This window comes from Micromonospora sp. AKA38, assembly GCF_027925725.1.
GTDB lineage: Bacteria > Actinomycetota > Actinomycetes > Mycobacteriales > Micromonosporaceae > Micromonospora.
Genome location: NZ_BNEI01000001.1, coordinates 168,341 through 224,013 on the forward strand (window position 1 = coordinate 168,341; position 55,673 = coordinate 224,013).

General features: G+C 72.7%; 55 protein-coding genes, 2 tRNA genes and 1 riboswitch (2 of these 58 running past the window's edge). Of the genes, 23 read left to right on the forward strand and 34 right to left on the reverse strand.

The genetic code is table 11. The features are described 5' to 3' along the window. Nucleotides 1-218, forward strand: the 3' portion of a protein-coding gene (locus tag TPA0908_RS00845) for a PadR family transcriptional regulator (RefSeq protein ID WP_281934620.1). 103 nt of this gene lie to the left of the window's left edge; the window shows 218 of its 321 coding nt (coding positions 104-321); its start codon lies beyond the left edge, outside the window; its stop codon occupies nucleotides 216-218. A gap of 39 nt (nucleotides 219-257) precedes the next feature. Then, entirely contained in the window at nucleotides 258-1,331 is a 1,074-nt protein-coding gene (locus tag TPA0908_RS00850; RefSeq protein ID WP_281933712.1) for a hypothetical protein, read from the forward strand. Here TPA0908_RS00850 and TPA0908_RS00855 read toward each other — a convergent pair. Next, entirely contained in the window at nucleotides 1,318-1,878 is a 561-nt protein-coding gene (locus TPA0908_RS00855) for an NUDIX hydrolase (RefSeq protein WP_281933714.1), read from the reverse strand. The genes TPA0908_RS00850 and TPA0908_RS00855 overlap by 14 nt on opposite strands. A 52-nt stretch (nucleotides 1,879-1,930) precedes the next feature. On the opposite strand from TPA0908_RS00855, the gene TPA0908_RS00860 reads away from it, so the two are divergent. Then, on the forward strand, nucleotides 1,931-2,467 hold the full coding sequence (locus tag TPA0908_RS00860) for a GNAT family N-acetyltransferase (protein WP_281933715.1): 537 nt from the start codon (nucleotides 1,931-1,933) through the stop codon (nucleotides 2,465-2,467). Next, nucleotides 2,464-2,790, forward strand: coding sequence for a DUF6331 family protein (locus TPA0908_RS00865; protein ID WP_281933716.1), 327 nt, complete (start codon nucleotides 2,464-2,466; stop codon nucleotides 2,788-2,790). Before TPA0908_RS00860 ends, TPA0908_RS00865 begins: the two co-directional genes overlap by 4 nt. A 39-nt stretch (nucleotides 2,791-2,829) precedes the next feature. On the opposite strand, the gene TPA0908_RS00870 is transcribed toward TPA0908_RS00865, so the two are convergent. Together TPA0908_RS00870 and TPA0908_RS00875 are read right to left on the reverse strand one after the other, a co-directional pair. After that, nucleotides 2,830-3,495, reverse strand: coding sequence for a Type 1 glutamine amidotransferase-like domain-containing protein (locus tag TPA0908_RS00870; protein ID WP_281933718.1), 666 nt, complete (start codon nucleotides 3,493-3,495; stop codon nucleotides 2,830-2,832). Between the two features lie 129 nt (nucleotides 3,496-3,624). Beyond that, a tRNA-Gly gene (locus tag TPA0908_RS00875) sits at nucleotides 3,625-3,698 on the reverse strand. 202 nt (nucleotides 3,699-3,900) lie between these two features. On the opposite strand from TPA0908_RS00875, the gene TPA0908_RS00880 reads away from it, so the two are divergent. Then, entirely contained in the window at nucleotides 3,901-4,881 is a 981-nt protein-coding gene (locus tag TPA0908_RS00880) for a zinc metalloprotease (RefSeq protein ID WP_281933720.1), read from the forward strand. A 72-nt stretch (nucleotides 4,882-4,953) separates the two neighbouring features. Here the strand turns inward: TPA0908_RS00880 and TPA0908_RS00885 are convergent, their stop codons facing one another. Continuing rightward, nucleotides 4,954-5,535, reverse strand: a complete 582-nt coding sequence (locus TPA0908_RS00885) for a pyridoxamine 5'-phosphate oxidase family protein (RefSeq protein ID WP_281933722.1) — start codon at nucleotides 5,533-5,535, stop codon at nucleotides 4,954-4,956. 78 nt (nucleotides 5,536-5,613) lie between these two features. On the opposite strand from TPA0908_RS00885, the gene dcd reads away from it, so the two are divergent. Continuing rightward, the gene (gene dcd / locus TPA0908_RS00890) at nucleotides 5,614-6,192 is read left to right on the forward strand and encodes a dCTP deaminase (RefSeq protein WP_278108718.1); all 579 of its coding nucleotides are present in this window, start codon (nucleotides 5,614-5,616) and stop codon (nucleotides 6,190-6,192) included. Nucleotides 6,193-6,263: 71 nt separating this feature from the next. Here dcd and TPA0908_RS00895 read toward each other — a convergent pair whose 3' ends face one another. Further along, a complete protein-coding gene (locus TPA0908_RS00895) occupies nucleotides 6,264-7,298 on the reverse strand; it encodes a C40 family peptidase (RefSeq protein ID WP_281933726.1) in 1,035 nt (344 codons plus the stop codon). Between the two features lie 13 nt (nucleotides 7,299-7,311). Further along, a riboswitch (cyclic di-AMP (ydaO/yuaA leader) is annotated at nucleotides 7,312-7,447 on the reverse strand. A 232-nt stretch (nucleotides 7,448-7,679) separates the two neighbouring features. Between TPA0908_RS00895 and TPA0908_RS00900 the strand changes: the two genes are divergently transcribed. Next, nucleotides 7,680-9,713, forward strand: a complete 2,034-nt coding sequence (locus tag TPA0908_RS00900) for an N-acetylmuramoyl-L-alanine amidase (RefSeq protein WP_281933728.1) — start codon at nucleotides 7,680-7,682, stop codon at nucleotides 9,711-9,713. A gap of 64 nt (nucleotides 9,714-9,777) precedes the next feature. Here TPA0908_RS00900 and TPA0908_RS00905 read toward each other — a convergent pair whose 3' ends face one another. The 3 genes from TPA0908_RS00905 to TPA0908_RS00915 all read right to left on the reverse strand — a co-directional run bounded on the left by TPA0908_RS00905 (nucleotide 9,778) and on the right by TPA0908_RS00915 (nucleotide 13,263). Then, on the reverse strand, nucleotides 9,778-10,779 hold the full coding sequence (locus TPA0908_RS00905) for a C40 family peptidase (RefSeq protein WP_281933730.1): 1,002 nt from the start codon (nucleotides 10,777-10,779) through the stop codon (nucleotides 9,778-9,780). 179 nt (nucleotides 10,780-10,958) lie between these two features. Next, a complete protein-coding gene (locus tag TPA0908_RS00910; RefSeq protein ID WP_281933732.1) occupies nucleotides 10,959-11,963 on the reverse strand; it encodes a hemolysin family protein in 1,005 nt (334 codons plus the stop codon). Beyond that, complete coding sequence (locus tag TPA0908_RS00915) at nucleotides 11,956-13,263, reverse strand: hemolysin family protein (RefSeq protein WP_281933734.1); 1,308 nt, start codon at nucleotides 13,261-13,263, stop codon at nucleotides 11,956-11,958. The genes TPA0908_RS00910 and TPA0908_RS00915 overlap by 8 nt, the downstream gene beginning before the upstream one ends. Nucleotides 13,264-13,344: 81 nt before the next feature. Between TPA0908_RS00915 and TPA0908_RS00920 the strand changes: the two genes are divergently transcribed. Continuing rightward, entirely contained in the window at nucleotides 13,345-14,016 is a 672-nt protein-coding gene (locus TPA0908_RS00920) for a GOLPH3/VPS74 family protein (protein WP_281933736.1), read from the forward strand. 66 nt (nucleotides 14,017-14,082) lie between these two features. Here the strand turns inward: TPA0908_RS00920 and TPA0908_RS00925 are convergent, their stop codons facing one another. Both TPA0908_RS00925 and TPA0908_RS00930 read right to left on the reverse strand, forming a co-directional pair. Then, the gene (locus TPA0908_RS00925; RefSeq protein ID WP_281933737.1) at nucleotides 14,083-16,281 is read right to left on the reverse strand and encodes a (Fe-S)-binding protein; all 2,199 of its coding nucleotides are present in this window, start codon (nucleotides 16,279-16,281) and stop codon (nucleotides 14,083-14,085) included. Between the two features lie 176 nt (nucleotides 16,282-16,457). Beyond that, nucleotides 16,458-16,721: a cell division protein CrgA gene (locus tag TPA0908_RS00930; RefSeq protein WP_281933739.1), complete on the reverse strand. Its 264-nt coding sequence runs from the start codon at nucleotides 16,719-16,721 to the stop codon at nucleotides 16,458-16,460. A 231-nt stretch (nucleotides 16,722-16,952) separates the two neighbouring features. Between TPA0908_RS00930 and TPA0908_RS00935 the strand changes: the two genes are divergently transcribed. Genes TPA0908_RS00935 through TPA0908_RS00950 form a run of 4 tightly spaced genes read left to right on the forward strand, consistent with a single transcriptional unit; the run spans nucleotide 16,953 to nucleotide 20,478 of the window. After that, nucleotides 16,953-17,759, forward strand: coding sequence for a DUF881 domain-containing protein (locus tag TPA0908_RS00935; RefSeq protein WP_281933740.1), 807 nt, complete (start codon nucleotides 16,953-16,955; stop codon nucleotides 17,757-17,759). Further along, a complete protein-coding gene (locus TPA0908_RS00940; protein WP_281933742.1) occupies nucleotides 17,756-19,534 on the forward strand; it encodes a class E sortase in 1,779 nt (592 codons plus the stop codon). The genes TPA0908_RS00935 and TPA0908_RS00940 overlap by 4 nt, the downstream gene beginning before the upstream one ends. 3 nt (nucleotides 19,535-19,537) lie before the next feature. After that, complete coding sequence (locus TPA0908_RS00945) at nucleotides 19,538-19,822, forward strand: hypothetical protein (RefSeq protein WP_281933744.1); 285 nt, start codon at nucleotides 19,538-19,540, stop codon at nucleotides 19,820-19,822. Nucleotides 19,823-19,827: 5 nt separating this feature from the next. Next, nucleotides 19,828-20,478 carry an aminodeoxychorismate/anthranilate synthase component II gene (locus TPA0908_RS00950; protein ID WP_281933746.1) on the forward strand — a complete coding sequence of 217 codons (651 nt, stop codon included), beginning with the start codon at nucleotides 19,828-19,830 and terminating at the stop codon, nucleotides 20,476-20,478. Between the two features lie 94 nt (nucleotides 20,479-20,572). On the opposite strand, the gene pknB is transcribed toward TPA0908_RS00950, so the two are convergent. Genes pknB through TPA0908_RS00985 form a run of 7 tightly spaced genes read right to left on the reverse strand, consistent with a single transcriptional unit; the run spans nucleotide 20,573 to nucleotide 29,532 of the window. After that, nucleotides 20,573-22,390 (reverse strand): Stk1 family PASTA domain-containing Ser/Thr kinase, encoded by a 1,818-nt coding sequence (gene pknB, locus TPA0908_RS00955; protein ID WP_281933766.1) that lies wholly within the window; start codon nucleotides 22,388-22,390, stop codon nucleotides 20,573-20,575. Further along, nucleotides 22,387-23,763: a serine/threonine-protein kinase gene (locus TPA0908_RS00960; RefSeq protein ID WP_281933768.1), complete on the reverse strand. Its 1,377-nt coding sequence runs from the start codon at nucleotides 23,761-23,763 to the stop codon at nucleotides 22,387-22,389. The genes pknB and TPA0908_RS00960 overlap by 4 nt, the downstream gene beginning before the upstream one ends. Before the next feature lies 1 nt (nucleotide 23,764). Then, complete coding sequence (locus TPA0908_RS00965; protein ID WP_281933770.1) at nucleotides 23,765-25,270, reverse strand: peptidoglycan D,D-transpeptidase FtsI family protein; 1,506 nt, start codon at nucleotides 25,268-25,270, stop codon at nucleotides 23,765-23,767. Continuing rightward, the gene (locus TPA0908_RS00970) at nucleotides 25,267-26,757 is read right to left on the reverse strand and encodes an FtsW/RodA/SpoVE family cell cycle protein (protein WP_281933772.1); all 1,491 of its coding nucleotides are present in this window, start codon (nucleotides 26,755-26,757) and stop codon (nucleotides 25,267-25,269) included. Before TPA0908_RS00970 ends, TPA0908_RS00965 begins: the two co-directional genes overlap by 4 nt. A 28-nt stretch (nucleotides 26,758-26,785) precedes the next feature. Then, a complete protein-coding gene (locus TPA0908_RS00975) occupies nucleotides 26,786-28,231 on the reverse strand; it encodes a PP2C family protein-serine/threonine phosphatase (RefSeq protein ID WP_281933775.1) in 1,446 nt (481 codons plus the stop codon). Continuing rightward, nucleotides 28,228-28,722 carry an FHA domain-containing protein FhaB/FipA gene (locus TPA0908_RS00980; protein WP_281933777.1) on the reverse strand — a complete coding sequence of 165 codons (495 nt, stop codon included), beginning with the start codon at nucleotides 28,720-28,722 and terminating at the stop codon, nucleotides 28,228-28,230. The genes TPA0908_RS00975 and TPA0908_RS00980 overlap by 4 nt, the downstream gene beginning before the upstream one ends. Before the next feature lie 6 nt (nucleotides 28,723-28,728). Then, nucleotides 28,729-29,532, reverse strand: a complete 804-nt coding sequence (locus TPA0908_RS00985) for an FhaA domain-containing protein (RefSeq protein ID WP_107158181.1) — start codon at nucleotides 29,530-29,532, stop codon at nucleotides 28,729-28,731. Between the two features lie 208 nt (nucleotides 29,533-29,740). Between TPA0908_RS00985 and TPA0908_RS00990 the strand changes: the two genes are divergently transcribed. From TPA0908_RS00990 to TPA0908_RS01005, 4 genes are all read left to right on the forward strand, one after another. After that, nucleotides 29,741-29,826: transfer RNA gene (locus TPA0908_RS00990), tRNA-Leu, on the forward strand. Nucleotides 29,827-29,897: 71 nt separating this feature from the next. After that, nucleotides 29,898-31,007, forward strand: a complete 1,110-nt coding sequence (locus TPA0908_RS00995; RefSeq protein ID WP_281933778.1) for an NAD-dependent epimerase/dehydratase family protein — start codon at nucleotides 29,898-29,900, stop codon at nucleotides 31,005-31,007. Further along, a complete protein-coding gene (locus tag TPA0908_RS01000) occupies nucleotides 31,004-31,810 on the forward strand; it encodes a WecB/TagA/CpsF family glycosyltransferase (protein WP_281933779.1) in 807 nt (268 codons plus the stop codon). The genes TPA0908_RS00995 and TPA0908_RS01000 overlap by 4 nt, the downstream gene beginning before the upstream one ends. A gap of 89 nt (nucleotides 31,811-31,899) precedes the next feature. Continuing rightward, complete coding sequence (locus TPA0908_RS01005) at nucleotides 31,900-32,502, forward strand: hypothetical protein (protein ID WP_281933781.1); 603 nt, start codon at nucleotides 31,900-31,902, stop codon at nucleotides 32,500-32,502. On the opposite strand, the gene TPA0908_RS01010 is transcribed toward TPA0908_RS01005, so the two are convergent. The 3 genes from TPA0908_RS01010 to TPA0908_RS01020 all read right to left on the reverse strand — a co-directional run bounded on the left by TPA0908_RS01010 (nucleotide 32,470) and on the right by TPA0908_RS01020 (nucleotide 34,098). Continuing rightward, nucleotides 32,470-32,874 (reverse strand): hypothetical protein, encoded by a 405-nt coding sequence (locus TPA0908_RS01010; protein WP_281933783.1) that lies wholly within the window; start codon nucleotides 32,872-32,874, stop codon nucleotides 32,470-32,472. The two genes, TPA0908_RS01005 and TPA0908_RS01010, sit on opposite strands and share 33 nt — an antisense overlap. Nucleotides 32,875-33,025: 151 nt before the next feature. Then, nucleotides 33,026-33,247 carry a DUF397 domain-containing protein gene (locus TPA0908_RS01015; protein WP_107158178.1) on the reverse strand — a complete coding sequence of 74 codons (222 nt, stop codon included), beginning with the start codon at nucleotides 33,245-33,247 and terminating at the stop codon, nucleotides 33,026-33,028. Further along, entirely contained in the window at nucleotides 33,217-34,098 is an 882-nt protein-coding gene (locus TPA0908_RS01020) for a helix-turn-helix domain-containing protein (RefSeq protein ID WP_281933785.1), read from the reverse strand. Before TPA0908_RS01020 ends, TPA0908_RS01015 begins: the two co-directional genes overlap by 31 nt. Nucleotides 34,099-34,694: 596 nt before the next feature. Here TPA0908_RS01020 and TPA0908_RS01025 point away from each other — a divergent pair. Both TPA0908_RS01025 and TPA0908_RS01030 read left to right on the forward strand, forming a co-directional pair. Then, complete coding sequence (locus tag TPA0908_RS01025) at nucleotides 34,695-34,982, forward strand: hypothetical protein (protein WP_107158176.1); 288 nt, start codon at nucleotides 34,695-34,697, stop codon at nucleotides 34,980-34,982. A 97-nt stretch (nucleotides 34,983-35,079) separates the two neighbouring features. After that, nucleotides 35,080-35,514 (forward strand): hypothetical protein, encoded by a 435-nt coding sequence (locus TPA0908_RS01030; RefSeq protein WP_281933788.1) that lies wholly within the window; start codon nucleotides 35,080-35,082, stop codon nucleotides 35,512-35,514. A gap of 7 nt (nucleotides 35,515-35,521) precedes the next feature. Here TPA0908_RS01030 and TPA0908_RS01035 read toward each other — a convergent pair whose 3' ends face one another. Further along, nucleotides 35,522-36,382, reverse strand: coding sequence for a PASTA domain-containing protein (locus tag TPA0908_RS01035; RefSeq protein WP_281933790.1), 861 nt, complete (start codon nucleotides 36,380-36,382; stop codon nucleotides 35,522-35,524). A 99-nt stretch (nucleotides 36,383-36,481) separates the two neighbouring features. Continuing rightward, nucleotides 36,482-37,192 carry a PASTA domain-containing protein gene (locus TPA0908_RS01040; RefSeq protein WP_281933792.1) on the reverse strand — a complete coding sequence of 237 codons (711 nt, stop codon included), beginning with the start codon at nucleotides 37,190-37,192 and terminating at the stop codon, nucleotides 36,482-36,484. Nucleotides 37,193-37,285: 93 nt separating this feature from the next. Between TPA0908_RS01040 and TPA0908_RS01045 the strand changes: the two genes are divergently transcribed. Next, nucleotides 37,286-38,629: a hypothetical protein gene (locus tag TPA0908_RS01045; RefSeq protein WP_281933794.1), complete on the forward strand. Its 1,344-nt coding sequence runs from the start codon at nucleotides 37,286-37,288 to the stop codon at nucleotides 38,627-38,629. A gap of 145 nt (nucleotides 38,630-38,774) precedes the next feature. Here the strand turns inward: TPA0908_RS01045 and TPA0908_RS01050 are convergent, their stop codons facing one another. Then, nucleotides 38,775-40,253, reverse strand: coding sequence for a glutamate--cysteine ligase family protein (locus TPA0908_RS01050; protein ID WP_281933796.1), 1,479 nt, complete (start codon nucleotides 40,251-40,253; stop codon nucleotides 38,775-38,777). Nucleotides 40,254-40,509: 256 nt separating this feature from the next. After that, complete coding sequence (locus tag TPA0908_RS01055; protein WP_281933798.1) at nucleotides 40,510-41,091, reverse strand: YceI family protein; 582 nt, start codon at nucleotides 41,089-41,091, stop codon at nucleotides 40,510-40,512. A 101-nt stretch (nucleotides 41,092-41,192) separates the two neighbouring features. On the opposite strand from TPA0908_RS01055, the gene TPA0908_RS01060 reads away from it, so the two are divergent. Then, nucleotides 41,193-41,687: a MarR family winged helix-turn-helix transcriptional regulator gene (locus TPA0908_RS01060; RefSeq protein ID WP_281933800.1), complete on the forward strand. Its 495-nt coding sequence runs from the start codon at nucleotides 41,193-41,195 to the stop codon at nucleotides 41,685-41,687. A gap of 222 nt (nucleotides 41,688-41,909) precedes the next feature. On the opposite strand, the gene TPA0908_RS01065 is transcribed toward TPA0908_RS01060, so the two are convergent. The 7 genes from TPA0908_RS01065 to TPA0908_RS01095 form a co-directional block, all read right to left on the reverse strand. Then, complete coding sequence (locus tag TPA0908_RS01065) at nucleotides 41,910-44,465, reverse strand: ATP-binding protein (RefSeq protein ID WP_281933803.1); 2,556 nt, start codon at nucleotides 44,463-44,465, stop codon at nucleotides 41,910-41,912. A gap of 101 nt (nucleotides 44,466-44,566) precedes the next feature. Then, the gene (locus TPA0908_RS01070; protein ID WP_281933805.1) at nucleotides 44,567-45,715 is read right to left on the reverse strand and encodes an acyl-CoA dehydrogenase family protein; all 1,149 of its coding nucleotides are present in this window, start codon (nucleotides 45,713-45,715) and stop codon (nucleotides 44,567-44,569) included. 118 nt (nucleotides 45,716-45,833) lie between these two features. After that, nucleotides 45,834-47,366, reverse strand: coding sequence for an acyl-CoA carboxylase subunit beta (locus TPA0908_RS01075; protein WP_281933807.1), 1,533 nt, complete (start codon nucleotides 47,364-47,366; stop codon nucleotides 45,834-45,836). Nucleotides 47,367-47,540: 174 nt separating this feature from the next. Next, a complete protein-coding gene (locus TPA0908_RS01080; protein WP_281934622.1) occupies nucleotides 47,541-48,461 on the reverse strand; it encodes a hydroxymethylglutaryl-CoA lyase in 921 nt (306 codons plus the stop codon). 35 nt (nucleotides 48,462-48,496) lie between these two features. Next, nucleotides 48,497-49,834: an acetyl-CoA carboxylase biotin carboxylase subunit gene (locus tag TPA0908_RS01085; protein ID WP_281933808.1), complete on the reverse strand. Its 1,338-nt coding sequence runs from the start codon at nucleotides 49,832-49,834 to the stop codon at nucleotides 48,497-48,499. Between the two features lie 64 nt (nucleotides 49,835-49,898). Beyond that, nucleotides 49,899-50,540: a TetR/AcrR family transcriptional regulator gene (locus TPA0908_RS01090; RefSeq protein ID WP_281933809.1), complete on the reverse strand. Its 642-nt coding sequence runs from the start codon at nucleotides 50,538-50,540 to the stop codon at nucleotides 49,899-49,901. A 157-nt stretch (nucleotides 50,541-50,697) separates the two neighbouring features. Then, on the reverse strand, nucleotides 50,698-51,852 hold the full coding sequence (locus tag TPA0908_RS01095) for an FAD-dependent monooxygenase (protein WP_281933811.1): 1,155 nt from the start codon (nucleotides 51,850-51,852) through the stop codon (nucleotides 50,698-50,700). Between the two features lie 96 nt (nucleotides 51,853-51,948). On the opposite strand from TPA0908_RS01095, the gene TPA0908_RS01100 reads away from it, so the two are divergent. Further along, nucleotides 51,949-52,536, forward strand: coding sequence for a TetR/AcrR family transcriptional regulator (locus TPA0908_RS01100; RefSeq protein ID WP_281933813.1), 588 nt, complete (start codon nucleotides 51,949-51,951; stop codon nucleotides 52,534-52,536). A 34-nt stretch (nucleotides 52,537-52,570) separates the two neighbouring features. Here the strand turns inward: TPA0908_RS01100 and TPA0908_RS01105 are convergent, their stop codons facing one another. Continuing rightward, nucleotides 52,571-53,473: a sulfurtransferase gene (locus TPA0908_RS01105; protein ID WP_281933815.1), complete on the reverse strand. Its 903-nt coding sequence runs from the start codon at nucleotides 53,471-53,473 to the stop codon at nucleotides 52,571-52,573. 222 nt (nucleotides 53,474-53,695) lie between these two features. On the opposite strand from TPA0908_RS01105, the gene TPA0908_RS01110 reads away from it, so the two are divergent. Beyond that, nucleotides 53,696-54,226, forward strand: coding sequence for a SigE family RNA polymerase sigma factor (locus tag TPA0908_RS01110; protein ID WP_281933817.1), 531 nt, complete (start codon nucleotides 53,696-53,698; stop codon nucleotides 54,224-54,226). Continuing rightward, entirely contained in the window at nucleotides 54,219-55,421 is a 1,203-nt protein-coding gene (locus TPA0908_RS01115; protein ID WP_281933819.1) for a WD40/YVTN/BNR-like repeat-containing protein, read from the forward strand. The genes TPA0908_RS01110 and TPA0908_RS01115 overlap by 8 nt, the downstream gene beginning before the upstream one ends. Nucleotides 55,422-55,444: 23 nt before the next feature. Here the strand turns inward: TPA0908_RS01115 and TPA0908_RS01120 are convergent, their stop codons facing one another. Both TPA0908_RS01120 and TPA0908_RS01125 read right to left on the reverse strand, forming a co-directional pair. Beyond that, a complete protein-coding gene (locus tag TPA0908_RS01120) occupies nucleotides 55,445-55,660 on the reverse strand; it encodes a hypothetical protein (RefSeq protein WP_281933822.1) in 216 nt (71 codons plus the stop codon). 3 nt (nucleotides 55,661-55,663) lie between these two features. Then, nucleotides 55,664-55,673: the final stretch of an SGNH/GDSL hydrolase family protein gene (locus TPA0908_RS01125; RefSeq protein ID WP_281933824.1), read on the reverse strand. Its footprint extends 761 nt past the window's final position; only the last 10 of its 771 coding nucleotides appear in the window; its start codon lies beyond the right edge, outside the window — the gene reads right to left on this strand; its stop codon occupies nucleotides 55,664-55,666.

A 55,673-nucleotide genomic window follows, 5' to 3' on the forward strand; every position in this document is an offset into this window, starting at 1 on the left:
GCCTGCTGCCGGGCACGCTCTACACCGCGCTGGACCGGCTCACCGCCCAGCGCCTCGTCGAACCGGACCGCGAAGAAGTGGTGGACGGCCGGCTGCGTCGCTACTACCGCCTCACCGCGGCCGGCCTCGACGCGCTCACGGCCGAGACCGTCCGGCTACGCCAACTCGCCACCGTCGCCGAGACCCGGCTGCGGGCCCTGCGCCCCCGCACCGCCTGAACCGCCTCCCGCCCGCACCCGCAGACCGTAGGGGAGACCATGTCGCTCGCCCACCAGTACCGGCGGTTGCTCCTCGCCTACCCCCGCGCCTACCGGCGGGAACGCGGCCCGGAGATCCTGGGACTCCTGCTGGACTCGGCACCACCCGGGCGAACCCGACCCACGCTCCGCGAGGCCGCCGACCTGGTTCGCGGCGGGCTCCGCTGCCGGCTCGGCCGGCCCGCGAGCCGCACCGTCGTCGTCTGGGCGGCGCTGACGGCGTTGATCTGCGGACTGTTCACCGCCGCGCTCGCCGCCCGGCTCACCTGGGAGACGTCCCGGCCGCAGCCGGACCGGGCCGAGTTCGCCGCCGTCTTCACCGAGGCGTTCCCCGGCCACCGGCTGAGCGACGACGTGTCGACCGCGCCGGCGCTCTTCGTCTACTACAACCAGCCGCTGCGGCTCAGCCAGTGGCGTGGGCTCGTCCTCGGTGACGGTGGCGAATACCAGGAGGGCTCGGCATCCGGATCAGCATCCGGCCCGATGCCGACGCCCCCGGACCGCACGCTGGCGACGGCCACGCGACGACTGGAGGCCGACGGCTGGCAGGTGCCCGAGCCGACCTCGACAGTGCTCCAGACCTGCTATAACGCCAGGTGCGAGCGGGCCGGCGAGCCGGTCGAGACCGTGCTGGTCGCCCGGCGCGGCGACACCGTCCTGCGGGCCACCTTCAACGACCCCGACATCTACGGTTCGTACCTCTACGTGGAGGTTCAGCGGGCGACGCCGCCCGCCGTGCTCCCCGCCGCCGCTCTCGCCGGGCTGGTCGGCGGCGTCCTGGCCTGGCTGGCCTTCGGCTGGGCGAGCCGGCGCACCGACGGTCGACGTGGCGTGCCACTGCTGCTCGGCATCACCCTCATCCTCTGGTGGACGCCCGCGGTGCTCACCACCTTCTCCCTGGTCGGGCACCACCTGGACGAACCGCATCCGAGCTGGCATCCCCTCTGGGAGTGGCTCGGTCAGCCGGCGCTGTCGCTGTTCTTCCTGGTCGGCCTGGCCGGCGCGGCGACGCTGTCGGCCATCGCGCTCGTGCCGCGCCGCGAGCCGCATCCGCTGACGCTCAGCCCCGGGTGAGCTTGGCCAGCATCCGGCCCAGGTGCGGCTCGACCGTGCCGGCCGGCGCGTCGCCCACCTCGGCCGGCGTCCACCAGCGGACGCCCCGGAACTCGACCGGGTCGGGGGTGAACCGCTGCTCGCGGTGGGCGTCCAGCACGTACCAGAGGCTGACGTCGGTGTGCCGCTGCGCAGGCGGGCCGACCGTCTCGGTGACGGTGAGGAACGCCGGTCGCTCGCCGAACGGCGGTGCGAAGACCGCTGGTACGCCCAGTTCCTCCCGCAGCTCGCGGCGCACGGTGTGCACGGGGTGCTCGCCCGGCTCGACGTGACCGCCGCTGGGCAGCCACCGGCCGGCGTTGCGGTGGTCGACCAGCAGCACCGCGCCGTCGGACGGGTCGCGGAGCAGGAAGTAGGCGACCAGGTGCGGCGACGGGGTGCGCGGCTTGACCCGGCGGAAGATGTCCTCCGTGCCGGCCAGCCAGACCAACGCCGCCGCCCGGTGCCGGGCCTCCTGCTCGTCGCCCGGCGCCAACGCCTCGACCAGGGCCCGGATCTCGTCGCGCATCCCGCGATGCTGCCATCCGGGTACGACGGGCGCCGGCGACTAGCCTGGCCCGGTGCCGGAACTCGAACGACTCGCCACCCATCACGCCTACGTGCTGTACCGGTTCGAGCGGGAGAACCGGGCCTACTTCGCCCGCTACGTGCCCGACCGCGGCGACGCCTACTTCGACCTGTTCGCCGACCGGCTCGCCGCCCTGCTGGACGAGCAGGACCGCGGCGTCTGCCACTTCCACGTGCTGGTCGACGACGACGGCTTCGTGCTCGGGCGGTTCAACCTGGTCGACGTGGCCGACGGCAGCGCCGAGCTGGGCTACCGGGTGGCCGAACGCGCCGCCGGACGCGGCCTCGCCCAGTACGGCGTGCGGCGGGTCAGCGAGCTGGCCCGCGACGAGTACGGGCTGCGCCGGCTGGTCGCCGACGCGGCGCTGGCGAACCCGGCGTCACTGGCGGTGCTCCGGCGGACCGGGTTCGTCAAGGCCGGGAAGGTGGACCTGGGTGGGGAGCCGGGGCTGCGGCACGTCCTCGACCTGCACCCGACTCCGGAGCAGCGCCCTCGGGTAGGCGGCACGCACCCGGGGGATCAGCGGTGAGGGAGGTGTCGGTCGACATCCCGTCGCCCCTGAGCGGCTGCCTCGACCACTGCGAGGTCGAGTGCGTCCGCCTGTGCTGCGGGATCGACGCCATCTCCACCGATCCCGCCCTCGTCGCGGCGTGGTGCCGTCGGGTGGGGCCGGACGCGGTGGTCGAGGCCCGGCGTCAGCTCGCCGCGTTGGTCGAGGTCGTCCGGGACCGCTCGCACGCTGTCACGTCGACGTTCCTGAACCACCGCACGCACGACGACGCCGCGCGGCGACAGTTGCTGGACTTCCTGGCCGAGTTGGAAGCGGGATTGGCGCGCGGGAACCGGTCCTGAGAACGCGATCCGGCCCCACGGCGGGCAGATCGCCTGTCGTCACGACTGTGCCGGGAACAGCTTCCAATGCCCCTCGGTGACGACCTCGACGCTGCCGTCGATCACGGTGAGGACTGTTGAATCGTCGATCGCGTATGCCGGTCCCGACATGCCGGCGGCCCACTTCTCGGCCTCGGCCATGGTGTTCTCCGGCAGGTCCGGGTGATCCAGGTGCGGGAAGATCGAGAAGTCGACCACGCCCAGCGCCTCGTCGGTCCCGCCGGGTGGTGTCCAGGCGACGAATTCGGCCCCGACCCGGGGGGCCATCACCATGCTGCCGGCGCTCGCCCCCACCCAGACCGCATCCAGCGACGGCAGCAGCTCCGCCAACCCGGACTGCCGCATCCAGTGGCTCAGGTACAGGGCGTCCCCGCCGCCCACCAGCAGGGCGTCCGCCTCCTGGACCCAGGGCACCCAGCGATCTTCCCCGACGCTGGGCAACGCGGTGAGTTCCAGCACGCCCAACGACTTCCACCCCAACTCGCACATCGGTATGACGGATTGACCGGTGATGAAGCGCCACGCCCCGGCGGGACCGCCCATGGCGTATCCGGCGGTCGGAATGCAGAGGGCGTTGGCGTCGGCAATCGGTTTGCCCAGAAGGCCGACCAGCTCGTCCTGGATGCTCGCGTTCTTGATGCCCGCGGACGTGAGAAGAAGCTTCAAGATCATCCCCCGATGGATCTTCGTCAGTCCCCGGAGAGTAGCCCCCTGACCGCGAGTTCGGCGTCCGCCGGCCCCCGGCAAACGTCGAAGGCCCCGGCGGGACTGTCGTCCTCACCAGGGCCTCGATCGTGGAGCGGGTGACGGGAATCGAACCCGCACTGTCAGCTTGGGAAGCTGATGTTCTGCCATTGAACTACACCCGCGAGCGGCACCACTGTACCTGAGGTCACCACCCCCGTGCACCCAGGTACCCCCGCCACGCGGCCCGGCCGAGTTGATCAACGGATGTTGCACGCCGGCAACATATGGTCGTTCTCAAATCCCTCGATGGGATGTAACGTCTGCCACACGTTTCCGACTCGGCGTGACACACCCCCTGCCACGCCGTCAGAAAGAGGTGGGCCCATGGGACTCCGTCCCAACCTGCTGACCCGGCGTACCGCCGGTGTCGCGACGTCGACCCTCGCGCTGCTGCTCAGCACCGCCGCCGTCGGCGTCGTCCCCGCTGCTTCGGCCTTCTCAGCCGCCCCGGCCGGCGTGTGCGCCGAGCCGGCCGACGCCCACGCCGACGCCCGTGTCGCCAAGGGCGGCCACGCCAAGCTCGACCCGAACCACCTGACCGCCAAGCAGGTTCGCGACCGCGAGGCCGACCTCGCCGCCGCGCAGCGCGAGCGGGCCAACTTCCGGACCGGCGCCGTCGCCCCGCTGGCGACCGTGACCATCCCGGTCGTCGTGCACGTCATCCAGGAGAACAGCACCCGCGCCGGTGGCAACATCCCGGACTCGCTGATCACCCAGCAGATCAGCGTGCTCAACCAGGCGTACGCGGGCTCGACCGGCGGCGCGGCCACCGCGTTCAGCTTCCAGCTCACGAAGATCAACCGGGTGACCAACGCGTCGTGGTACCCGATCGTGCAGGGCTCCTCGGCGGAGCGGTCGATGAAGACCTCGCTGCGCACGGGCGGCAAGAACACGCTGAACATGTACCTCGGTGAGCTGAGCGACGGCCTGCTGGGCTGGGCGACCTTCCCGAAGCGGACGCTGGACAAGATGGACGGCGTGGTCGTGCTCGGCGAGTCGTTGCCCGGCGGCACGGCGACCAACTACAACCAGGGCGACACCGGCACCCACGAGATCGGCCACTGGCTGAACCTCTACCACACCTTCCAGGGCGGCTGCTCGGGCTCGGGTGACAGCGTCTCCGACACCCCGGCCGAGGCCTCCCCGGCGTACGAGTGCCCGACCGGTCGGGACACCTGCTCCACGACCGGCAAGGACCCGATCACCAACTTCATGGACTACACGTACGACTCCTGCATGTACCAGTTCACCGCCGGCCAGGCGAGCCGCATGCTGACCGCGTGGAACGCCTACCGCGCGGCCTGATCGCCACCGCACCACGTACCGGTGCCGGCCCCGTCTGCGGACGGGGCCGGCACCGTCGTTTTACGGGCCCGGTCAGGCGGCCGGCCGGCGGGTGTCGAAGCCGTGCCGACCACGGCGGCCGTCCGGGACGAGCGCGTCACGCCGGGCCGCGACCGGGGGTGGCGACACCGGAGTGGCGGACGCGGGTGCGGCCTCCCCCGGGTCGAGCCAGAGCCGCATCTCCGGGCGGCCGGCACCGATCTGGGTGATCGGGTCACGGCGGGTCAGCATCGCCACGTCGACGGAGAACTCGAACAGGCGCCAGTCACCCTGCGGCGCCGCCCGGCCGATCCGGGTCAGCCGGTCCACCGTCGCCGGATCGGTCACCGGAACGGCGCGACCGGCCAGGTAAGCCTCGTCGTCGCTCTCCTCCGGCGGGAAGGAGTGCAGCGCGTAACGGCCGTCGCGTTCGAGGTCGCGGCGCTTCGGCGAGTCGATGACGAAGCACCAGAGCCCGTCGTCGGTGATCAGCGGCGAGACCGGGTGCACCCGTGGGCCACCATCGGCGCGGACCGTGGCGAGGTAGCCGAAGCCCGGCCCGTACTGCTGCATCAGAAGGCGGATCTCGGCCGCGAGTCGGGGTTCGTCGGCGGCGAATTCGGACCAGGAAGCCATGCCGACAGTCTATCGAACACGTGTACGAAGAAGTAGTCCGACACGCTGGTCACCACCGTCTGTCGCTAGAGTGTTCCGATGCTGCTCTCCGACCGCGACCTGGTCTCCGAGATCAAGGCGGGCACGCTCGCGCTGGAGCCCTTCGAGCCCACGCTGGTGCAGCCGTCCAGCATCGACGTACGCCTGGACCGGCTGTTCCGGGTCTTCAACAACCATCTCTACACGCACATCGACCCGTCGGTGCAGCAGGACGACCTGACGTCGATGGTGGAGGTCCCCGAGGGGCAGCCGTTCGTGCTGCACCCGGGCGAGTTCGTGCTCGCGTCCACGCTCGAGGTGATCTCGCTGGGTGAGGAGCTGGCCGGTCGGCTGGAGGGCAAGTCGAGCCTGGGGCGGCTCGGCCTGCTCACCCACTCCACGGCCGGCTTCATCGACCCGGGCTTCTCCGGCCACGTCACGCTGGAGTTGTCCAACGTGGCGAATCTGCCGATCACGCTCTGGCCGGGCATGAAGATCGGCCAGCTCTGCATCTTCCGGCTCTCGTCGCCGGCCGAGCACCCGTACGGCTCGGCCGTCTACGGGTCGCGCTACCAGGGTCAACGCGGCCCGACGCCGAGCCGGTCCTGGCAGAGCTGGCGCACCTGGCCGACCCGCTGACGCCGAGCGTGGTTGTGAGGAGGGGCCCCCTGTTATGCGGAATGCGTTAACCGGGGGCCCCTCCTAACACCTCAGCCGGGGCGGCCGTAGCTGTTGATGTCGCCGTCGTCGACGCGCTTCATGGTGATGGGCTTGCCGGACTGGGAGGCGTGCACCACCCAGCCGTCCCCGACGTACATGCCCACGTGGTGCAGGTCGCCGTAGTAGAAGACCAGGTCACCGGCGCGCAGCTCGGCGCGGCTGACCCGCTTCGTCACGTCGTGCTGCTGGCGGGCGTTGTGCGGCAGCGAGACCCCGGCCTTCGCCCAGGCGGCCATGGTCAGGCCCGAGCAGTCGAAGTGGTCCGGGCCGGCCGCGCCCCACACGTAGATCTTGCCGATCTGGGCGCAGGCGAACTTGACCGCCACCCCGGCCGCGCCGCCCGGGTATCCGGCGGGACAGGGGGCCGGGCGCAGCGGGCCGCCGCCACCGTTGCCGTACACCTTGAGCCGCAGCTTCTGGAGCTTGGCGATCTCGGCGTCGATCTGCTTCTTCTTCGCCGCGAGCTGGGCCTCGGTGCGGCTCAGGTCGGCGACCATCGCGTCCAGCGGCTTCTTCTTCGCCGCCAGCTCGTCGCGCAGCGCGGCGATGTCGCGGACCTGCTCCTGCTGGTGGTGCGCGAAGCGGTCGAGCATTTCCAGGCCGGTGACCAGCTCACTCGGCGAACGGCTGCCCAGCAGCGCGTTGACGGTGGAGAGGTTGTCGCCCTTGTACGCGTCGGCGGCGAGCCCGCCGACCTGGCCGAGCGCGGCGTCCACCCGGGCCTGGAGCGGGGCGATCTGCCTGCCGAGCGCGTCGGCCTGCTTGCGGCGCACCGCGAGCTGCCCGCGGACGGCGTTGACCTGTTCGATGACGGGTTCGAGCTTGTTCCAGTCGCGGTCGATCTGGGCCTCGATCTCGGCGACCGAGGGTTCCGCGTGCGCCGCCGTCGCGCCACCGGTCAGGACGACCGCGGCGCCGACCAGGGCGGCGAGTGTGGTGGTGAAGCGGGACCAGCGGAAACGCGGCACGGCGGCGGACCGGTCGACCGACCGGCTCGACGTCGGCCGCGGGGCATGGTGGGCCACCGGGCGTCCGTACTCCTTCTGCCTGACCGCCTACCGGGTTAGCTGACGGGTTCGGGCGGGAAGGGAAGCGCCCTACCGCAGTGGCTGCGGATTCACCCCAGGAACCTGGGTCCCCGGTTCGCCCGTGGGCGACTCGGCGGTGTCGGGCCGTCACCGACCGGGCTGGACGGTGAAACATGCGGCCGACGATTGACCAGAGTAAGGATTCCCGTTATCGATCCGCAACCCGAACGGCCGTGACACTCCGTACCGGATGCGCCGCGCGAACGTGAATGGAGATTTTCTTCGCGTTGGATTGCCTCCTGGAAAGGTATTGACCCCCACGGGTGGCTGGCGTGAGGGTGGGAACGCAGTGACCCCCATCCCTGTCCAGGAGGTTCGATGCACCTCACAGCCCCGCCGCCGAGCAGACGGATACTGCTCGCCGCCGCCGTGGCGACCGCCACCGCGCTTGCCACCACCGGCCCGGTGAGCGCCGCGCCGCAGGCGGACCGGCCCATCGGCGACCGTCAGCAGCAGTACGCAGCCGCGGCGGCCGAGTACGGCGTACCGCAGAACGTGCTGCTCGGTGTCTCCTACCTGGAGTCGAGGTGGGACACCCACCCGGGCCAGCCCAGCACCAGCGGCGGCTACGGCCCGATGCACCTGACCGACGCCGCGCACGTCCTGGCCACGCCGGGCAGCGCCCACGTCGACGAGGACGAGGACCCGCGCGGCGACGACGCCCGCCCGCTCCGGCTCGACCCGGCCACCGCCGCCGCGCCGACCCGGGAGACGCCGCTGCCGGCCGCCTCGCTCCAGACGCTCGACGCCGCCGCCACGCTCACCGGGCTGGACGCGCAGACGCTGCGCACCGACCCGGCGGCGAACATCCGCGGCGGCGCGGCGCTGCTGGCGTCGTACCAGAAGGCACTGGGTGGGCCGGTCGGCGCCGGCAGCGACGTCGCGGCCTGGTACGGCGCGGTGGCCCGCTACTCCGGCGCGGACACGTCCGACGCGGCGGCAGCCTTCGCCGACGAGGTCTACGACCAGCTCGGCCAGGGCGCGGCCCGGACCACCGACGACGGGCAACGGGTCACGCTGGCCGCCACCGCCGCGCAGCCGGACCGGGCCGTGCTGGCCCGGCTCGGACTACGCCACGCCGCGCGGCCGGACGGGCTGGAGTGCCCGGTGCGGCTGGCCTGCGAGTGGATTCCCGCCCCCTACGAGCAGCTCAGCGCCGACCCGGGCGACTACGGCAACCACGACCTGGGCGACCGGCCGAAGCAGCAGAAGATCGAATACATCGTCATCCACGACACCGAGGGCTACTTCGCCCCCAGCGTCGACCTGGTGAAACGTGCCGACTACCTGGGCTGGCACTACACGCTGCGGTCGGTGGACGGCTACGTCGCGCAGCACATCAAGGCCAAGGACGTCGGCTGGCACGCCGGCAACTGGTACGTCAACGCCAAGTCCATCGGCCTGGAGCACGAGGGCTTCGCCGGGCAGGGCACCTGGTACACCGAGGCGATGTACCGCAGCTCGGCCAAACTGGTCCGCTACCTGGCGCAGAAGTTCGGCATCCCGATGGACCGGCAGCACATCATCGGCCACGACAACGTGCCCGGCATCACCGCCGCGAACGTGCGGGGCATGCACTGGGACCCGGGCCCCTACTGGGACTGGTCGCACTACTTCGACCTGATGAAGGCGCCGTTCCGGGCCACCGGCACGTCGCGTACCGGGCTGGTCACCATCGACCCGGACTTCGCCACCAACCGGCCCGCGTTCGTCGGCTGCAACCAGCAGCCGCCGGGCGTCCCGACGCCCACCCCGCCGGCCGAGACCTGCCCGTCGCGCGGCTCGTCGGCGGTGGTGCTGCGGACCGCGCCGAGCGCGGACGCCCCGCTGGTCAACGACCTCGGGCTGCGCCCGGACGGCACGCCGGACACGATGTACATCTCCGACCACGGCGCCCGCGCCTCCGCCGGACAGACGTACGCGGTGGCCGGCCGTCAGGGGGACTGGACCGCGATCTGGTACCTCGGCCAGAAGGCGTGGTTCCTCAACCCGGCCACCGCGCCCACCGCGAAGTGGGCCACCGGCTTCGTGGTGACGCCGCGCCCCGGCAAGGCCACCATCCCGGTGTACGGCCGCGCCTACCCGGAGCAGGCCGCCTACCCGGAGACGATTCCGTACCAGGCCATCTCCCCGCTCCAGTACACGTTCGCGGCCGGCCAGCGGTACGCGGTGGGCGGTGTGCTGCCGGGCGAGTACTACCGGGCGGTCTCCTACGACGGCTCCGCCCCCGGTGACCGCACCGTGGTCCGTGGCGAGAACCGCTACGTGCAGGTCCAGTTCGGCCACCGGATCATGTTCGTGAACCTCGACGACGTGCTGATCCTGCCGTCGCCGCTCGGCGCGCCGCGCTGACGCCCAGCAGACGGAGGAAGGCCCCCGGTCCGATGAGGACCGGGGGCCTTCGCCGTGACGCGGGTCAGTACGGTCGGCGGTAACCCGCGACCGGCATGTACTGCACCTTGGCCACCTGGACCGGTTTGCCGGTCCGGGGCGCGTGCACCATCAGGCCGTTGCCCAGGTAGAGCCCGACATGGTGCAGGTCGCTGAAGAAGAAGACCAGGTCACCGGGGCGGGCCTCGCTCGCCGAGATCTTCCGGCCCTCGTTCCACTGCGCGCCGGTGAAGTGGGTCAGCGAGATGCCCGCCGCCTTGTACGCGTACTGGGTGAGGCCGGAGCAGTCGAACGAGTTCGGGCCGGTCGCGCCCCACACGTACGGGTCGCCGACCTGGGCGCACGCCGTCTTGATCGCGGTGCGCGCGGCGCTGCTCACCACCCCGTCGATCGAGGGGCAGCCCTCCGGGCGGATCGAGGTCACCGGCAGCATCCCGGTCAGCCGCTTGATCTCGGAGTCGATCTGCTTCTTCTTCGCCGCCAGGTCGTTCTTCCGCTTGACCTCGGTGGCGATCAACGCGTCCAGCTTCTGCTTCTGCGCGTTGTACTTGTCGCGGGCCGCGAGCACGCCGGCGATCTGCCGGCGCTGGTCGTCGGCGATCCGGTCCAGCATGACGAGCTGTTCGGCAAGCGTCCCCGGCTTGGTGCTCACCAGCAGCGCGCCCATCTCCTGGGACGGGCCGCGCATGTAGTACCGGGAGGCGATGTCGCCGACCTTGTTCATCGCCAGCGTCGAGGCCAGCTCCAGCGGGACCATCTTCTTCTTCAGCTCGACCGACTTCTTCTGGTCGGCCTTGAGCTGGGCGCTGACCTTGTTGTACTGCTCGATCGTGGGTTCGAGCTGCTCCCACTGCTTGTCGATCTGCGCGTCGATCTCGTCCACCGAGGGCGCCGCGTGCGCCGGGGCCGCCAGCATCCCGGCGCCGACCGCGACGGCCGCGACCAGGGTGAGGAGACGGCGTACCACCCGGTGGACCCCGGCCGACCGGCCGGGGGGAGCGCTCGGGACGTGACGTTGAGGGGGCATGGTTGCCACCGGCACGGACTCCTTTGCAACCGACCGGCGGGCGCCTCGCGAGAGGGAAGATCGAGGCGGACGACCCACGGCGGTCGGTGCATCACATTAGGGAAGGCACCGGGGTGGAATCAAGGCGGCCGCCTGTTCAATCACGTGTCCGCAATCGCCTGCACACCAAGGGTATTCATTCACGTGCCGACAATGGCCGTCAATACGTCGTCGAGCGTCACCACACCGAGGGGCCGTCGACCGTCGCTGACCAGCACCATGTGCCGGCGCTCGCGACGCATCGCCAGCAGCAGATCGGCGAGCGTACGGTCCGGGGGCACCACCGCCAGCGGCCGGTAGACCTCGGCCGGCACCGGGGCCCGTCGGCTCGCGCCGGCGTACCCGAGCACGTCCTTGACGTGGACGAAGCCGAGCACCCGGCGGGTGGCCCGCTGCACCACCGGGAACCGGGACCGACCGGTGCGGGTCGCCAGCACCTCCAGCGAGGCCGGTGAGACGTCCTCCGCCACCGTGGTCACCGTCGACCACGGCTGCAACGCGTCCGCGGCGGTACGGCTGTGCAGGGCGAGCGCGCCGGTGATCCGAGCGTGCTCCTCGGCGTCCAGCAACCCCTCGGTGCGGGCCTGGGAGACCAGCCCGGCCAACTCCTCGGCGGTGAACACGGTCTTCACCGCGTCCGTCGCCTCCACCCGCCACCACCGCAGCACCTGCCGGGCCGACCACTTCATCGCCAGCAGCAGCGGCTTCGTGGCCAGGCAGAACGCGAGCATGGCCGGGCCGAGCCAGAGCGCCGACGGCTCCGGGCCGGCCAGCGTGATGTTCTTCGGCACCATCTCGCCGACCACGGTGTGCAGGAACACCACCACGGCCAGCGCGATCACGAACGCCACCGGGTGCACCGCCGAGGCGGGCAGCCCGACCGCGGTGAAGGGCACCTCCAGCAGGTGCGCCAACGCCGGCTCGGCGATCGCGCCCAGGCCGAGCGAGCAGACCGTGATGCCGAGCTGCGCGCCGGCGATCATCAGCGGGATCTGGTTCATCGCGGACAGCGCCCAGCGGGCCCGCTTCGACGTCGCCGTCAGCGGTTCGAGCACGGTACGGCGGGACGCGATCAACGCGAACTCGCTGCCCACGAAGAAGGCGTTGCCGAGCAGCAACACCAGGGCCACCAGCAGCTCAGGCACCGTCGTCGGGCTCCTCGGGACGCAGCACGCGGACCTGCTCGATCCGGTGCCGGTCCACCTCCACCACGGTGAACTCGTAGCCCGCCTCGTCGACCGTCTCGCAGGCGACCGGGATGTGCCCGAGGCGGGCCATCAGGAACCCGCCCAACGTCTCGTACGGCCCCTCGGGCAGCCGGAAACCGGTCTGCTCGACCAGCTCGTCGGCACGCAGCAGGCCGTCGACCAGGACGGTCCGTTCCCCGCCCGGCACGGTCAGCTCCACCGGCCCGAGGTCGTCCACCGCGGCCGGGTCGAACTCGTCGGCGATCTCCCCGACCAGCTCCTCGACCAGGTCCTCCACGGTCACCACGCCGTCCGTGCCGCCGTACTCGTCGACCACGATGGCCAGGTCCGCGCCGGCGTCCTTCAGCGCGGCCAGCACGCCGTCCAGGTCCAGGCTCTCCGGCACGTACACCGGTTCCCGGGCGACCGAGGCGACGGTGGTGGCGGCCCGCCGGGCCAGCGGCACCCCGAGCGCGTCGGGCACCCCGACGACACCGGTGACCAGGTCGAGCGTCTCCTCGTACACCGGGAACCGGGTGCGGCCGGTCCGCCGGGACAGATCGAGCAGCTCGGCGACGGAGGCGGTGGCGCGCAACGCGATCACGTCCACCCGGGGGGTCATCGCCTCGGCGGCCCGCTTGTCGCCGAACCGGATGGTGCGCCGCAGCAGCATCGCGGTGTCCGGTGGCAACGCGCCGGCCCGCGCCGAGATCGCGGCCAGCAACCCCAGCTCCTCCGGTGAGCGGGCGCTGGCCAGCTCCTCCTGCGGCTCCACGCCGAGCCGGCGGACCAACCGGTTGGCGGAGTCGTTGAGCAGCCGGATCAGCCAGCCGAAGGTGCGGGAGAAGGCGCGCATCGGCGCGGCGGTGGCCAGCGCCGCCGGCATCGGGCGGGCCAGCGCGAGGTTCTTCGGCACCAGCTCACCGAAGAGCATCGAGAGCAGCGTGGCCAGCGCCAGGGCGAGCAGCCCGGAGAGGTGGTCCGCCCCGCCGAACGGGCGCAGCACCGGCGCGACGAGCCGGGCCAGGGCGGGCTCGGCCAGGTAGCCGGTGAGCAGCGCGGTGATGGTGATGCCGAGCTGCGCGCCGGAGAGCTGGAAGGACAGGTCGCGCAGCGCACGGCGGACCGTGGCGGCCCGGACGTCGCCCTCGCCGGCCCGCCTGTCGATCTCCGCCCGGTCCACCGTGACCAGGGCGAACTCGGCCGCGACGAAGAAGGCGTTGCCCGCGGTCAGCAGCACGAAGCCGACCAGGGGCAACAGCGTCAGAACGAAAAGGCCGTCGATGGGCGTGATTGTGGCACGCGGGCGCCGATGGCGCGCCACCCGTAGCGTGGCGGTATGGACGGTCTGCTGCTCACCGACGAACTGGTCCTGCTCGCCTACGACGACGCCGGCGCGAACCGGCTCGGCCGTCCGCACCTCGACTACGGCCTCGCCGGCGCGGTGCTGCTGGAGTTGGCACTGGCCCGCCGGGTGGAGGTCGCGGACAAGCGACTGGTGGTGACCGATCCCACCCCGACCGGCGTGCCACTGCTCGACGAGGCGCTGGCCGCCGTCGGGGACGGGCGGCCCCGCAAGCCGAAGGACTGGATCGGCAAGCTGGCCAAGGGGCTGCCGGACCGGGTGCTCGACGGGCTGGTCGACGCCGGGGTGCTGCGTCGGGAGTCCGACCGGGTGCTGTTGGTCTTTCCGCGTACCCGCTATCCCTCGCCGACCGGCGCGGAGCCGGCGGCGGAGACCGCGGCCCGGCGCCGGATGGTGGACGCGCTGGTCGGCGCCGGCCCGGTCGACGCGCGGACCGCGGCGCTGCTCACCCTGACCGGCGCGGTCGGTCTGGACCGCAAGCTCTTCCGCGAGCTGCCGAAGGAGCGGGTCAAGACCCGGCTGACCGAGATCGCCGCCGGTGACTGGGCCTCCGCCGCGACGAAGAAGGCGATCGAGGAGATGCAGGCGGCGGTGATGATCGCGACCACCACCACGGCCGCCATCGCGGTCACCACAGCGAGCTGAGACGACGGCGGCGGCACCGTCCGGGTGCCGCCGCCGTCGTGGTCCGGCCCGTGCCGGGGGTACGCCTCAGCCGGCCGCCGGCGCGGTCTCCTTCTCGCCGGCCGGCGCGTCGGGCTTGACCGAGCGCAGCAGAACGCTCGCCACGTCGACCACCTCGACGTCCTCGCCGGCGCCCTTGCCGTTCACTCCGTCGTTGAGCATCGTCGAGCAGAACGGGCAGCCGACCGCGATGGTCTTCGCGCCGGTGGACATGGCCTCCTCGACCCGGTCCACGTTGATCCGCTTGCCGATCTTCTCCTCCATCCACATCCGGGCGCCACCGGCGCCGCAGCAGAAGGAGCGCTCGCTGTTGCGCGGCATCTCGGTCAGCTCGCCCTGCATCGAGTCGCCGAGCACCTCGCGGGGCGCGGCGAAGATCCGGTTGTGCCGGCCCAGGTAGCAGGGGTCGTGGTAGGTGACGCCACCGTCGACCGGCTGCACCGGCGTGAGCTTGCCGGCGCTGACCAGGTGGGCCAGCAGTTGGGTGTGGTGCACCACCTCGAACTCGCCGCCGAGCTGGCCGTACTCGTTGCCCAGCGTGTTGAAGCAGTGCGGGCAGGTGGCGACGATCTTGCGCTTGCTCTTCTCCCGGCCGTCGAACGCCTCGTTCAGCGTCTCCACGTTCTGCTGGGCGAGCATCTGGAACACGAACTCGTTGCCGATCCGGCGGGCCGGGTCACCGGAGCAGGTCTCGCCCTCGCCGAGGATGGCGAACGTCACGCCGGCCTCGTTGAGCAGCGTGGCGACCGCGCGGGTGGTCTTCTTGGCCCGGTCCTCGAACGCGCCGGCGCAGCCGACCCAGAAGAGGTACTCGAAGTCCTCGACCTCACCGACCCGGGGCACCTCGAAGTCCAGGCCCTTGGTCCAGTCCTCGCGGGTGTTCTGCGGCGCGCCCCACGGGTTGCCCTTGTTCTCCAGGTTGCGCAGCATCACGCCGGCCTCGGACGGGAAGCTCGACTCGATCAGCACCTGGTAGCGGCGCATGTCGACGATGTGGTCGACGTGCTCGATGTCCACCGGGCACTGCTCGACGCAGGCGCCGCAGGTGGTGCAGGACCAGAGCACGTCCGGGTCGATGACGCCGCCTTCCTCGGCGGTGCCGATCAACGGCCGGTCGGCCTCGGCCAGGGCCAGCACGTCCATGTGGGCGAGCTGCGCCTCGGTGGCCTTCTCCTCGCCGGTCAGGTCCTTGCCGCCGCCGGCCAGCAGGTAGGGCGCCTTGGCGTACGCGTGGTCGCGCAGGCTCAGCACCAGCAGCTTCGGCGACAGCGGCTTGCCGGTGTTCCAGGCCGGGCACTGCGACTGGCAGCGACCGCACTCGGTGCAGGTGCTGAAGTCGAGCAGGCCCTTCCAGGTGAACTGCTCGACCTGGGCGACGCCGAACTGGTCCTTCTCCGGGTCGGCCTCCTCGAAGTCGAGCGGCTTGCCCTCGCTCGTCATCGGCCGCAGCGGGCCCAGGCCGGAGCCGGCCGCCTTCTGCGGGTCGCGCTTGAAGAAGATGTTGGGGAACGCCAGGAAGCGATGCCAGGCGACACCCATGGTGACGTTCAGCGAGATCACGATGAGCCAGGTCATCGAGATGACGATCTTGATGAGGGCGGCCACGCTGACGCCGGCCGCCCAGTCGGGGAGCACCGAACCGACCGCGTGGCTGAGCGGGGTGGCCCAGACCGGGTACTCGAAGTGGTCGGTGGCGACCTTGAAGCCCCGGATGACGAAGCCGAAGATCAGGACCAGCAGCACGACCCACTCGACGAAGTAGCCCTGCCACATGGTCGAGCCGGTGAAGCGGGAGCGGTTCTCCGGCCGGTTGGGCCGGTTGCGCAGCCGGATCGCCATCAGCACCAGGATGCCGACCAGGCCGAGGATGCCGATCCACTCGGTGACCAGCCCGAAGACGGTCCAGTGCCCGACGATCGGCAGCCCGCCGCCGGTCGAGACCACCTCGAAGTAGGCCTCCAGCACCAGCAACGACAGCACGATGAAGCCGACCATCACGAACCAGTGGGCGGCCCCGACCACGCTCCACTTGAGCATGCGGGTGTGGCCGGCGGTCTCCACCAGCATCTTGGTGGTGCGCGCGCCCTTGTCGGCGAACCGCTCGGGCGCGGGCTGCCCGAGCCGGATGACGGCCGTCATCTTCATGACCGCGCGTACCGCAAGCCACACCGCCACGGCGGTGATGGCGGCCGCGAGGATCGTGGTGACGATCTGGACGCTGCCCATCGAGTTGGCCTCCCGGTCTGCTGCTTGTCAGTGCAGCCTACGCGGAAGGTTACTCAGCAGTAACGTGAATCTTCTCGCATCGGCCACGCCGCCCTGCGGACACCTTAGGTGGGCCGGCGCCCCGGCGCCGGGCAGGGGCGGCGTGGCGTGATGCGAGTGCTGCGGAAACCCGCCGGTCAGCGCCAGCGGGAGAGCAGGATCAGCGAGGAGACCATCGCGCCGAAGCCCACCGCGAGGTTCCAGTAACCCCACGAGGCGACCGGGTATGCCTGCTCGGAAAGGTAGTAGACGACCAGCCAGGCGATGCCGACCACGATCAGCGCGACGGCGGTGACCGGCAGCCAGATCGGGCTAGGCTTGCGCGTCGACGCCGTCGCCGTCGGACGGACGTCCGTCGGCGGGGTGTACACCTTCTTCTTGCGGACCTGAGACTTGGGCACGACGCTCTCCAGAGGGGGGTACGACCTCGTCCGGCCTGACAACCGGGCGCGGGGGCGACGGTCCATGGCCAATAATGTGTCGACAGCTAGCGTAGTCCCGACAGACCGTCCAGGCCACGAATGGGGTCGAGCCGGTGCGCGGAGTTACCGAAAAGAGCGGACTTTTCGGGTCGAGCAGGTCGGTTCGCATCGGCGCGGGCCGGAACGAGACGACGGGAAAGGGAACGCCCGGTGGAGTACACGTCCGGCGCCGCCTCCTGGCAGAAGGTCCTTCGCCGCGCGGTCGCCGGTCTGCTGCCCCGGCGGGCACGCCAGCGCCGCCCCGGCTGGTCGATCGGCGTGCCGCTGATCGCCGCCGCGGCCGGGCTGCTGTTCACCACCACCGCGACCACCGCCGGCGGCACCCCGCTGCGCGAGGACCGGCGACCCCAGCTCACCCAGCTCATCGAGGACCGCCGCGAGCAGGTCGCGGCCAGCGAGGCGAAGGCCGCGCGGCTGCGCGACGAGGTCGAGGAGCAGACCGAGGCGCTGGCCGGCACCGACGGGCCGGTGAAGACGCAGCGGGACCGGGCCGCCGCGATCCGGCAGGCCGCCGGGTTCACCGCGCTCACCGGCACCGGCATCACGATCGAGCTGAACGACGCCGACTGGGGCCCCGGCCAGCCGCTGCCCAAGGGCGCCAGCAACGACGACCTGGTCGTGCACCAGGGCGACGTGCAGGCGGTGGTGAACGCGCTGTGGGCCGGGGGCGCGGAGGCCATGTCAATCATGAACGTCCGCGTGCTCAGCACCAGCGCGGTACGCTGCGTCGGTAACACCCTGCTGCTGCACGGCCGGGTTTACTCCCCTCCTTTCAAGATCGTGGCCATCGGCGACCCCGCCCAGTTCCAGCGGGCGCTCGCCGCCTCTGAGGGAGTCCGGGTGTTCAAGGAAGTGGCCGACCACTACCAACTCGGCTACAGCGAGAAGACCTCCACCGTGACGGTGCCGGCGTTCGAAGACTCCACCGCGCTGCAATCGGCGACGGTGCCCCGGTGACCGGCGACGAACCCCGGGAACGCGACGATCGCCGTCGCACCGGATCGGAGGAGCCGACCGCGATCCTCCGGAAGGTCGAGCGTCCGGCGCCCGCCCCGGCCCGGGTCGACCTGCCGTGGCCGGACGCCGGCCCGGCCCACTCCGCCCCGGCACGGCGCGGCCCCACCGCCCGCCCGGTCACCCCGCCGGCCGCCCGCCCCGCCGGCCCACCGCCGGCCTGGCCGGGCAATCCGGCCCGTCCGCCGGCCGCCGCCTCGCGCGCCGAGGCGTACCCGCCGTCCCGCCGACCCGGCCCCGAGGGGCGCCCGCCGGAGGTCCGCAGCGGGCTCAACGCCCCACCGCCCGGCGGCCCGCCCGCCGGCCGAACCGCGGAGACACCCGACGTCGACAGCCGGCGGTACGCCGGTCCGACGGCTCCCACCGACCCCCGGCGGTTCGACCCGCCGGGTCGGGGAGCGCACTCCCGCCCGTCCGCCGAAGCCCCCCACGACCGCCGCCCCGGCCTGGACCCCTCCGACGCCCCGGCCGGCCGTCCCGGCGGGATGCCCGGTGCTGGCGCTGTGCCCGGTCCCGGCGGGATGCCCGGCCCCGGCGGAGGGTCCGGTGTCGGCGTCCGACCGGCCGCGCCGGGCGACGGGCCGACCGACTTCATCCCGCCGGTGGCCGGCCGCCCCGAGCAGCGCTCCACCGCAGCCGGGCAGCACACCGGCCCACCACAACGGACCACCGGCGCACCCGAGCGACACGCCGGTGGTCCCGAGCGACACGCCGGCGCACCCGAGCGGCACGCCAGTCGTCCCGAGCGCCACGCCGGCGTACCCCGGTCGGGTGGCCCGACCGGGCGCGGCCCGGACCCGGCCCCACCGGCCGACCCCGGCGCGACGGCGGTGCTGCCCGCCGTCACCCGGCGGCCGGCCGACCCCCGGTTGGACGCCACCGGCCTGATGGGCGCGGTGCCCCCGGCGCCGGACCCCGGCGGCGACGACGGCGAGCCGCCCGCCGAGCCGCCACGGCCACGGCGCGGCGAGCGGGTGGTGCAGCTCCGGCCGGAACAGACCGGCGAGGGATACCGCAGCGTCTACTCCGAGCTGACGCGGCCCACCACCGGCTCCCGGCTACGCACGGCGGTCCGTGGCGCGGGCGAGCTGCTGATCACGTTCGGCCTGGTGGTGCTCCTCTTCGCCGGCTACGAGATCTGGGGCAAGTCGGTCATCGTCGACGCCCACCAGAACGACCTGACCGGTCAGCTCGCCCAGGAGTGGGCGGCGGACCCGACGGTCGGCCCGACCCCCGGCCCGAGCGCGAAACCGAAGCCGCCGGCCGAGGGCAAGCCGGTCGCCGGCCTCTACATCCCGAAGCTCGACAAGCACTGGGTGGTGGTCGAGGGCGTCACCCCGGACGACATCCGGTACGCCCCGGGCCACTACCCGGACAGCGCCATGCCCGGCGAGGTGGGCAACTTCTCCGTCGCCGGACACCGCATCCGGTCCACGTTCTGGCGGCTGGACGAGCTGACCTCCGGCGACGCCATCGTGGTCGAGACCAAGGGCGAGTGGCTGGTCTACCGGGTCTACCAGCAGCGCATCGTCAAGCCGTCCCAGGTCGAGGTGGTCGCGCCGGTGCCGGGCAAGCCGGGCAGCCGGGCCACCGAGAAGCTGCTCACGCTGACCACCTGCAACCCCAAGTTCGACAACTACCAGCGGCTGATCATCCACGCCCGCTTCGACCGGGCCCAGGCCAAGTCGACGGGCCGACCGGCCGAGCTGGAGGGCTGAACCGTGTACGCGTGGATCTGGCGGAAGCTGCCCCTGGGCCTGCCCGGCAAGCTGATCGGGTCGGTGCTGCTGGCCACCGCCACCGTGGCCCTGCTCTGGTTCGTGGTCTTCCCGTGGGCCGAGCCGCTGCTGCCCTTCGACGACGTGCAGGTCACGCAGGATTCCGGCGTGCCCGGCGACGCCCCCGGCGGCGGCCTCACCGACCCGACCGGGCAGCCCGACCAGGACGAGGAACTCCCCTACAGCACCGAGACGAACAACGCCCCGCCCACCGCTCCGGGCGGGTGAGCCCGATGCGCGTCCTGGTGATCGACAACCACGACTCGTTCGTCTTCAACCTCGTGCAGTATCTCGGCCAGCTCGGCGCGGACTGCGAGGTCCGCCGCAACGACGAGATCGACGTCGCCGAGGTGGGCCGGGTCGGGGCGGCCGGCGTCCTGCTGTCGCCCGGTCCGGGCCGCCCGGAGCGCGCCGGCATCTGCCTGGACGTCATCCGCGAGTACGCCGGCCGGCTCCCGATCCTCGGCGTCTGCCTCGGCCACCAGGCCATCGGCGCGGCGTTCGGCGCGACCGTGACCCGCGCGCCGGAGCTGCTGCACGGCAAGACCTCCGAGGTCAACCACCGCGGCGACGGCGTGCTCGCCGGCCTGCCCGACCCGTTCACCGCCACCCGCTACCACTCGCTCGCCGTGCTGCCCGAGACGCTCCCCGACGAGCTGGAGGTCACCGGCTGGACCGCCTCCGGCGTGGTGATGGCGATGCGGCACCGCACGCTGCCGGTCGAAGGCGTCCAGTTCCACCCCGAGTCGGTGCTGACCGAGGGCGGTCACCTCATGCTGGCGAACTGGCTGGCCGCCTGCGGCCATCCGGAGGCGCGGGAGCGGGCCCCGGAGCTGGCCGCAGAGGTCGACGCGCGACGCCGCGCCGCGTTCGCCACCGCCTGACTCTCCCGGACACACCACGTGGCGGCGCCCCCGGTGAGGCACCGCCACGTCAGTGGTTCCGGCCGCCGGGGCCGCGTCGCGCCCCGACGAGAGATCAGCGGTCGCGCGTCGGCGGGATCGACGGGATCGGGAAACCGCCGCCACCCCCGGCACCCGGTGTGCTCGGCGACGTGGTGGGGGTCGCGCTCGGCGACGGGCTCTCGGACTCCTCGGGCAGCGGCACGTCGACCTCGATGGTCACGGTCTCGCCCTTGGCCAGCTTCTTGCCGGCGGACGGGGACTGGCCGCTCACCTTGCCCGCCTCGGCCGGCTCGACCTCGTCGCCGTCCACGGTCTTGACCCGGTAGCCGGCGTCCTCCAGCCGCTGCACCGCCTGGTCCTTGGTGTAGCCGCGGACGTTGGGCACCTCGTTGACGTTGCCCTTGGAGACCTCGAGCGTCACCTTGGTGTTCGGCGGCACCGAGCTGCCCTCCTTGGGCGTCACGTTGGTGACCTGATCCTTCGGAGCGCTGTTGTTGACGTCCTTACGATCCACGGTGAGCCCCAGGGCCTCCAGCTGGGCCTTCACGCTGGTGTAGGTGCCGCCCACCAGGCCCGGCGGGATCGTGACCTCACCCGGGCCGGCGCAGATCTGGACCGTGACCGGGGTGTTCTTGTCCACCCGGAGGCCCGGCCCGGGGCTCTGCCCCACCACCGTGCCCTTCTCGCACTCGGCGTTCTTCACCGGCGTGCCGGGAACGAACCGCAACCCGGCCTGGGTGAGCGCGGCCTGCGCGTCGGCCTGGGTCCGGTCGCCCAACTGCGGGACGGAGACCTTCTCGTTGCCGGCCTGGTTGAGCCAGAGCGCGGTGCCCAGCGCGATCACCGCCAGCACGCCGAGCGCGGCGAACGTGGCGATGACCCAGGAGGAACTCCTGCGCTTGCGCGGATCCCCGACCCGGGCCGGCGGCTGCTGGCGGGTCTGCGGGCCCATCATCTGGGTCTGCTGCGCCGCCTGGTAGCCGCCCGCGGCGGCCGCCATCGGCATGGTCTCCTCGGCCGGCATCACCGGGGTGGCCAGCACCGGCCGGCCGGCCGCGGCGCGGAGCAGGTCCGCCCGCATCTCACCGGCGCTCTGGTAGCGGTTGAGCGGGTTCTTGGAGAGCGCCTTGAGCACGATGGCGTCGACCGCGGGGTTGACGTCCGGGTTGATCGTGCTCGGCGTCGGCGGCTGCTCGCGGACGTGCTGGTAGGCGACGCTGACCGGGCTGTCCCCGACGAACGGCGGATGCCCGCAGAGCAGCTCGAACAGCACGCAGCCGGCCGCGTAGACGTCGGAGCGGGCGTCGACCGCCTCGCCGCGCGCCTGCTCCGGGGAGAGATATTGCGCGGTGCCGATGACCGCGCTGGTCTGCGTCATCGTGGTGGCGCCGCTGGCCAGCGCGCGGGCGATGCCGAAGTCCATCACCTTGACCTGGCCGGTCTGGGTGAGCATCACGTTGCCGGGCTTGATGTCCCGGTGGATGATGCCGTGCCGGTGGCTGAACTCCAGCGCCGCGCACATGTCGGCGCAGATCTCCAGCGCCCGGCGCGGCTGGAGCCGCCCCTCGACGCCGAGGACCTCCTTCAGGGTCCGCCCGTTGACGAACTCCATCACGATGAACGGCAGTGTCTCGCCGGTCGGGGCGGTCTCCTCGCCGGTGTCGTAGACGGCGACGATGGCCGGGTGGTTGAGCGAGGCGGCGTTCTGCGCCTCCCGGCGGAACCGCATCTGGAACGTCGCGTCGCGGGCCAGGTCGGCACGAAGCATCTTGATCGCGACGTCCCGCCCGAGCCGGAGATCGCGACCGCGGTGCACCTCCGCCATGCCGCCGTAGCCCAGCAGCTCGCCGACCTGGTACCTGCCACCGAGCAGGCGGGCCTGCGCTGTCATCGCGTCTCTCGTCCTTCGCTCGTCGTCGTACCGCCGCCGGCCGGCTGGAGGCGTACCTCACGACGGTACGACGTGCGGACCGGATAGTCGCCCCCGTACGCGCGCACCGCGCCGGAGGTCACGCTCACACTCGCCGGACCGGGGGCGGCCGAACCGTACTTCCGGTACCAGAACGAGATCACGCCCGAGCAGAGGATGACCAGCACCGCCACCAGGATCGCGGTCGTCCAGAGCCCGGACCGGGAACGGCGGGGTGCCGGCGGCGGCGCGACGGGCGGACGAGCGTACCCCAGCGGGTTGTGCGGGGGTCGGGGTTGCGGGACGGGTGCCGCGCCGCGCGGACCCACCGGCGGGCGGGCCTGCGGGGCCGGGTGCGCGACCATGGTCGGGCGCGGCGCCGCCGGTGGGCGGGCCGGCGTCACCGGCGGTCGGGGCGGCGTCACCGGCGGTCGGGGCTGCGGGCGGGGCGCGGCGTTCGGCACCTGCGCCCGCGCGACCGGTGCGGCCGGCGAGGCCGGTACGCCGGAGATCGGCCGCCCGCCGCGCGCCTGCTGGGAGAGCGTCTGCTTGGCCTGCCGGGCGACCCCGGCCAACGCGGCGGCGCTGGACCAGCGGGCCGTCGGGTCCTTCGCCATGGCCCGCTCGACGATCGCCCGCACCTGCGGCGGGATGTCGGCGGGGAGCGCGCGGGGCGTGTCCCGCACGTGCTTCATGGCGATCTCGAGCGGGTTGTCGCCCTCGAACGGCCGCCGGCCGGCCAGGCACTGGTAGGCGACCACGCCGAGCGCGTACACGTCGGAGGCGGGGGTGGCGACCGCGCCGGTGGCCTGCTCGGGCGAGATGTAGGAGGCGGTGCCGAGCACCGAGCCGGCGGCGGTGAGCTGGCCGACCAGCTCCGACCGGGCGATGCCGAAGTCGGTGAGCACCAGCGTGCCGTTCGGCCGGACCAGCAGGTTGCCCGGTTTCACGTCGCGGTGCACGATGCCCTTCTCGTGCGCGGCGTGCAGCGCGTCGGCGGCCTGGGCCAGCAACGCCATGGTGCGGGCCGGGGTGAGCCGGCCGACCCGACCGAGCGTGGCGGAGAGCGCGTCGCCCTCCACGTATTCCATGACCAGGAACGCGATGTGCTGGTCGCTGCCGAAGTCGTAGACGTCCACCACGCCGGGGTGGTTGATGGTGGCCATGGTCCGCGCCTCGCCCCGGAACCGCTCGGCGAAGCCCGGCTCGTCGAGCAACGCGGGCAGCAGGCTCTTGACCGCGACCGTCCGGCCCAGCACCTGGTCGGTGCCGCGCCAGACGTCACCCATGCCACCGCTGGCGATCCGCTCGTCGAGACGGTAGCGGTTGCCGAGCTGCACCCCCGGGCTCAGCACGTCAGCGCCTCCCGGAGTCCGCGATGGCCGCCGCCATGATCCGGCCGGCGATCCGGGCCGCCTCCGCGCTGCCGCCGCTGCCGGCCTGCTCCAGCTCGACGCAGACCGCGGAGAGCGGCGTGCCGTCCTTGTCCAGCGCGAAGCCGATGAACCAGCCGTGGTCCGGTGTGTCCGGCCCGGACTGCGCGGTGCCGGTCTTGCCGCCGACCACGTACCCGTCGATGGCGGCCCGGCGACCGGTGCCCTCCTTCACCACGTTCTGCATCATCGACCGCAGGTCGGCGGAGACCTGGCTGCTGACCGGGCGTCGCAGCTCGCGCGGCTTGGCCGCGTCGTAGACCGTGGTGCGGTCCGGCCCGAGAAGCTGCTTCACCAGGTACGGGCGCATCTGGCTGCCATCGTTGGCCACCGCGGCGGCGATCAGCGCGCCCTGCAACGGCGTCATCCGCACGTTGTTCTGGCCGATCGACGACTGCGCCAACGCGGCCTGGTCGGTGCTGCCGTCCGGGTTCTGCATCTCGCCGGTACGGCTGGCCGCGACCGGGAGACCGCCGTCACCGTTCTGCCCGACCGTGAGGTCCTCCTGCTCGAAGCCGAACTGCTTCGCCTTCTCCTTGACCTTCTCCGCGCCGAGCCGCACGCCGAGCTGGGCGAAACCGGTGTTGCAGGACTCGGTCACCGCCTCCCGCAGCGTCACCTCGGACTCGGGGCAGATCGACGGCGCGGCGTTCCGGATCGGCACGCCGGCGCCCGGCGCGGTGTAGCTCGACCCGGCCGGGATCTGCGTCTGCTGGCCGACGCCGTTCTCCAGCGCCGCGGCGGCCATGACGACCTTGAAGGTGGAGCCCGGGGGCAGCACCTCGGAGAGCGCGCGGTTGGCCAGCGGCCGGTCCTTGTCCTTCTCCAACGCGTTGTAGGCCCGGTCGGCCTCCGTGCTGGAGTGGCTGGCCAGCGGATTCGGATCGAAGCTCGGCATGGAGACCAGCGCCTGCACCGCGCCGGTACGCGGGTCGATCGCGATCGCCGCGCCCTTCTTGGCACCTACCTGATTGTCGTTGAGCTGCTTGAACGCTGCTTCCTGGGCCCGCTTGGAGAGGGTCAGCAGCACGTTGCCGCCACCGGTCTCGTCGCCGGTGAACATGTCCTTGATCCGGTTGGCGATGAGCGCGTCGCTCGTGCCGGCGAGGAAGTCGTTCTCCAGCCGCTCGATGCCACTCGCGCTGCCGTTCACCGGCTTCCAGCCGAGCACGTGCGCGTACATCTCCCCCTGGGGGTAGGTGCGCAGGTACTTCAGCTCCCCGCCGGTCTCCTTGCTGAGCGCGTACGCGGTGCCGCCGACCTCGATGTTGCCGCGCTTGCGGTCGTACTCGGCGACCTGGACCCGGCCGTTGTAGTCGCTGGTGCGGTACTCGTCGGCCTTGTACGCCTGGATCCAGTTCAGGTTCGCGAAGAGCAGGCCGAACAGGATCATCACGACCACACCGACGCGGCGCAGGGGTGCGTTCACGGCCGGATCACCTCCGTGGGGGCACCGTGCAGCTGGTCGGGCGGGCCGCCGGCGGGCCGGGCCGCCGAGCCACCACCGCCGGTGACCGGCCGACGGGCGCCGTCGGAGACCCGCAGCAGCACGGCGATCAGCAGCCAGTTCGCCATCAGCGAGGAACCACCGGCGGAGAGGAAGGGCGTGGTCTGACCGGTCAGCGGGATGAGCTTGCTGATCCCGCCGACGATGACGAAGACCTGGAGGCCCAGCGTGAACGCCAGGCCGCCGGCGAGCAGCTTGCCGAACGAGTCGCGCACCGCCAGCGCCGCCCGCAGGCCCCGCTCGACGATCAGCAGGTAGACCACGAGCAGCGCGGAGAGACCGAACAGGCCGATCTCCTCACCGATGCCGGCGAAGATGAAGTCGGTCTGCACCTCGGGCAGCAGCGTCGGCTGACCGCCGCCCGGCCCGGCCCCGAACAGACCACCGGTGCCGAGCGTGAGCAGGCCCTGGACGAGCTGGTAGCCGCGGTCGTACGGCTCGGCGAACGGGTCGAGCCAGATCTGCGCCCGGTCGTAGAAGTTGGCGAACGGGCCACCCACGGTGCTGCCCAGCAGGTAGGCCAGGTAGGCGCCGCCGAAGAACAGGATCAGACCGATGAGCAGCCAGCTCACCCGCTCGGTGGCGACGTAGAGCGTCACCACGAACATGCCGAAGTAGAGCAGCGAGGTGCCCAGGTCCTTCTCGAAGACCAGGACCAGGATGCTGACCAGCCAGACCACCAGCACCGGGCCGAGGTCCCGGCCGCGCGGGAAGTCGATGCCGAGCACCCGCCGGCTGGCCAGCGACAGCACCTCCCGCTTGCGCACCAGGTAGTACGCGAAGAACGTGAGCAGCGCGAGCTTGGCGAACTCACCCGGCTGGATCTGGAACCCGCCGACCCGGATCCACAGCTTGGCGCCGTTGATCTCGGAGAACCGGCCGGGCAGCACCGCCGGGATCATCACCAGCACGATGCCGGCCAGCCCCAGCGTGTACGCGTACCGGGAGAGCGTGCGGTGGTCGCGCAGGATCGCCAGCAGCCCGGCGGCGAGCGCCACCGCGGCCAGCGTCCACGCCAGTTGCCGGCCCCCGGTGCCGGCGAAGATGGCCAGGTCGGCCCGCTCCGCCGGCGCGGCCTGGGCCAGGTCGTAGCGGCGCAGGAAGCCGACCCCGATGCCGTTGAGCAGCGCCACCGCCGGCAGCAGCGCCGGATCGGCGTACGGCGCCAGCCACCGGATCACCAGGTGCAGACCCAGGAAGACCAGCCCCAGCGCGGCGGCCGGAACCCAGAAATCCGACGTGATGGTGTCCAGCGCCTTGGCCTCGATCATCGCCGCGTACGCCGCCACCAGCACCATGGCGAGCAGGAGCAGGGACAGCTCGGCGTTACGCCGGGACCGGGCCAGGCGTACGCCGGACTGCTCGCCCGTCGATGCGGGCGAGGCGGCCGGTGCGGCGGCTGCGGTCACGGATGCGTCCTCGGGATCGAGCCGGCGCTCACTCCGGCGACCGGCAACCGGCGGGATCGGCCGGCGGAACGGTGTCGGAGACTACGGCGTCGGGCGTGATGGTCAACGTCGGTGTGGGCGTCGGCGGGACGGGCGACGGGGTCGGCGGGACGGCGCTGCCGGTGGCCGCCGGGGACAGCGCACCAGTCGTCGCCACCGGCGTCGGGCTGGGCGTGGCCGGCGCCGTGCCGGGCGCCGGACTCGGCGGGCAGAGCGGCTTGAGGTTCGGGTTGGCCGGGTCGTCGCTTGTCAGTTCCGCCAGTCGGCGCTCGGCGTCCGGTTCGCTCTTGGCCTGGATGCCCTGCTTCACCCGCTCCTGGGCGGCCAGGGTCAGGTCGTCGAGCCGGGACTCGCTGCGGGCGTGCACGTCCGACAGGTCGAGGCCGGCGACCTGGCCGGGCACCCCCCGGAACACCGCGAGCTGACCGTCGTCGGTGGCACCGACGTAGTACTGCCGCTGGGTGTACGTCCAGCCACCGAAGACGGCGCCGGCGACGATGACCGCCAGCGCGAGCGCCATGGCCACGGTCCGCAGCGGCCGTCGCCGGCGCGGCTCGGGCTCGTCGTCGCGGTTGTCGGCCGGCTCCTCGGGCACGGGCGCCCGGGGCGCGGACAGCGCCGAGGCGCGGGCCGCCGGGGTGGAGTCGTCGGCCGATGTCGCCATGCCCCGGTCCCGGGCGGCGGCGCCGCCGACGATCGGGGACGCCTCGACGATGTCCTGGTCGGTCGCGTCGGCGATGATCACCGTGATGTTGTCCGGACCGCCGCCGCGCAGCGCGAGCTGCACCAGGCGTTCCACGCACTGCTGCGGGTCCGGGTACTCCCGCAGGGTGTCGCCGATGGTGTCCGCGCTGACCACGCCGGAGAGGCCGTCGGAGCAGATCAGGTAACGGTCGCCGGGCAGCACCTGGCGGACGCTGTACTCCGGGTCGATGTCCCGGCCGTCGAGCGCACGGGTGAGCAGCGAGCGCTGGGGGTGACTGCTCGCCTCCTCGGCGCTGATCCGGCCCTCGTCGACGAGCATCTGGACGTAGGTGTCGTCCTTGGTGATCTGCGCGAACTCGCCGTTGCGCAGGAGGTAGGCCCGCGAGTCACCGATGTGGACCATGCCGAGCTTGCTGCCGGAGAAGAGGGTCGCGGTGAGCGTCGTGCCCATCCCCTCCAGCTGCGGGTTGGCGTCCACGGTGTCGCGGAGTTGCTGGTTGGCGGTGCCCACGGCGGATCGGAGCGCGTCGACCAGGGCGTCACCGGGGACGTCCTCGTCGAGGGGCGCCATGGCACCGATGACGATGTTGCTGGCGACGTCACCGGCGGCCATGCCGCCCATGCCGTCGGCAACGGCGAGCAGCCGCGGTCCGGCGTAGACGGAATCCTGATTACCGTCTCGGATCAGACCGCGGTCACTGTGGGCCGCGTAGCGCAGGGTCAGAGTCATGGCCGTAATTCGAGGGAAGTGCGGCCGATCCGGATCGGCACGCCGAGGGGGACGGGGGTTGGTCCGGTGACCTTAGCGCGATCCAGGTAGGTGCCGTTAGTTGATCCGAGGTCCTCGACGTACCACTGCCCGTCACGCGGCACGAGCCGGGCGTGTCGCGCCGAGGCGTAGTCGTCGGTGATCACCAGTGTCGAGTCCTCCGCACGACCGATGGTGATCTGCGCTTCCCCGAGCGTGATCCGGGTGCCGGCGAGTTGACCGGCGGTGACCACCATCTGGTGGGCGGCGCGGCCCCGCTTACCCTTCGCCGGCTTGCCGGGCGGGGCGGGCTGGTTGGTCGACGCGCCGACCCCGCGTGGCGCGGCCACCAGGCGACTCGACCGGGCCCCGGCGAAGAGGTCCCGGCGGATCACGCCGACCACCGTGAAGACGAAGATCCACAGCAGGATGAGGAACCCGAACCGGGCGACGGTGATGACGAGCTCCGGCAACGGGGATCAGCCGTCCACGCGGAAGGTCAGCGTCGTGGTGCCGAGCTGGATCATGTCGCCCGGGTTGAGGGCGACGGCCGAGACCCGCTGGCCGTTGACCATCGTGCCGTTCGTGGAGCCGAGGTCGGTCAGCACGACCTGGCCGCCGTCGAAGTCCAGCCGGGCGTGGCGCCGGGAGATGCCGACGTCGGGCAGACGCAGGTTGGCCTGGTCACCGCGACCGATCACGGTCGAGCCCATCTGGAGCGGGTAGGTGCGCCCGTCGCCGGAGACCAGGCGGACGTTGCGACCGCCGCCGTGGCCGGGCGGCGGACCGTAGCCGCCACCCTGGTCGTAGGCCGGGTACGCCGGGCCGGCGTCGTAGCCGCCCTGGTCGTAGCCGCCCGGCGCGGAGACCGGCGCGACGTCGCCGCCGGTGTAGACCTCGGCGGTGACCCGGAACATGCCGGTGTCCAGCCCCTCACCACGTTCGACCTCGACGATCACGTCGCCGTAGACCGTCCAGGCCTGCTCGCCGATGAACTCCGCCTGCGACTGGGCCAGCTCCTGGGCCAGCGCGGCGGCGTACGGCGCCAACCGACTGTGGTCGTACGGCGAGAGATCGATCACGTAGCGGTTGGGCACCAACGTGCGCCCACCGGCCAGGATCGCCTTGTGCGCCTCGGCCTCCCGCTGCATGGCGTTGAGGATCTCCACGGGGTGGACCACCCCTTTGAAGACCTTGGCGAAGGCCCCCTCGACCAGGCCTTCCAGACGCTTCTCGAAGCGTTGCAGCACGCTCACCGGCTCCTCCTCGGGTCCCGAGGCAATGATGGTATCCGGACACCGCCTCCGCAGCTCACACGCCGCTCGGCCGGCTACCGTCGACCCGTTCGTGACCAGGCCCGCGAGCGTGCTACAGTTTCGCCCGCCACGAGCGGTGATCGTTCGTGGCGTGACCAGTGGACAGCGTAATATGTCCCGACACCCGCCGCAGATGGCGGGCGAGGGATGCGATATGGTGTTCCGGTCGTGCCACGGGGATGTGGCGGAATGGCAGACGCGCACGGTTCAGGTCCGTGTGTCCGAAAGGACGTGGGGGTTCAACTCCCCCCATCCCCACCAGAACGAGGGCTCCGCAGGCTGCGGGGCCCTCGCGCCGTATCGGGGCGTACCGGACGTCACGCTATGCTCCGATGGTTTCCCTGCCTCCCATGGACCAGGAGTGGCGTGTGAGTGTCGCGTTGGTGACCGGTTCCGGCGGTCTGATCGGCTCCGAGGCGGCCCGGCACTTCGCCGGCCTCGGCCTCGACGTGGTCGGCATCGACAACGACATGCGGCGGTACTTCTTCGGCGAGGACGGCTCGACCGCGTGGAGCCTCGACCGGCTCGCCGCCGACCTCGGCTCCGCGTACACCCACCACGCCGTGGACATCCGGGACCGCGACGGCCTGGAGCAGGTCTTCACCCGGTACGGCCGGGACATCGCCGTGGTGATCCACAGCGCCGCCCAGCCGAGCCACGACTGGGCCGCCAAGGAGCCGTTCACCGACTTCGACGTGAACGCCGGCGGCACGCTCAACGTGCTGGAGAACACCCGGCGGCACGCGATCGACGCGCCGTTCATCCACTGTTCCACCAACAAGGTCTACGGCGACCGGCCGAACTCGCTCCCGCTGATCGAGCTGGAGACGCGCTACGAGCTGCCCGAGGACCACCACTGGTACGGCGGCATCACCGAGGACATGTCGATCGACGAGTCGCTGCACTCGATCTTCGGCGCCTCGAAGGTGGCCTCGGACGTGATGGTCCAGGAGTACGGCCGGTACTTCGACATGAAGACCGCCTGCTTCCGGGGCGGCACGCTGACCGGCCCGGCGCACTCCGCGGCCGAGCTGCACGGCTTCCTCGCCTACCTGATGCGGTGCGTGATGGAGGGCCGGACGTACAACCTCTTCGGCTACAAGGGGAAGATGGTCCGGGACGCGATCCACTCCCACGACGTGCTCACCGCGTTCGAGGCGTTCTTCCGGGAGCCGCGTTCCGCCCAGGTCTACAACCTCGGCGGTGGCCGGCACTCGAACACCTCGCACATCGAGGCGTTCCGGATCGCCCAGGAGATCACCGGCCGCGAGGCGCGGATCAACTACGTCGAGCAGGCCCGCACCGGCGACCACCAGTGGTACGTCAGCAGCATGGCCCGGTTCGAGGAGCACTACCCGGCCTGGAAGATCACATACGACGTGCCGATGATCCTCCGCGAGATCCACGAGGCGAACGTCGACAAGTGGGTGCCGCAGGCATGAACGGCGGCACGAAGCGCAACGTGCTCGGCGTCGGCGTCGACGCGACCGACTACGCCCGGGCCACCGAGGCGGTGGTCGACGCCGCCCGGGAACGCCGTCCCCTGGCGCTGACCGCGCTGGCCGTGCACGGCGTGATGACCGGGGTGCTCGACCCGGCGCACAACGCCCGGCTCAACGCGTTCGACGTGGTGACCCCGGACGGCCAGCCGGTGCGGTGGGCGCTCAACCTGCTGCACGGCGCCGGCCTCACCGACCGCGTCTACGGGCCGGAGCTGACCCTGCGGGTGCTCGCCCGGTTCGCCGACGAGGGGCTGCCGGTCTACCTCTACGGCTCCACCGAGGAGACGCTGTCCCGGCTGATCCCGGCGCTGGAGCGCAAGTTCCCGGCGTTGAAGATCGCCGGCGTCGAGCCGTCCAAGTTCCGGGCCGTCCAGCCGGGCGAGGACGCCGAGATCGCCGACCGGATCCGGAGCAGTGGCGCGCGCCTCGTCCTGGTCGGGCTGGGCTGCCCCCGCCAGGAGGTCTTCGCGTACGCCATGCGACCGCTGCTGGACATGCCCCTGATGGCGGTCGGCGCGGCGTTCGACTACCACGCCGGCCTGCTGCGCAACCCGCCGCCGTGGATGCAGCGCGCCGGGCTGGAGTGGTTCTGGCGGCTCGGCCTGGAGCCGAAGCGGCTCTGGCGCCGGTACGTCATCCTCAACCCGGCCTACCTGGCCCGGCTCGCGGCGCAGAAGACCGGCCTGTGGAAGGCCACCCCGCCGGCGCCGGCCACCGGGCGTCCGTCCACCTTCGACGTCTGATCCGGCCCGCCCCCTACGGGACGACGTTCCGGGTCGACCGGGGTGCCGTCCCGGATTCGGTGGACGTCGAACTGGGCAAGGCTGAGGCCATGGATGACCGTCTCGCTCTGCTGCTCCCCGTCGCCGCCGTCTGGCTGGCCGCCGGCCTGGTCGCGGAGGGCCTGCCCGGGCGGCGCCGCGCCCGCGCGCTGCGCCGGCGTACCGGATGGTTGTCCGCACTGGTGCTGACCGGCCTCACGCTCACGGCGGCGGTCCTCGTCGCGGGCCTGCAGAGTGGCGGCGACACGGCGCTCGACCGGGCCGCCGCCGGGCTCGCGGTCGCGGCGGCCCCGGCGGCTCTCGTCGCGGTCTGCACGGTACGCCGGCTCCGGCGGCTGCGGGCCGGCGCGAGCGCCTTCACCGCGGCGCCGGGCACCCCGGCGCCGCACGGGCTGCGGGCCGCCGCCGCGCACCCGCTGATCGTGCTCCCGATCCAGGCGACCGCGCTCGCGGCGCTGGTGGCGGTGCTGCCGGCCGTCGGGGTCGACCTGTTCGCCGCGCCGGGGGTGGCCGGCCCCGCGATCACCGTCGCGGTGCTCGGCGTGGCCGCGATCGGGGTACGCCACGCGCTGCGGCACAACCGGCTCGCCGAGCGGGCGATGCCCCGGGCGGCCGTGGTGTCAACGCGTCCGGCCGGCGCCCTGCACGTATAGCAGTTCGAGGATTGCCCGGGTCGCCTCGAACCAGCGGTCCAGCCAGCCGGGCGGGGGCACGCTCCCCCTGGGCGGCAGCTCCAGCAGCAGCCCGCGCAGCAGCGGGTGGTCCACCAGGGACTCCTGCTGCTCCATCGGCCACCCGCTGGGCGGGAACGACGGCTCGGTCAGCGGGTTCGGGTCCAGCGACGGCAGGGAGAGCGTCGGCGCGGACGGCTCCGGCGCGCCCGCGTCCCGAGCGGCGAGGTCCTCGCCGTCGGTGGAGACCACCTCGGTCAGGACGGTGTCCCGGCGGGCCCCACGGTACTTGCCACCGAACCGCTCGGGCTTGCCCGGGCCGTTGGTGAGATTCTCTGAACCGATCGTCGTCATCAGTCTCGCCTGCCTCGTTCGGTTGCCGATCCGTGCGGTTCAACGAGGCGGAACGGAACAGGCGACGGGTGCCCGGCGTCGGCGGCCGGTGGACGTGGAACGGTCCCGCCCGACGACGCTGGCGGGCGGGACCGTTTCTCGGGGGTACCGATCAGCTTTGGCCGAAGGCTCCGCCCCGGGCCCGGGCGACGAATGCGTGCCAGTCACCGGGGGCGAAGACCAGGGCGGGGCCCGCCTTGTCCTTCGAGTCCCGGACACCGACCGCCCCGGTCACGTACGCGACCTCCACGCAGTTGTCGCAGTTCGGTCCGCTCTTCGAGCTTTTGAACCACGTCGCCTGCGTCAGGTCCACGGGGAACTCCTTGGTCGCCATTTCCACAGCGGCTCCTCTGCCAGTCTCGCGATGTGTGCGACGGACTCCTCCGGTCTCATGGCCGCTGCTCGAATGTGATCGAAGATGAAGCTGTACTTCTGAAGCTCGTCGCTCTTCTCCAGGAAGAGCCCACCCGTGGCGTTCTCCGCGTACACGACATCGGGATCACTCGGTTCGGGGAAGCTGAGGATCGTGAAGGTGCCGTCCATACCGGCGTGTGCCCCCACCTCGAAAGGGAGGACCTGCACCGTCACGTTCGGCAGTTGGGCCACCTCCACCAGCCGCTTGAGCTGACTACGCATCACCGCGTCGCCGCCAACCGGCCGGCTCAGCACCGCTTCATCGAGCACCACCCACAGATCGACCGGATCGTCCTGGGTCAACAACGACTGTCGGCCCAATCGGACACGCACCCGTTGGTCGATCTGATCGGCGGTGAAGTCCGGACGGGCGGCGCGGATCATCGCCCCGGCGTACTCCTCGGTCTCCAGCAGGCCGGGCACGACCTGCTGCTCGTACGCCCGGATCTGGCTGGCCGCGGCCTCCAGGCCGACGTACGCGCCCACCAGCACCGTGCTGTACGGATGCCACCACCCCTTCTGCCGTGCCTCGCGGGCGATCTGCACCAGCTCGTCGCTCTCCGCGCCGACCACCCCGTAGATGCGGAGCATGTCCCGCACGTCGCGGGGCGTCGCGGTGGTGTGGCCGGTCTCGATCCGGGAGACCTTGGACGCCGAACACTCCAGCTGCTCGGCGACCACCTCGATGGTGATGCCGGCGGCTTCCCGTTGCCGGCGGAGTTCGGCGCCGAGTCGGCGCCGACGGATGGTCGGGCTGCGCCGTTCGCTCACGACGCGGCTCCAGGACTCGCAGTCACCCGGCTACCTCCGGTCGGTCGCGCCCGGTTCCACACCCGCCGTGGGCGCGACCGGCGGGCGGCGGGCAAGCGTTCGCGGCGGGGGTGGTGCCGGTCGTCGACCGGCCGCGACGGGCGAAACCGGCGTCCAGTGTGCCGGCCCGGCACCTGAGGCTTCAAGCGTCCGGTTCACGTGTCCCGCTCACCTATCGGCAAAAGTCGACGTGCAACTTGCATGTCGCACCTCGCTGATGCACTCTGTCCGTATGGCACGGGTTACTCACCGTCTTCGCTTGATCTCCGCGCGTGGTGACACCACGATCCGCGGGACGGCCGGAGGGGAGCCGTCCCGCGCCGTGCGACCTGCCCCGGAGTAGAAGACCCCGCTGCTGCACGCCGTCTCGGCTGCGGCGGCGGGAGCGGTAACCGGGAGCAGCCGGGTGATGGTCGGGTGGCGGCTCGCCACCGCGGGTACGGCCCGACCAGCACCGACCGACCGCCGGTCCACGAGGTAGACCCCCCGTCACCGGACCGCACCGACCCGTTCAAACTCGCCGGCCCCGTGCCGGCCGAACCCTCCCAGGAGCCCATGTGCTTCCCCGCTCCGGTGACGTACTGCACGTGACGCGCGCGGCGAGTGTCCAGTTCTTCCGACCGATCATGTTCCGGATGATCCGGGTGCTCGACTGGCCGGCCTACGACGGTTGGCTCTGGCTCGACGGCTACGAGTTGAACGCGGCGGGGGACGCGGTCAACCGACGGTCGATCTTCGTACAGCAGGAGGGGCTGCGGCAGATCCAGGCCGCACCGGTCCCCCGGCAGCACACCGTCCGGACCGCCCGCCGTCCGGTCACCCGGACCCCGGTCCGGGTGGGCTGACCTCACGATTCCCGACCGGTGGGCGTGCCGCCGCCATAGAATCGGTACGCCCACCCCGGCACGTTCCACCCCGCGCGCCACGGACCCTGAACCAGGGATGGTCATGGTCAATCTGCCCACCGCGCGGCGGCACCACAGGTCCCGCACCGGCTACGCCCTCGGGCTCTTCGTCTTCCTCGGGGTCGCGACCGCGCTCGCGCTCGTGGTCCGCCACCCGGCCTTCTCCACCACCCAGCAACTGGCCGAACCCGTACCGGCCCCGGAGATCACCGTGGCCGGCGCGGACGCCCGGCCGACCGTCGAACCGGACGACGACGAGCCGGACGAGATCGAGCAGCCGTCGGTGGCGGACGGGGCCGACGCGTCACCCCCGTCCGGTGCGGCGGGCAGCGGGGCCGGCGGCGGCATGCTCGCCGACCGCCCCACCGAGCCGACGGACCTCAGCCGACCGCTGTTCTACTCCGGTCTATTCGGTCTCGCCATCTCGCTGGCCGGGCTCGGCCTGGTCGGCGCCCGCCGCCGACAGTGGTGAGTACGCGTCAGGGCGTGGCGGAGGTGGCCGGCGCGGAGCCCGGAGTGGTCGTCCCGGTCGTCGGTGCGCCAGTGGTGGGCGCGGCGGACGCGGCCACCACCAGGGTGACCCGCTCGCCCTCGCCCACTGCGTAACCGGCCTCCGGATCCGTGGCGATCACCGTCCCGGCCGGCCGGTCCGACGCTCGGCGCTGAACGCGGTAGTCGATGCCGAGCCGGTCCAGCACCGTTCGGGCGGCCGACTCCGGCAGCCCGACCAGCGGCGGCATCGGCACCTCGGCGGCTGCCGTCGTGGTCGGCGGCGTGGTCGGCGGTGAACTGCTCGGCGACGCGCTGGTCGGGGCGGCGCTCGTCGGTGCGGAGGTGCTCGGCACCGCCGACGGTGCCGGCCCGGGACCGGAGTCGCGGTCGGCGGCCCGCAACGCCAGCCACGCCCCGGCCGCGATCAGCCCGATCAGGACCAGGGCCAGGACGCCCAGCAGGATCGGCATCCACCAGCGACGACCGGCCTGCTCGTCGGCGTACCACTCGGCACCCGGCTCCGGATAGGCCGCCGACCGTGGCGGTGGCACGCCGGCCCGGCCGGACCAGGGCGCGCCACCGACCGGCTCCTGCCGGCTGGTGGCGTCGAGGGGCCGAGGTGCCCCGCCGGGCAACGGCCGGGTCGCGTCCGCACCGGCACCGGCACCGGCGCCGGCCGCGTCGCGTGGCACCGCCCGGGTCGCGTCCGCGTCCTCGCCCACGCCGGCCGCGTTCCGCGGCATGGCCCGGGTGGCGTCGACGTCCTCGCCCGTCCCGGCCGCGTTCCGGGGCAGGGCCCGGGTGGCGTCCGCGTCGTCGGCGGGTGGTTCCTGACGGTCGTCGCTCATGACACTCGTCCTTCCCGCACCGGGACGGGGCTCGCGGCCTCGGACGTCCACGGTAGCGGGCCCCGGCCGGGCCGGCCGGGATCAGCGCGCCGGACGGCGTCAGGGCGTCGGCGGCGGGCCGTCGCTCGGCGTGCTCGACGGCTCGTTCCCACAGGTCAACGACACCTGGTCGTTCCAGTGGGCGGTGCCCCCGGCGACCGGATCCTGCCCGCTGACCGGCCCCTGCCGACCGGCCGGGTAACGGGGATAGAGCCCCGCCTCCACCAGGTCGTCGGCGGCGTCGGAGCAGGACTCGCCGCCCACGTCGGGCACGGTGACCTCGGGCGCCGGCCCGGTGACCCAGACGGTGACGGTGACCCCGCGCTTCACCGGCGCCCCCGGCCGGGGCGACGTGCGCTCCACGGCGCGTCCCGAGCCGCTGCCGAACACCAGCCGCCAACCGAGTCGACGGTCGCGCAACTGCTGCCGGGCCCGCTCGAAGTCGGTACCCACCAGTTCCGGCACGGTGAGGCCGGCCGGGGTGCGCGAACGCGTACCGGTGGGTCGGTCGTCGCCCGGACGGTCCGTCGTGGGGGCCGCCCCGGTCGGGCCGGACGGAACGGGCGGCGGGGCGGCCGGCGGCGAGACGGCCTCGGAGGAGGCGGTGGGCCGGTCCGGGTCACCGGCCAGGATCCAGCCACCGCTGGCTCCGATCACGGCCAGCAGGACCGCCGCCAGTCCGCCTCCGACGAGCAGCCGGGTCCGGTCCGGACCGGTCTCGTCGCGTACTGGCTGCTGCTCGTCCGTCATCGCGTCTCCCGCCTCAGTCATCGGCGACCGTAGCCGGTGCCGCCAAGCCGTCCGGGCCCGGCCGGCCGCTCCCACGACTCGCCGGGCCGACCTCGGGACGCTACGCTGCCCGGCATGGCCAGACGGGGCTGGGGAGCATCGATCGCCGCGGCGCTCGGCGTCGCTGCCGGCGCGGGCGCCGCTCAGCTCGGCTTCGGCTACGGGCTGGGCATCATCAACTGGGCGCCCACCGGCACCGTACGCGTCGAGTCGGCCTGGGTGGCGAGCCTCGCCTGGGCCACCTGGATCGCCGCGACCTCGGTCATCGCCGGTGCGGTCTGCGCCCAGCGCCTGCGCGGTGGTGGCGACGAGCCGGTGGGTGTGCTGCCCCGGCTCGGGCTCGCCCTGGCCGCCGGTGTCGGCGCGCTGGTCACCGTGCTGCTGGTGGCGGTGCCGGCCCGGGCCGCGCGGGTGCCGGACACCACCGCGCCGCAGACCGTCGCCGCCGCGTACGCGGCGGCGGGGCTGGTGCTCGGCGTGCTGCTGGCGACCTGGGCGTTGCACACCCGTGCCGCCGCCACCAACCTGATCGCCACCACCGGCTGGCTCTGGCTGCTCGCCGTGGTGTCGGTGGTGGACGGGGTGCTCTCCGGCCGGGGCCTGACCACCGCCCAACTCGGCATCTGGCAGATCAGCGCGGACAGCGCCCGCTTCTGGATCCGTGACTACTTCTACTGGCCGGGGGCGCTGCTCTCGCTGGGCTCCGCGCTGGTGATCGGGGTGCTGGCCGCCCGGCGCGCGACCCGGTCGCCGCGGGTGCGGGTGGGTGCGGCCGCCTCCGGCGCGGCCGGGCCGCTGCTGGTGGCGTTGGCCTACCTGCTGGCCGTGCCGCGACTGGCCGGGATCGCCGCCGAGCAGTTGTCGGCCCACCTGATCGCCCCGTACGCGGTGATCGCCGGGGTGGGCGGCTCGATGCTGATGGCCGCGCTGGCCCAGCGGGCCGACCGCCGGGGCGGCACGGAGGTGGAACCGCCGGTCGACGCGACCGCGACGCCGACCGGCCCCGACCCGGCGGAGCCGGCCGGTCGCACGCCGCAGAGGCCCGTCGAGCCGGAGCCGGTCGGGTCCACGTCGCCGAGTTCCGTCGAGCCGGAGCCGGAGAGCACGTCGGGCACCGAGCCGGCCGGCGAGGCCGACCCCGGTTCGCAGCCGACGACCGCGGAGAAGCCGGACGCGTCACCCGGCCGCGCCGGCGAGCGGCCCGGGTCGCCGAGTCGCGCCGCCCGGACCGGTGCCGACCGTCGGGGCCGGGCGGTGCCGCAGCAGCGGCAGCCCGGGGTGGTGCCGGACCGGCCCGCCGGCAGCCGCGACGAGGAGCCGGGCCCGGGCGAGTCGGGCACCGAGGACACGCCGGCCGGGCCACAGCCCGAGTCGGCGTCCCCGATCGGCGAACCGAAGACGCGCCGCCGCGCCCGCTGATCCCGCCCGACTCCGACAGCCGGCCCGACAGCCAGCCGGCGTCCGGGCCGGCACGACGCAGGCGAACCGACGGATACGCTCCGTCACGTCTGCACGGGGAGGAAACCACGCCCGGGTGGCTGGCGAACAGCCGGGCGGGCGACGATCAGTCGACGGGCCAGGTGTGGACGGGCTCGTTGGTGCGTTGCAACTTGGCGTAGCGCTGGACCATGTGGTGCAGCGCGGCCTTCCGGTCCATGCCCCGGTGCCGCTCGGCCGCCCACACGGTCTCGGTCTGCCAGACCGCCCCGTTGCGGCCGGTACGGCAGCGCCCCTCGATCACGCCGAGGAGGCGGTCCCGCTCGGCCGGGGCGACGCCGAACCGGTCCAGCCCCTGCGCGGCCACCGGCAGCAGCGTGTCGAGGACGAGCGTGGTGACCGGCACGTCGCCGAGCTTGGGCCAGTGCAGCACCGCGTCGATGCCGCGCCGGGCGGCGGCGTGGAAGTTCTCCTCCGCCGAGCTGAACGTGAGCTGGCTCCAGATGGGACGGTCCGATTCGGCGAGGCCACGGGCGAGGCCGAAGTAGAGCGCCGCGTTGGCGAGCATGTCCACCACGGTCGGGCCGGCGGGCAGCACCCGGTTCTCCACCCGCAGGTGCGGGCGGCCGTTCATGATGTCGTAGACCGGTCGGTTCCAGCGGTAGACGGTGCCGTTGTGCAACCGCAGCTCGCCGAGTTGGGGCACGCCGCCGGCGTGCAGCACCTCGACCGGGTCCTCCTCCTCACAGATCGGCAGCAGCGGCGGGAAGTAGCGGACGTTCTCCTCGAACAGGTCGAAGATCGAGGTGATCCAGCGTTCGCCGAACCAGACCCGCGGGCGTACGCCCTGGGCCTTCAGCTCGTCGGGCCGGGTGTCGGTGGCCTGCTCGAAGAGCGCGATGCGGGTCTCCGCCCAGAGCTGCCGGCCGTAGAGGAACGGCGAGTTGGCCCCGACGGCCACCTGCACGCCGGCGATCGCCTGGGAGGCGTTCCAGTGGTCGGCGAAGCTGTCCGGGGCGACCTGGAGGTGGAACTGGAGGCTGGTGCAGGCAGCCTCCGGCGCGATCGAGTCGGTGTGCGTCCGCAGCCGCTCGACACCGTTGATGTCCAGCTCGATGTCCTCGCCGCGAGCGCCGACGATCTGGTCGTTGAGCACCCGGTAGCGCTCGTCGGTGGAGAGGTTGTCGGCGACCAGGTGCCCCTCGGTGAGGGTGGGCAGGATGCCGACCATCACGATGGTGGCGTCGGACTTGGCGGCCCGCTCGTCGGCGCGGCTGAGGCTGCCGCGCAGATCCTGCTCGTAGTCGCTGAACCCGGTGCCGTCGATCAGCCGGGGCGAGGCGTTCAGTTCGAGGTTGAACTGCCCCAGCTCGGTCTGGAACAGCGGGTCGGCGATGTCGGCCAGGATCTGGTCGTTGCGCATGGCCGGTTCGGCGGCGGCGTCGACCAGGTTCAGCTCGATCTCCAGCCCGGTCATCGGCCGGTCGGCGTCGAAGCCGAAGTCGTCGAGCATCAGCGCGAAGACGTCCAGGCATCGCCGGACCTTCTGCCGGTAGCGGACCCGATCCTCCCGGGAGAAGGCGCCCTGCTCGACGTCCCTGCCCATGTGTCCTCCCGGCGCCGGTGCCACGGAACCGTTGGCGTTCCGCAACGCATTGTGAACCATTCAGGTGGTGTGCGTAAGAGCGCCCGGCTCGTGAACTGCCGACCGGGCGCAGGTCTGCACCTGTACCCCACCGCCGCCCCGCCCAGCGCCGTCAACCAGCGAACAACACGTGACAATCCGCACCCGGCGGAGCGGGAGACGGGGACGGGCCCGCACCGTCGGTGGACGGTGCGGGCCCGTGGGTCCGGCGAGGGGCTCAGCCCTGGCGGATGGCCTCGCCCTCGATCTCGATCTTGACCTTGCGGCCGACCAGGACGCCACCGGTCTCCAGCGCCACGTTCCAGGTGAGACCGAAGTCCTCCCGGTCGATCTCGGTGTGCGCGGAGAAGCCGAAGATGTCCTGCCCGAAGGGGCTGCGGCCGACGCCCTCGAACTCGACCTGGAGGTCCACCGGACGGGTCACGCCCTTCACGGTCAGCTCACCGGCGAGCACGAACTCGTTGCCCTCGCGGGACTTCACGCCGGTGCTGCGGAACTCCAGCGTCGGGAACTGCTCGGCGTCGAGGAACTCCGGGCTGCGCAGGTGCCCGTCCCGGTCCGCCTGCGCGGTGTTGATGCTGGCCGCCTGGATGCTGGCGGTGACCGAGGACTGCAGCGGGTCGTCGGCGACGGTGATGGTGGCGGTGGCGTCGGCGAACTCGCCGCGTACCTTGCTGACCATCATGTGCCGGGCGACGAAGCCGACGCGCTTGTGCGCGGCGTCCAGGAGGTACGTGCCGGGGGCGGGGATGGTGAGACCCTCCCAGTCGCGGGTAGTCGCCTCGGTGCTGCTGGTCATGATGCGCTCCTCCGGAGAAGATTGTTTAGTAGCCCAACGACTGACTGAGCAACTATAGCCACAGCAATATTCCCTGTGTCAAGTGTTGCTAGGATGGTGACGTGGATCAGAACGTGTTCGACGACCCCCGGATCACCGCCGTCGGCCTGCTCGTCGAGGCGCACGCCGGGCTCTCCGCCCGGTTCGCGGCCCAGTTCGAGGAGCACGGACTCTCCCCGGTCGAATTCGAGGTGCTCACCCGGCTGGCCCGTTCCCCCAACAACCAGCTCCGGATGACCGACCTGGCGGCCCAGACCTCGCTCTCCACCAGCGGGGTGACCCGGGTGGTGGACCGGATGGAGCGTGACGGCCTGATCCGTCGTCGGGCCTGCCCCTCCGACCGGCGCAGCTCGTTCGCGGTGGTGACCGCCGCGGGCCTGGGCCGGCTGGACGAGATCCTGCCCGGCCACCTGAAGATCATCGAGCAGTGGTTCACCGGCCAGCTCGAACCGGCCCAGCTCGACGGGCTTCTGGACGGGTTGCGCCGGGTGCGGGACGCGGTCCACCCGGGCGCCACGGCCGGCAGCACCGAACCGGCCGGGAACGCCGACTGCTGAGACCGGTCGCTACCCGCCGGTCACCGGCAGAATGACCGGCAGAACCGCCGGTACGCCAGGGCAAAAGCGATCAATAACTCCCAAAGCCGTCAGGGTGGCTGGATAAGCTTTCGACGCGGGGGGAGCACCGGGGGGTGCCGGCGCGAGCGTGGAGCGAGGGGCAGCACCAGGGGGCTACCTCGCTCGCGCCACCCCCGCGCCCTCCGCCACAGCAGCCAGGCGTCAGGTCCGGCCCGGGCGTCTCCGCTGCGCAGCCAGCGCGTAGAGCAACTCCTCCTCACGGGGCAGCAAATTCACGCCGGTGATCTGCCGTGCCCGGTCCAGCCGGTCCAGCACGGCCGGGTCGCCGGTGCTGGCCGCCAAACCCACCAGCGCCTCGACCAGATCCCGCCGGTCCGCGCCCCCGGCCGCCGCTTCCGCCGCCGCGGCGAACCACTCCGCCGCCAACTCGCGGTCGCCGCGGTGCAGCGCCACCTGACCCTCGATCAACGCGCGGAGCGCGTCCTCGGTGTGGGCGTCCCGGCTCGTACCGGCCGGTTCCCACCGCTCGACGGCCGGTGCGCGACGCGGGCCCGGCACCGGGCCGGACGGCCACAGCTCGGTCACCACCGCGAGCGCCTCGTCGTCCCGCCCCTGAAGTGCGAGCGCCAACCCGACCGTACCGATGGCCCGGCGACGCCGCCCCGGATCACCCAGCTCCACGAGCGCGGACGCCGCCCGCCGACCCTGCTCGACCGCCTCGGCGTAGCGACCCTCCAACCGGGCCAGCTCGGCCAGATCAGCCCGCGCCAGCAGGCGGAGCCGCTGGTCGCCGCACTGCGCCGCCAACCGGTCCACCGTGGCCAGCCGCCGCCGGGCGTCGGCCAGCTCCCCCACGCGTACGTCGTGCCAGGTCAGGTGGTGCTGCGCCACCGCCATCTCGCGTACCCGGCCGTGCCGGGTGGCCAGCGTCAGCGCCGCCTCGGCCTGCGCACGCGCCTCGTCGTGGGCCCCGAGGCCGCGCAGCACGGCGCAGAGCACCGACCGGGCGGACAGTTCCCCGGTCACGTCGCCGACCTCGGCGAAGACGGCCAGCGCCGCCTGGGCCGCCGGCAGCTCCTCCGGCCCCGCACCGTGCTCCGCGGCCAGCCGCGCCGACCCGAGCAGGGCCCAGGCCCGCAGCACCGGGCGGGCGTCGGCGGTACGCGGATCGGCGAGCAGCCGCCGCAGCCATCGACGGCCGGAGACGTCCCGCCCGCGCAACCGCCACCACCGGGGCAACGCGGCGGCCAACAGCAACGCGGTGGCCGGCGCCTCCTCGGCGGCGTACGCCAGCGCGGCGATGATGTCACCGGTCGCCTCGTCGAGCAGGTGCACGGTGCCGGGCAGATCCGCTCCGACCAGGCCGGGCGCGGTACGCCGGACCAGTGCGGCGATCACCGACGCGTGCCGGAGCCGGATCGCCGCCGTCTCGCCCGCCAGGTCGGCCTGCTCGGCCGCGAAGTCGCGGACCGCGTCGAGCAGCCGGAACCGGAACGGGCCGGTGCCCCGGACGCTCAGCAGGCCCAGCTCGCTGAGCCGGTCCAGCAGCGGCACCGCGTCCCACCGGTCGTCGCCGTCGGCGAGCAGTTCCTCGGCCAGCGCGACCGACCAGCGGTTACGGAAGGCGGAGAGCCGGCGCAGCGCCGCGCGTTCGGCCGGGGCGAGCAGGTGGTAGCTGGTCGCGACCGCCTCCCGCAGCGTCACCGTGCCGGCGACCGGGTCGGCGGGTGCCCAGCCGGGACGCCCGCCGGCCAGGTCGAGGACCCGGTCGCCGTACCGGTCCAGCAGCTCGGGGACGTCGAGGATGCGGCCCCGCGCCGCCATCAGCTCGATCGCCAGCGGCAGGCCGCCGAGGCGGCGGACCAGCGCCGCGAGCGCCGGCAGCTCGGCCGGGGCGGGCGGCGCGTGCCGGGCCTGGGTGAACCGGGCGGCGAAGAGCGCCGCGGCGGGCCAGCGGTCCAGGTCGGCCCGGTCCGCCGGCTCGGCGCCGGCGGGTGGCACGTCGAGCGGCGCCACCGGCCGGACCAGTTCGCCGGGCAGCCCGACCGGACGACGGCCGGTCGCCAGAATCCGTACGGTCGGCGCGGCGGCGGTCAGCGTCCGCACCGCCTCGGCCACCGGCCCGGGCGCCCGCTCGACGGCGTCGACAAGCAGCAGCGCCGGTCGGCCGGCCAGCCGGCAGGGCAGGTCGGCGAGGCGGCTCACGCCGAACACCGCCACCGAGGCGGCGAGCACGTCGGCGGCATCCGAGCCGTCGCCGACCAGCACGCCGACCACGCCGCCGGGGTGCCGGGCCGCGACCGCGTGGGCGACGGTGAGCGCGAGCGCGGTCTTGCCGACGCCGGCGAGCCCGACCAGGCTCACCACCGGGTGCGCGTCGAGCAGGGCGGTCACCTCGGCCACGTCGCGGTCCCGGCCGAGAAGCGGCACGGGCTGGGGCAGCGCGACCGGCGTACCCGGATCGGCCTCGACCGGCGCGGTGGGCGGCGCGGCGGCCGGCACGGGCCGGGCGGTGGCGACGAAATCCCGGCGGGCCGAGCCGGTCAGGCCGAGCGCGTCGGCGAGCAGGTCGACGGTGGTGCGTTGGGGTCGGGTCGCGTGCCCCCGCTCCAGATCGCGGACGGTCCGCACGCCCACGCCGGCCCGGCCCGCCAGCTCGGCCTGGGTCAGGCCGAGCGCGAGCCGGTGCCCGCGCAACAGATCGGACAGCGCCGCCCGACCACCCGGGCTCCGCGAACGATCATGTTCGGGAGTCATGGGCAGGAAGAGTACGGAGGGGATCCGACGCTCCACAGTCCACCGTCAACCACCCGACCGTCCGACGCCGATATCCGACAGACGGCCGAGCCGGGCCTCGGTCACATGCCGAGGTCGCGCGCGATGATCATGCGCTGCACCTCGCTGGTGCCCTCGCCGATCTCCAGGATCTTGGAGTCGCGCCAGAAGCGGGCCACCGGGTACTCGTTCATGAAGCCGTAGCCGCCGTGGATCTGGGTGGCCTCCCGCGCGTTGTCCACCGCGACGGTGCTGGCGTGCAACTTCGCGATCGCCGCCTGCCGCTTGAACGGCTCACCGGCGAGCATCCGGGCGGCGGCGTCGTAGTAGGCCAGTCGGGCGGTGTGCGCCTTCAGCTCCATGTCGGCGATCTTGAACTGGATCGCCTGGTAGTTGCCGATCGGCTGGCCGAACGCCTGACGCTCCTTGGCGTACTTGATCGACTCGTCGACGCAGCCCTGGGCCAGACCGACCGCCAGCGCGGCGATGGCGATCCGGCCCTCGTCGAGGATGCGCAGGAACTGGGCGAAGCCCCGGCCGCGCTCACCGAGCAGGTTGCCCGCCGGCACCCGGCAGTCGTCGAACGTCAGCTCGTGGGTGTCCGAGGCGTTCCAACCGACCTTGGAGTAGCCGGGCGCGACCGTGAAGCCGGGCGTGCCCGACGGCACGATGATGGTGGACAGCTCCTTGCTGCCGTCCGGCTTGGTGCCGGTGACCGCGGTGACCGTGACCAGCGCGGTGATGTCGGTGCCGGAGTTGGTGATGAACGCCTTCGAGCCGTTGATCACCCACTCGTCGCCGTCCAGCACCGCCCGGGTCTGGGTGCCGCCCGCGTCCGAGCCGGTGCCCGGCTCGGTGAGCCCGAAGCCGGCCAGCGCCTCGCCGCTGAGCAGCTTCGGCAGCCACCGCTCCTTCTGCTCCGCGGTGCCGAACCGGTGGATCGGCATCGCGCCGAGCGAGACCGCCGCCTCCAGCGTGATGGCCACGCTGGAGTCGACCCGAGCCAGCTCCTCCAACGCCAGGCAGAGCGCGAAGTAGTCGCCGCCCATGCCGCCGTGCTCCTCCGGGAACGGGAGCCCGAACAGCCCCATCTTGCCCATCTGGCGGACGACCTCGTACGGGAAGGTGTGGTTCTCGTAGTGCTCGCCGATCACCGGGGCGACCACCTCGCGCGCGAAGTCCCGCACGCTCTCCCGCAGCGCCTGCTGCTCCTCGTCGAGCCGGAAGTCCATGTCGATCCTCCTGGAAGGGGGCGGGCCGCCGGGCGCTCGTGACGCCGGGAGCGGCGGAAGCGTCAGGAGGGTCCCCGCCCTCTGCATCAGGCGTTAGGAGGGGGCCCGTCCTTACCGGTCAGACGGGGGTGACGCCGTGGCGGCGGGTGGAGAAGTGGCGGGACTTGGTACGGGCGGCGGCGTACCGGCGGACCAGCTCGGCGCGCAGTTCGTGCGGCTCGACGATCGCGTCCACCACCAGCTCGCTGGCGAGCCGGACGACGTCGATGTCGCGCTCGTACTCCTCGCGCTTGGCGGCGACGAACGCGGCCCGCTCGTCCGCGTCGGCGATGGCGGCGATCTTGTTCGCGTAGACCGCGTTGACCGCGGCCTCCGCGCCCATCACCGCGATCTTCGCGGTGGGCAGCGCGATCGTGGCGTCGGGCTCGAAGCCGGGGCCGGCCATCGCGTAGAGACCCGCGCCGTACGCCTTGCGGACCACCACGCAGATCTTCGGTACGGTCGCCTCGGAGATCGCCGTGATCATCTTCGCGCCGTGCCGGATGATGCCCTGCTTCTCCACCGCGCTGCCGACCATGAACCCGGGCACGTCGCTCAGGAACAGCAGCGGCACGTTGAACGCGTCGCAGAGCTGCACGAACCGGGTCGCCTTGTCGGCCGAGTCGACGAAGAGCACGCCGCCCTTGAACATCGAGTTGTTGCCGACCACGCCGACGACCTCGCCGTTCAGCCGGCCGAAGCCGATGGTCAGCTCCTTGGCCCAGAGCGCCTGGATCTCGAAGAAGCTGCCCTCGTCGAGCAGGCCCTTGACGTACCGGCGCATGTCGAACGCCTGCCGCTCGCTGGCCGGGACCAGCGCCGCCAGGTCGGCCTTCTCCGGCGCCGGCTTCGCCTCGACGGCCGGCGGGCCCTGCTGCCAGTTCGACGGCAGGTAGGACAGGTAGGTCCGCACCACGTCGAGCGCGTCGTTCTCGGTCTTGCAGAGGAAGTGCCCCACGCCGGACTCGGCGCAGTGCACCTTGGCGCCGCCCATCGCCTCCAGCGTGGTCTTCTCGCCGGTGACCATCTCGACCATGCGGTCGGAGCCGAGATACATGCTGGCGTTGCCCTCGACCATGGCCACCACGTCGCAGAACGCCGGGATGTAGGCCCCGCCCGCCGCGCTCGGCCCGAACAGCGCGCAGACCTGCGGGATCGAACCCGAGGCGCGGACCTGGTTCCAGAAGATCTTCCCGGCACCGCGCCGGCCCGGGAAGAGGTCGACCTGGTCGGTGATCCGGGCGCCGGCGGAATCGACCAGGTAGACCATCGGGACGCTTGTCGAGTAGGCCCGCTCGATGATCCGGATGATCTTCTCGACGGTACGCGCGCCCCAACTGCCGGCCTTGACCGTGGAGTCGTTCGCCATCAGGCAGACCGGTCGCCCGTCGATGGTCGCGGTGCCGGTCACCACGCCGTCGGCGGGCAGGCCGTCGGCCATCGCGTTGGCGTAGAGCCCGTCCTCGACGAAGGAGCCCTCGTCGACCAGGTAGGCCACCCGCTCGCGGGCGAAGAGCTTGCCCTTGGCGGCGTTGGCCGCGTGGTATTTGTCCGCACCGCCGGCGCGGGCGCGCTTGCGCAGCTGCTCCAGTGCCTCACCGTCGAGCGTCACGCCGACTCCCTCTGCCACCCACCGACCTGAACGATCGTTAGGCTACCCCACCCCCACCCCCTCCGGCGACCCACCACCCCCACCCACCCCCACGATCCCCCACCCGCGCGATCTTGCACTTCCGGCCCCGACATGCGGCACAAAAGACGCACGACAAGGGCCCGAAGTGCAAGATCAACGGGGAGAGGAGGGGAGGGGGGTCAGGCGGGTTCGGGGGCCGGCTCGGAGGACGCCGGAGGGGAGCTTCTTGTCGAGCAGGTGCTCGGCCAACTCGGCCGCCTCGATCAGGGCGTCCAGGTCGATGCCGGTCTCGATGCCCATGTCGTGCAGCATGTGCACCGCCTCCTCGGTGGCCAGGTTGCCGCTCGCCCCCGGGGCGTACGGGCAGCCACCGAGGCCACCGACGCTGGCGTCGAACTCGGTGACCCCCAGCTCCATGGCGGTCAGCATGTTCGCCAGCGCGGTGCCCCGGGTGTTGTGGAAGTGCAGCAGCACCGGCACCTGCGCGTTGCGGTCGCGTACGGCGGTGACCAGCTCGCGGACCCGCCGGGGCGTACCCATGCCGGTGGTGTCGCCGAAGGCGACGCGGTCCGCGCCGTCCCGGACCACCCGGTCCACGATGGCGGCCACCCGCGTCGGGTCGACGTCGCCCTCGTAGGGGCAGCCGAAGCTGGTCGCCACGATCACCTCGGCGGTCGCGCCCGCCTCGTGCAGCAGCGCGATCAGCTCGGCGATGTCGTCGAGCGACTCCTCGGTCGAACGATTCACGTTGCGCCGGTTGTGCGTGTCGCTGGCCGACACCACCACCTCGATCTCGGTGAAGCCGGCGGCCAGGGCCCGCTGCGCGCCCCGGGTGTTCGGCACCAGCGCCGAGTAGCGCACGCCGTCGACCTTCTCGGCCCGCTGCCACACCTCGTCGGCATCGGCCATCTGCGGGATCGCCTTCGGGTGCACGAAGGAGACGGCCTCGATGCGGCGTACCCCGGTCCGGGACAACGCGTCGAGCAGCTTCACCTTCGAGTCGGTGGGGATCGGTTCCTCGTTCTGGAGCCCGTCCCGGGGACCGACCTCGCGGATGCTCACCGACGTGGGCAGTTCAGCCATCAGGTTCACCTCACTCGTGTCGACGGTCAGCGCATTCGGGAGACGATGCCGGTGTCGTAGTCGCCGGAGCGGAACTCCGGGTTCTCCAGCAGCTCGGCGAAGAACGGCAGGTTGCACTTCGGGCCGGCGACCTCGAACTGCGCGACCGCCGCCCGCGCCCGCTCGACGGCCTCCTCCCGGGTGTCACCGCTGACGATCAGCTTGGCCAGCAGGCTGTCGTAGAACGGGGTGACCGTGTTGCCGGCGACGTAACCGGAGTCGACCCGCACGCCGGTGCCGGACGGCTCGTTCCAGGTGGTGATCGCGCCGGGGCCGGGCAGGAAGCGCTTCGGGTCCTCCGCGTTGATCCGCAGCTCGATGGCGTGCCCGCGCGGGGTGAGCGCGTCCGGGTCGAACGTCGGCGGCAGGCCGGCGGCCACCCGCAACTGCTCCTCGACCAGGTCGACGCCGTAGACGTACTCGGTGACCGGGTGTTCGACCTGGAGCCGCGTGTTCATCTCCAGGAAGAAGAACTCCTGCGTGGTGGGGTCGAGCAGACATTCGACGGTGCCCGCGTTGCGGTAGCCGACCGCCTCGCCGGCGCGGACCGCGGCGGCCAGGAACCGTGCCCGCAGCTCCTCCGAGACCGCCGGGGAGGGGGACTCCTCGACCAGCTTCTGGTTGCGCCGCTGCACCGAGCACTCGCGCTCGCCGAGCGCCACCACCCGGCCGTCGGCCAGGCCGAGGATCTGCACCTCGACGTGGCGCACCCGGGGGAAGTACCGCTCGATCAGCACCGAGCCGTCGCCGAACATGCGCTCGGCGAACGCGCGGACCTTGTCGTACTCGGTGCGCAGCGCGGCCTCGTCGACGGCCACGCCCATGCCCATGCCGCCGCCACCGGCCGCGGCCTTGACCATCACCGGGTAGCCGATCTCGGCGGCGGCGGTGACCGCCGCGTCCAGGTCGGCCGCCGGCTCGGTGGTGCCGGGCGCGACCGGCACGCCGGCCGCCGCCATCAGGTTCCGAGCGTTGATCTTGTCGCCCATCGCGGTGATCGCGTCCGCGCCGGGCCCGACCCAGACCAGGCCGGCCCCCTCGACGGTACGGGCGAAGTCGGCGTTCTCCGACAGGAAGCCGTAGCCGGGGTGGATCGCCTGCGCGCCGGTGCTCCGGGCCGCGTCGAGGATCGCCTCCACGTTGCGGTAGCTCAGCGCCGGGTTGGCCGGGCCGACGCAGACCGCCTCGTCGGCCTCGGTCACGAACGGCAGGTCGGCGTCCGCCTCCGAGTGCACCGCGATCGCCCGCACCCCGAGCCGTCGGGCCGTGCGGATGACCCGGCGCGCGATCTCCCCACGGTTGGCCACCAGCAGCGAATCAAACATGTTCGGCAAGGAAGGGCCCCTTCTTAACGCCTGATGTATAGCCAGGGCCCCTTCTTAACATGCGTTAAGGCGCGTGCGGCGTGTCAGGTGGGGTCGTCGGGTCGGTGGGGGCCAGCAGGGCCGCCAGGGTCGCGCCGCGCAGCAGCTCGGCCCGGCGCCGACGATCCACCTCGCCACCGAGGAACGGAGTGGAGTTCATCAGGCCGAACGCGGCGTGCGCGAGCACCCGGGCGGCGCCGTCCGGCAGGCCCGGGTGCAGCGCGGTCAGCACCGTGACCCACTCCTCGACGTACATCCGCTGGAGCCGGCGGATCCGGCGGCGCGGCTCGTCCGGGAGGCGGTCCAGTTCGTGCAGGTGCAGCGCGATCACCGCCGGGTTGGCCAGCGCGAACTCGACGTGGAAGTCGATCAGCGACTCCAGCGCGCCGCGCGGGTCGCCCGGGCGGCCGGCGGCCCGCTCCCGACCCCCGGCGAGCAGCCCCTCACTGACCGGCACCAGCGCCGCGACCAGCATCGCCTCCTTGCCGGCGAAGTGATGGTAGAGCGCCGGACCGGTGACGCCGGCCGCCGCACCGATGTCGTCCATCGACACGCCGTGATAGCCCCGTTGGGCGAAGAGGCCGACCGCGATCTCCAGGATCTCGTCCCGCCGGGACCGGCGCCGGGCCCCGCCCGTCGCCCCCCGCGCCTGCTGTTCCACCGCCACCGGGCCAGCCTAGACCTCGCCTTCGAGGTGGGGGACCCGTGGTTACCCGCCGGTCAGGTCACCCACCCCACCCCAACCCGCCGATCTTGCGCTTCTGGCCCCGACGAAAGGCAGAAAGCGGACCTGACCCGGGCAGCAACTGCAAGATCCGGCGAAGTCAGGGGGTCGGGGCCGTGGCGGGAGAGGGCTCGAAACCGGCCAGGCGGACCGCCAGTCGTTGTCGGGCGGGGGGCAGTGCGGAGGCCGTTCGGAGCAGGAGGTTCCGCAGTGGTCGCAAGGGGGGCGGGGCAGCGGCGAGCCGGGTGAGCCCGGCGGCGAAGCCGAGCACCTCCTCGGCGCGGGGGCGACGGTCGGCGGCGTACCGGTCGAGGGCCTCCGGGCCGACGGCGAGCGCCTCACCGAGGGCGACCGCGTCGCGCAGCCCGAGGTTCATCCCCTGCCCACCGGCCGGGCTGTGCACGTGCGCCGCGTCGCCGGCGAGCAGCACCGGACCGGACCGGTACCGGCTGGCGATCCGGTGGTGGATCCGGAACCGGGACGCCCACGCCACCTCGGTGACCCGGTCCGGCCGCCGGACCGGGCCGCGCTCGTCGAGCAGTGCCTGAAAATGGTGCGCCCGCGGCTCGCGTGGCGCGGCGTCGACGGTGGCGACCAGCCGGACCGTGCCGTCGGGCAGCGGCGCCCAGACCAGCGGGCCGCCACGGGACAGGAACAGGTTGACCTGGTCGCGCGGGAGCGCGCTGTCCACCCGCACGTCACCGAGCAGGAACGACTCACCGGGGTCGGCCGGGCCGCCGAAACCGATGCCGGCCAGCTCGCGGACCCGGCTGTGCATCCCGTCCGCGCCGACCACCCAGCGGGCCCGGACCGCGCCGCCATCGGCGAAGCGGGCGGTCGCGCCGTCGTCGTCGAGGTCCAGCCCGGTCAGCTCGTACGGCCGCAGCACCCGCCCGCCGAGCGCGGTGAGTCGGTCGGCGAGCACCGCCTCGGTCTCCGCCTGCGAGATCAGCAGCGCGTACGGATAGCGGGACGGCAACCTGTCGAACGGGACGGTGAGCAGCAGCCGGTCCCGATCGCGGATGCTGAACCGGGCCGAGTGCAGGCCCCGGTCGGCGAGCGGGTCGGCGATCCCGATCCGGTCGAGCACCTCGAGCGTGCCGGCGTGCACCACCGCGGCGCGCGAGGTGATCGGCGGCTCGACCAGCCGGTCGACCACTGTCGTGCGCACCCCGTGCCCGGCCAGGGTGACGGCTACGGCCAGGCCGGTCGGCCCGGCCCCGACCACCAGGACGTCCGTGCGTTCGGGCAGCATCGCTTCACCTCCAGGTTATGTCAACAACTGTTTGCCAACGCTTGTTGACATAACACTAGCGTCGATGTCAACGCGCGTTGGCCTACAGTCGTGGACATGACCGAGCCGCCGTCCCGCACCCGCCGCTCCGACGCCACCCGGGCCGCCATCCTGCGCGCTGCGCGGGAACGCTTCGCCGCCGACGGGTACGACCGGGCCACCATCCGGGCCGTCGCCGCCGACGCCCGGATCGACCCGTCCATGGTGATGCGCTACTACGGCAGCAAGGAGGGGCTCTTCGCGGCGGCGGCCGAGTTCGACCTGCACCTGCCCGACCTGGCTCAGGTGCCCTCCGAACAGCTCGGCGAGAGGCTGGCCCGGCACTTCCTGCGGCGGTGGGAGGCCGACGGCACGCTTGTCGCCCTGCTCCGGGCCGCCAGCACCAACCCCGGCGCGGCCGAACGGATGCGCGGCATCTTCGCCGGGCAGCTCGCCTCGGCGGTGGCCCGCTCCGGCGCCGACCCGGCCACTGCCGCCCGTCGGGCCGGCCTGGTGGCCAGCCAGATCCTCGGGCTCGCCCTCACCCGGTACGTGATCCGGCTGCCCCCGGTGGTCGACCTCGACGCGGACGAGCTGGCCGGGTGGGTCGGCCCGACGATCCAGCGCTATCTGACCCAGCCGTTCCCCGAGGCGATCGAGGGGTGACCGGCCGGCTCCGACCGGAGCCGGCCGGGAACGCTCAGCGGTTCAGGCCGCCGGGCTGGTCGCCCTTGACGACGGGCGCCCGGACCAGGTTGCCCCACTCGGTCCACGAGCCGTCGTAGTTGCGCACCTGCGGGAACCCGAGCAGGTGGTGCAGCACGAACCAGGTGTGGCTGGACCGCTCGCCGATCCGGCAGTACGCCACCACGTCGTCGGCCGGGCTCAGCCCGAGCTGGTCGGCGTAGATGGCGCGCAGCTCGTCGGCCGACTTGAACGTGCCGTCGTCGTTCGCGGCGGACTTCCACGGCTTGCTCACCGCGCCCGGGATGTGCCCGCCGCGCAGCGCGCCCTCCTGCGGATAGTCCGGCATGTGCAGCATCTCGCCGGTGTACTCACCCGGCGACCGCACGTCGACGAGCGGCCGGCCGGCCGCCACGTGCGCCATGACCTGCTCCCGGTACGCCCGGATAGGCGCGTCGTCGCGCTCCGGCACCGGGTAGGAGGCGCGGGGCCGGCTGACCTTGTCCCGGGTCAGCTCCCGCCCCTCGGCGATCCACTTCTGCCGGCCGCCGTCGAGCAGCCGCACGTCGGCGTGGCCGAACAGGGAGAAGACCCAGAGGGCGTACGCGGCCCACCAGTTGAAGTTGTCGCCGTAGAAGACGACCGTGTCGTCGCGGCCGATGCCCTTGGCCGCGCACAGCTCGGCGAAGCTGGCGGCGTCCAGGTAGTCGCGGGTGACCTGGTCGTTCAGCTCGGTGTGCCAGTCGACCTTGACGGCGCCGGGAAGGTGACCGGTGTCGTAGAGGAGCACGTCCTCGTCCGACTCGACCACCACGAGGCCCTCGTCGCCCAGGTGCTCGGCCAACCACTCCGTGGTGACCAGGCGCTGCGGGTCGGCGTACGACTGGAGGCGGGGATGCGGATCACTCGGCACAGGCATGAGCCCCAAGGTACGCCGGATCGGACGCGCCGGATGTGACACCGGCCGCTATCCAGCGGACGGACATCGGGCGATCCCGATTCGCGGGAATCGGCCACCCCGAACGGAACGGTCAGGCGACCGAACCATCCGGATGATCACGTCGACCGGAGGATCGGGATGCAGCGAACCCGGCGGGTCGTACGTGACAGTTGCGAACGCCCCCGACCGCGGAGGACCGCGATGACCCCACGGCAACAGACCGGGCCACCCCGGGCCGGGACCGCACCGGCGGACTTCACCGAGTTCTACCGGGCCCACTTCCACCGCATCGCGGTGCAGCTCTACGCGTACCTGGGTGACCACGGCGAGGCGCAGGACCTGACCCAGGAGGCGTTCTGCCGGGCGCTGGAACGCTGGCCCCGCATCGCCGGGTACGACGATCCGTCCGCGTTCGTCCGTCGGGTGGCCTGGAACCTGGCCACCAGTCGGCTGCGCCGGATGCGTACCGCCGTGCGGCACCTGGCCCGGCAGCGGGAGGAGCACGTGCCCGGCCCGGAGCCGGACCGGGTGGCGTTGCTCGACGCGCTGGCCGTCCTGCCCGCCGACCAGCGCCACGCGATCGTGCTGCACCACCTGGCGCACCTGAGCGTCGCCGAGATCGCCCAGCAGGTCGGTGCGCCGGAAGGCACCGTCCGTTCCCGGCTGTCCCGGGGCCGGGCCGCGCTGGCCCGTCACCTCACCGAGACCGGATCGGAGTTGCGCCGTGCCTGACCTGGAGGAACTGTTCGTCGAGTTCGAGACCGCGGCGGTACCGACCTTCCGGCCGCCCGGCGTGGCCGACGCGCAACGTCGCATCCGGGAGCGCCGGCGGCGGCGCGGCCTGCTGGCCGGCCTGCTCGCCGTGGCGCTGGCCGGGCCGGCCTCGGCGCTCGCGGTCGCCCATCGCGGCGACCGGCCGGGACCGCTGCCGACGCCGTCGGTCTCGCCGAGCGCGGGCGACCGGCTCACCATCCGCACGGTCACCCTTCCCGGGGTACGCGGTGAGCTGGCCGACCTGCGCTTCGTCTCCTCCCGGGCCGGTTGGGCGCTCTTCGACACCTGTCCGGCCGACGAGTCGGTGAGTGGTTGCCGGCGTACCGTCGCGCGGACCACCGACGGCGGCGTGACCTGGCGGCCCACCGACCTGCCGGCGGTGCCCGACGGCCTGGTGCAGATCCTGCCCGTGGACGCGGACACGCTGGTCGTGACGACGCGCGGCGGCTACCTGGTCACGACCGACGGCGGGCGCGCGTTCACCAGCCACCCGTACGACGCGCCGCCGGCGGCCGTCCGGCGTGTCTTCGCCACCCCGAGCGGGCTCTACCTCGGCTGTCCCCCGGACGGCGTCCGACCGGACTGCGAGCGACGACGCGTGCTCCGGGTGAGCGGTGGCCAGCACTTCCGGCAGCCGCCGGTCACGATGCGGTCGGACACGGAGGACACCCTGGTCGAGGGCGCGGACGGCCGGCTCTGGCTGACCGTCTGGTCCGCCGGGAGACTGACCGTGGTCACCAGTTCCGACCAGGGTTCCACCTGGCGGAAGCTGCCGACGGTCGCGGGTGCCCGGCAGCTCGCGCTCGCCCCGGACGGGCGGGACGTCTGGCTGATCCGGACCGACCGGCCGAACGGCACGTGGCGACCGGCCGGCGACGGTTGGCAGCCCGGGGCGGACCTGCCGGACGACACCGCGACGGTAGCCGCGCCCGGCGACGGTCTCCTGGTGGTCGCCGACGCGTACGGCGGGTTGGGGTTCGTGACCAGCGGTCGCTACGCCGAGGTGCCCGAGCTGCGCGAGGCGTTGCCGACGCCGGCACCGGACACGGCGCTGGGCGTCCTGCCGGACGGCACGATCACGGTCCGGCGCGGGCCGTCGTGGTTCCTCGGCATCGGTCGGGGGACGGACCGGACGTGGGTGCGGTTCTCCTGACCCGCCTGGCTGACCGACGGTGGTCAGGCGCGGCGGTGCACCAGCGGGCCGTCGTGCACCCGCGCCGGCCCGAGCGTGCCGGCCCACCGCCGCACCCGCACCTCGGGGTACGCGCCGGTCAGCTCGCCCAGCGGCGCGACCGCCTCGACGCGGTCGCCGCCCACCAGGACCGCCAGCCCGGCGCGGGGCTCGTCGTCGAGGGTGAGCCGCAGCAGGTCGGCGACGTGGACGGTGCGCACCGCTCAGCCGGCG

Coding starts and splice junctions, on each gene's coding strand:
- TPA0908_RS00850 (WP_281933712.1), top strand. CDS start 258: ATGTCGCTCGCCCACCAGTACCGGCGGTTGCTCCTCGCCTACCCCCGC.
- TPA0908_RS00855 (WP_281933714.1), bottom strand. CDS start 1,878: ATGCGCGACGAGATCCGGGCCCTGGTCGAGGCGTTGGCGCCGGGCGAC.
- TPA0908_RS00880 (WP_281933720.1), top strand. CDS start 3,901: ATGGGACTCCGTCCCAACCTGCTGACCCGGCGTACCGCCGGTGTCGCG.
- TPA0908_RS00885 (WP_281933722.1), bottom strand. CDS start 5,535: ATGGCTTCCTGGTCCGAATTCGCCGCCGACGAACCCCGACTCGCGGCC.
- dcd (WP_278108718.1), top strand. CDS start 5,614: ATGCTGCTCTCCGACCGCGACCTGGTCTCCGAGATCAAGGCGGGCACG.
- TPA0908_RS00900 (WP_281933728.1), top strand. CDS start 7,680: ATGCACCTCACAGCCCCGCCGCCGAGCAGACGGATACTGCTCGCCGCC.
- TPA0908_RS00905 (WP_281933730.1), bottom strand. CDS start 10,779: ATGCCCCCTCAACGTCACGTCCCGAGCGCTCCCCCCGGCCGGTCGGCC.
- TPA0908_RS00920 (WP_281933736.1), top strand. CDS start 13,345: ATGGACGGTCTGCTGCTCACCGACGAACTGGTCCTGCTCGCCTACGAC.
- TPA0908_RS00925 (WP_281933737.1), bottom strand. CDS start 16,281: ATGGGCAGCGTCCAGATCGTCACCACGATCCTCGCGGCCGCCATCACC.
- TPA0908_RS00950 (WP_281933746.1), top strand. CDS start 19,828: ATGCGCGTCCTGGTGATCGACAACCACGACTCGTTCGTCTTCAACCTC.
- pknB (WP_281933766.1), bottom strand. CDS start 22,390: ATGACAGCGCAGGCCCGCCTGCTCGGTGGCAGGTACCAGGTCGGCGAG.
- TPA0908_RS00975 (WP_281933775.1), bottom strand. CDS start 28,231: ATGACTCTGACCCTGCGCTACGCGGCCCACAGTGACCGCGGTCTGATC.
- TPA0908_RS00995 (WP_281933778.1), top strand. CDS start 29,898: ATGGTTTCCCTGCCTCCCATGGACCAGGAGTGGCGTGTGAGTGTCGCG.
- TPA0908_RS01000 (WP_281933779.1), top strand. CDS start 31,004: ATGAACGGCGGCACGAAGCGCAACGTGCTCGGCGTCGGCGTCGACGCG.
- TPA0908_RS01005 (WP_281933781.1), top strand. CDS start 31,900: ATGGATGACCGTCTCGCTCTGCTGCTCCCCGTCGCCGCCGTCTGGCTG.
- TPA0908_RS01010 (WP_281933783.1), bottom strand. CDS start 32,874: ATGACGACGATCGGTTCAGAGAATCTCACCAACGGCCCGGGCAAGCCC.
- TPA0908_RS01015 (WP_107158178.1), bottom strand. CDS start 33,247: ATGGCGACCAAGGAGTTCCCCGTGGACCTGACGCAGGCGACGTGGTTC.
- TPA0908_RS01030 (WP_281933788.1), top strand. CDS start 35,080: ATGGTCATGGTCAATCTGCCCACCGCGCGGCGGCACCACAGGTCCCGC.
- TPA0908_RS01035 (WP_281933790.1), bottom strand. CDS start 36,382: ATGAGCGACGACCGTCAGGAACCACCCGCCGACGACGCGGACGCCACC.
- TPA0908_RS01040 (WP_281933792.1), bottom strand. CDS start 37,192: ATGACTGAGGCGGGAGACGCGATGACGGACGAGCAGCAGCCAGTACGC.
- TPA0908_RS01045 (WP_281933794.1), top strand. CDS start 37,286: ATGGCCAGACGGGGCTGGGGAGCATCGATCGCCGCGGCGCTCGGCGTC.
- TPA0908_RS01050 (WP_281933796.1), bottom strand. CDS start 40,253: ATGGGCAGGGACGTCGAGCAGGGCGCCTTCTCCCGGGAGGATCGGGTC.
- TPA0908_RS01055 (WP_281933798.1), bottom strand. CDS start 41,091: ATGACCAGCAGCACCGAGGCGACTACCCGCGACTGGGAGGGTCTCACC.
- TPA0908_RS01065 (WP_281933803.1), bottom strand. CDS start 44,465: ATGACTCCCGAACATGATCGTTCGCGGAGCCCGGGTGGTCGGGCGGCG.
- TPA0908_RS01070 (WP_281933805.1), bottom strand. CDS start 45,715: ATGGACTTCCGGCTCGACGAGGAGCAGCAGGCGCTGCGGGAGAGCGTG.
- TPA0908_RS01085 (WP_281933808.1), bottom strand. CDS start 49,834: ATGTTTGATTCGCTGCTGGTGGCCAACCGTGGGGAGATCGCGCGCCGG.
- TPA0908_RS01095 (WP_281933811.1), bottom strand. CDS start 51,852: ATGCTGCCCGAACGCACGGACGTCCTGGTGGTCGGGGCCGGGCCGACC.
- TPA0908_RS01100 (WP_281933813.1), top strand. CDS start 51,949: ATGACCGAGCCGCCGTCCCGCACCCGCCGCTCCGACGCCACCCGGGCC.
- TPA0908_RS01105 (WP_281933815.1), bottom strand. CDS start 53,473: ATGCCTGTGCCGAGTGATCCGCATCCCCGCCTCCAGTCGTACGCCGAC.
- TPA0908_RS01110 (WP_281933817.1), top strand. CDS start 53,696: ATGACCCCACGGCAACAGACCGGGCCACCCCGGGCCGGGACCGCACCG.